This is a genomic window from Antrihabitans stalagmiti, from assembly GCF_016482825.1.
Lineage (GTDB): Bacteria > Actinomycetota > Actinomycetes > Mycobacteriales > Mycobacteriaceae > Antrihabitans > Antrihabitans stalagmiti.
Map to the genome: position 1 here is coordinate 288,357 of NZ_JAEMNV010000008.1, position 56,920 is coordinate 345,276.

Sequence of the window (56,920 nt, forward strand, 5' to 3'; positions counted from 1 at the left end):
GCGAGGACCAGGCCCGACGCGAGAGCACGATCGCCCCTCGACGCCGACTTCCGAGTCGTGGCGAGGGTCGCGGTCGGTGTCGAACTCACCCGACCAGGTCGGCGTTCGCCGACTGCACTGCCGCGGTGAGCTGTTCCAGCTGCGACGCGTAGTCGGAGTAGGTGTGCAACCAATATGCGGGCCACGGCACGACCGCATCTGCCTTGGCTGCCGCGACGCTGGTCCACGACGGCTGCTTCTTCGCGTCGTCGAGGTTGGCAGGATAGGAACGGTCGTCGATCAGGAGTAGGTCGGGCTGGTATCGGTCGGCGTTCTCCCAGCTCAGTGTCTCCCAGTACGGGAAGCCTTCGTCCGGCCGCTCGGGATCGACAACCTTCAGCCCCCAACTCTGAAAGTCGAGCAACTCGGGCGCGTACTTCGGCACGGCGACGGCGAGTCCGTCTGTGGTCGGTGACACGGCAAGAGCGGTGAGGCCCGGCTTCGCGGCGGTTGCCTGCGTGAAGTTGCTGCGAGCGGTCTCGAAGCGTTGTTTGTTCGCCGCAACGGTCGGATCGTCGAGTTTGCCGCCGAGACTTGCGGCGAGCTTTTCGTAGCCTTCGATCAGCTCCACGATCGAGTCACCCTGGCTCGGTCCGACGACGGGTGCCAGGTCAGCGAGCTTCTTGCTTTCCTCTTCGACGCCGGCCTCGAAGCCGGAGTGCGCGTTCTCGACGGGCCACCAATCGCCGACGATCAGGTCGGGCCGCAACGACGCTGCCTTCTCGACGTCGATCTCGCCGAACGTTTCGCCGAGTATCTCGACGCCGGACAGGTCGAGGTCTTTCGTTCCTGGGTCGGTTGTCACGTCGGAGTCGGCCCACACCGCGATTGGCTTGATTCCGAACGACATCAGCGCGGCCGCGGCATAGGCGTGCGCGATGATTCGCGTCGGTGTGTGATCGACCTCGACGGTCTCTCCCGATCCGTCGACGAAGGCCCATGGTCCGGAAGTGTCGTCAGCGCTCGACGACGAATCGGCTGAGCACGCGGCGCTGAACGACAGTGCAAGTAGTGCCGCAACCAGCACCGACAGGCGGCGCACGGCTGGTTTCGAGTGTGGCTTCACGGCTGGGTCCGTTCGAAAAAGAGGCGAATGAGACAAGCAGGCAGGCGAGCAACAGATAGGCAAGCCTAACCATATCTACGCGGTGGGTGGCAACTTCGGCAACAGCGTCCGCGATAGCCTCTGCCACGAGGTCGGCCCAGCTGGTCGGCGATCGACGACGGGAGCGCAACCCATGCTCGAAGTAGTTCGAGAAGGTCCGATTCTGCATGTGTGGCTGAACCGGCCCGCGAAGCTGAACGCCCTCGACGACGACGCACTCACCGAACTCGCGGAGGTGTTCACGGGTCTGCAGCGCAGCTTCGACGTGAAAGTCGTCGTACTCGGCGGTCGAGGTCGGTCGTTCTGCGCGGGCGCAGATCTCGGCAGCCTTCCCGGCGTTTCCGGTATCGGCGAGCGGGAACGCCGGTGGCACGGCCAGGTCGGCTACCGGGCGTGCCAGGCCATTGCAGACTGCGACGTCGTAACGGTGGCGCGATTGCACGGCCATGTGCTCGGCGGCGGACTCGCTCTGGCATTGGCCTGCGACTTCCGAATAGCGACCGCCGACGCGTCTTTCGGCCTGCCCGAGGTTCAGATCGGTTTGCCATTGACGTGGGGAACGGTTCCGCGACTGGTATCCGAAATCGGCGCAGCACGAGCCCGTGACCTCGTGATGTTGGGCACGCGCATCGACACCGCAACCGCCGAGCAGTACGGAATAGTTCATCGGTCGACACCTGCCGACGGCATCGACGACGCTGTCCGCACAATGGCAGAAAGGATCGTTGCCACCCCCGAATACGCGCTGCATACGACCAAATCGCAGTTTCAGGCCTACGCCCGACCACTCGGCGACCCGACCTACAGCGACGGTGACGCGTTCATTGCCGGGACAGCGTTTCGGGACGTCTCGAACAGGGCATCTCCGAACACATGACAACAAAGCCGGAACAGTCCGACAACGGCCATGCCGACGCGGACGACGACGTCGTAAGCGACCCCGCAGACGGTTCGGCGACCGATTGGTCCGACGAGGGCGGGGCTACCAAGGAAGGTCCTGCGACGGACGCCGACACCGACTGACACCTCTTCGCATGGTGGTTCCCCTCACATCCGGGTTTCGTTTGCTCCCCACAGGGAATCCGAACTACAAGACATTCGACCGCGGCGGTATTCGATGCAACGGAGGATCACTCGATGGAGGAGAACTCGATGCAAGAAGACAATGCGGGAGTACACGCCGACGAAGACCGGACCACCCGTAGCCACGCGGGCGAGGGCATCGAAGACGCTCGCAACTTTCCCGGCTACGCGCTGGTGCTGGCAGGACTTGCGTGCCTCGCTCTAGCGTTGACGGCAGCGGGATACGGGTTCAGCGGTTGGGCTCTGATTCTCGGCGTCGCCTGCTTCCTCACGCTTGCTGCCGGTTTCGCCTGGGTGATTCTCGAGCACAAGCGTGTCAAGAACAACGAGGGTAAGAACCTGACCGACCAGGCAGGGCACTGACCCCAGCTCTACCGTCTGGACAACCTGCGGTCCGCCCGCTTGGCTTGACCTCCTATGGTCACGCAACGAAGCCGGTATCGACGCCGCACCCACTCTCGGATCTATGCAGTCGCAGGCATTCTCGCCGTTCTGCTCTCCGCGTTCGTCCCGTTCCAGGCAGGTGCGGAGCCGGCCTCGGTCGGCTACACGTGGACCGAGGACTACCTCACGACACCTGACGGAGAGCGCATCCATGTCGACGTGTTGCGCCCGGCCGGGCTTGCACCCGATGTGAAAACGCCGGTGATTCTGACCGCCAGTCCGTACCGATCCCATCTGATGTATCTGTCCGTTCCGCTGCTGAACCGTGGACCGTCGCTGGAGAACATTCCCATCGACATGTTCATGGAGCGCGGCTACACCTACGTCATCGCCGACCTCCGTGGTTACGGCGGTTCGACCGGGTGTCCCGACTGGGGTGGACCGGGTGAGCGGACGGACGTCAAGAGCGCGGTCGAGTGGGCGGCTGAACAACCGTGGTCGACCGGCAAGGTCGGCATGTACGGCATCTCCTACGAAGGCTGGACCGGCCTGATGGGCATTGCCGAACAGCCGAAAGGCCTTGCCGCCGTTGCGGCTTTCGAGCCCGTTCCCGATCCGTACGCCTACATCTACATGCAGGGCGTCTCGTGGAACTTCACAGCCAAGCCCGTCCTCGACGTGCCGATCCTGCCTGGTGAACTTGTGATCGGTACGGAACATGTCGCGATATCGCAGACTCCGGGTCGGCCCGACGACACCCCCGAATACCGCGCCGCCGCGTCGAGCACGCCACAAAGCTGCTACTCCGCCTACGTGGACGACATGCGCAACAACGATCCGAACGCGCCGTACTGGCAGGACCGAAACCTCGTCGATCGACTCCGCGGTGCCACCACTCCCCTGTTCCTGCAACAGGGCTTCGTCGACCTGAACACCCGCGCCGACCGCATCTTCGAACTGTGGAACGGTCTCGGCGATGCCGATCACCGCGCCTGGTTCGGTCAGATCGGCCATCGCACCTGCCTGACCGATTGCCGACCGACCTTCGCCGACGAGTTGTTCACCTTCTTCGACAAGCATGTTGCGGGAAAGGATGTTTCGGTTCCCGGACCGAAGATCACCGTCGGCCAGTTCGACGGACGCTGGCGCTCGGAGACACAATGGCCGCCTGCCGATGCCGCTCGGGTCCGCGCCGAACTTCGCACCGGAACCTACGTCGATCGCGGTTTCGTCAGAGCGCCGGATCGTGAAATCTGGTCTGTCACCGAGCCTCTCACGCAGCCCACGCATCTGTCCGGCACCGCCTCCATGACCGCGCAGGCACGCGGGCCCGCAAACGCGAGTCTTGCGGCGGTGGTCTACGACGTCGCGCCGAACGGTGACGCGACGGTGATCACGTTCGGCATCTCTCTTCTCGGTCCGGACGGTCGCATGAATCTACGTCTGGTCGGGCAGGATTGGCCGATTCGCGCCGGTCATCGGATTGCCGTCAAACTCACCGACACCGTCGAAGACATGTGGACACGTGCACCGACCGGCGCGACAGTGACGGTCGAGCAGGCGACGATCGAGCTGCCGCTGCTCACCCGCGAACGCCGGCCGGACCTCGAAGGCGGACCGACCGCGGGTATCGAGAAGAGGTACCGCGAGATGACCACTACCCTGGAGCCGCAGACGATCGCGAACGCGGTCATACCGTTGCAGTTGCCGAACAGGACCGATAACTAGTGGCACCAGCGCTCGATCATCTCCTCCTCGCAGTACGAGACCTCGAGCGCACGGCACGGGAATTCCGGGCGGCAGGCATCGACGTCGTCGCAGGCAGCCCACCCGGCCTGCCACACGGCGGGGTACCGACGGCATGCGCGAGGATCTCTTGCCGAAACGGGGTCGCCATCGACCTGCTGTCCTATGGCGTCAGCCCGTACGGCCAGGCGGTGCGCTTGCTCGCGAAGACGCCGGCGTGGGGTCCGCTGCGCAGTCGCGGATCGGCGGTCGAGCGCTACATCGGCGACGGTCTGGCGAGGACCGAAGGACTGATCGGGATGTCGATTCGGGTCGACGATCTCGCCGCAACCGTCCGCGCGTTGCGCGACGAGGGGTTCGACGTCGACGACCCCGCCGACTTCACCCGGACCGATGCGACAGGCGCCGAAAGCGGCTGGCGAGTTGCGGCCCCGGGCGATCCGACCTTGCCCATCCTCATCGAGAAGCTCACTCCGAGTCTCCCGACGACGGAGGCGGATCGCGGGATCGGCATCGGCTGGATCGCGGTCCGCACCGACGACACCGATCGCACCGCAACCGGTTACCGCGTAGTCCTCGGCGAACCCGAGGCGGACGGCTCGTGGCAGCTCGGACCCGTAGCGATCCGCCTGGACGGCGGTGGCCGCTCCCCCGGGTTGCCGAACCTTCGAGCCTGCCTCGGGTCGACACCGCTGCCCCGATCCGCGTCGTCGCTCGGCCTTGTCGATGCCTTCAACACCCTCGACACCCACAGCGCGGCATCGATCGATCGACTGGCACAGGCCTTGCGTCTGCAGACCGTGTCCTACGAGGACCCGACGCGGATCGACGACAGCCAGTTCGTCCAACTCGGCGAATTGCTCGAAACATCTTTTCCCAAAGCACATTCCGAACTCACCGTCGAAAAGTTCGGGCACAGTCGGCTGTACACGTGGCCGGGCACCGACCCGACGCGGGTAGCAGGTTTGTTCCTCGCACACATGGACGTCGTGCCCGTCGACGACCCGGATCGATGGACGCATCCACCGTTCAGCGGCGTCGTCGACGACGAATTCGTCTGGGGTCGTGGCGCGATCGACGACAAGAGCCGGGTACTCGCGCTGTTGGAGGCAATCGAGGGTGCGTTGACCGACGGCGTTCGACCGACCGGCACGCTCTATTTCGCTTTCGGTCACGACGAAGAGATCGGTGGCGAGAACGGTGCCTGCGTGATCGCTCGCGAATTGCTGGAGCGTGGCGTGCGTGCCGAGATCCTGCTCGACGAAGGTGGTGTGGTCACGCGCGGTGTGGTCGACGGAATCGATCGGCCGGTGGCGTCGATCATGCTCGGCGAGAAAGGTTTCGCGACGGTCCGACTTTCGACGCGCGACCTCGGCGGTCATTCGTCCATGCCGCCCAAACATACTGCGGTCGGCCGAATCTCGCGTGCGGTCGTCGCGCTCGAAGACAACCCGATGCCGTTGCTGATGTCGCCGACCGTGCTCGACATGACAAAGCGGTTGGCGCCCTTCATGTCCGAGCCACGGCGTTCGCTGCTGCGGTCGGCCGACCGATTCAGCGCTGTCATCGCGCGGATCCTCACCGCCCGCCCGCAAACCGAGGCTCTCGTTCGCACCACAACCGCTGCGACCGTGATCAGGGGTGGTGTGAAGGCGAACGTCCTACCGCAGCACGCCGAGGCCCTCGTCAACTTCCGGATCCTGCCCGGCGAATCGGTGGCCGATGTACTCGCCCACTGCCGTGCGACGATCGCCGACGACCGTGTCGACATCGAGTTGGCACCCGGCATGCTCGCCGAGCCGTCGCCGGTGTCACCGTCGGACGGCCCCGAGTTCGCACTCGTCGCCGAGTCCGCCAGAAAAGTACTTCCCGACGTCGCCGTCACGACGGGATTGGTACCGGGCGCAACCGACGCCCGGCACTACAACGACGTCGCGGCCGTCCGATTCAACTTCGCCCCGATCATCCTCGAACAGGCCGACCTGGAGCGGATTCACGGTTCGGACGAACGTATCTCGCACGAGAACTATCAGCGGCTGATCGCATTCGACCGCATTCTCATCGAGCGGCTTTGACTCCTGCGTAGGGCGATCTGCGTCCCGGCCTGAGCACGACTACGCTGGTCGACAGCCGGCCCCAACAGCGAGGAATCCCGTTGCCGTGGCGAATACTTCAGAGTTGACGATGTTCGATTGGCGTGACGAACCGACCGATTGCGACGCCGATGCGATCACCGCAGCACTCGCACCGATCACTGCCGACTACGACCTGGCATTCGGTGCGCGGCGAGTGCAGACGGCTACCTACCTCGATACCGTCGACGGGCGGTTGGGCAGTCGTGGTCTTGTGCTCACCCACGAGCGCGGTACCGACGACAACCTCGCGCTGCTCAGCAGTGAACAGGTTCTGACCGCCGTACTGCCGGAACAACCACACTGGCCCGCGCGTATCGAACAACTCCACGAATCGCCGCTACGGGACGCACTTGCCGCCGCGATGTGGATCCGCGCCGTCGGCCCGATCGCGCACGGACGGACGGTGTCCCGCGTCGTTGCCGTCCTCAATTCGGACGCGAAGACGGTTGTTCGGATCCACTGGACCGAAGTGCGCATCGACGGTCACGACGACACCGCTGTCGCACGGCTCGAGATCAAACCTCTGCTCGGCTATCAGCACGATGCGAACAACGTTGCCGAGGCCCTACGCGCCGCGGAATCCTTCGACGTCGCCGACCGAAGTTTCGTCGACACGCTGATCGGCGTCACAGCCGAACCGACCGCGACGCCGCCGCCGCCACCTATGACCGCCGAAACCCCTGCAGCAACCGCTGTCGCCACGGCACTGCACGGTTTCGCCGACGCCATCGCGGCAAACGTCGCCGGTGTCGTCGACGACGTCGACACCGAGTTCCTGCACGATCTTCGCGTCGCGGTCAGACGGACCCGGTCGATGCTCAAACTCGCGGGAGATGTTCTGCCCGACGGGTTGAAGGAACGCGTCGAACCCGATTTCCGGCTGCTCGGCGATCTGACGACGCCGACGCGCGACCTCGACGTCTACCTGCTCGACCTGCCGACCCTCGGCGATCATCTCCTCGTCGGCGAACCGACGGACCTCGTACCGTTCGGCGAGCATCTGCGCAGGCAACGCGAACTGGAGCTCCGCAAACTGGTCCGGGTGTTGCGGTCGAAACGCTTCACCGATTTCCTAGCGACGTGGCGGGAATCGCTCGACACTGTTGCAGGCGATGCGGCGGACGAAGAGGCCCCGACCGCCGGAGCGCTTGCATCGCAACGAATCATGAAGACCTACAAGAAGGTTGTCCGGCTGGCGAAGGCGATCACACCCGACTCACATCACGACGATGTGCACTCACTGCGCAAGCGTTGCAAAGAACTCCGCTACCTACTCGAGGTGTTCGGTCCGGTATGCGAACCCGAGGCACACAAGGCCACCGTCAAGGACCTGAAGAAGCTCCAGGACCTGCTCGGCGACTTCCAGGACGGTGAGATGCAAAGCGCTGGGCTGCGCGTCTTCGCCACCCAGATGCTGGAATCCCGCGAAGCCACCGTCGCCGCACCGCCCGCTGCCACTTTGCTTGCCATGGGCGAACTTTCCGCACACTTCGCGCGCCAGCAGGCAAGCGCCCGCGCCGCTCTCACCGATCAGCTCGACCGATTTCTCGGTTCGAAAGCGCGCCATCGGATAAAGGCCATGCTGCCATGAGGATGCTGCCATGAAGACGATCGCGTCGTACACGATCAAGGGCGGCGTCGGAAAAACGACCACGGCGGTCAACCTCGCCTACCTGAGTGCACTGGACGGCAACCGAACTCTGCTGTGGGACTTGGATCCCCAAGGTGCCGCCACGTTCCTGTTCCGGGTGCAGCCTCATGTCAAGGGCGGTAGCGCCAAGCTGGTCCGCGGTAAGCAGTCGGTCGAATATGCCCTCAAGGCAACCGATTTCGAAGGGCTGGATCTACTGCCCGCCGATTTCACCTACCGCAACATGGACATCGACCTGTCCCGCAGCGATCGCAAAGCAAAGCACTCGACGCGAGCAATCGCGGAGCTGCTGAAGGACCTGTCCGCGGACTACGACGTCGTCTTTCTCGATACACCGCCGAGTCTGTCGCTGGTGTCGGAGAACGTGCTGCACGCCGCCGATATCGTTGTGGTGCCCATCATTCCGACCGTCCTCGCTGCCAGAACCTTCGACCAGCTGACCGATTTCGTCGCAACGTTCGAAGGACGAAAGCCGATACTGCACGGCTTCTTTTCCATGGTCGACCGCCGAAGAGCCCTGCACCGCGAGATAGTTGCGACTTTGCCGAGCCAACGGTCCGGGGTGAGCGCAACCGCAATCCCCTCGCTGTCCGCGATCGAATTGATGTCGGTACATCGCGCGCCACTACCGTCGTTCGCACCGAACAGTCCTGCTGCGGCGGCCTACCGCACGCTGTGGGACGAGATCTCCGGGCTGCTCTGAACTCTCAGCGCAGCCGGATGTCCGCGATCACGGCCATGTGGTCCGTCCCGTCGATGTGGACGGTCCGTAGCTCGTCCGCGTGCGCTCCGCCGAGCAGAATATGGTCGATACCGATGATCGGCGGGAAGCTCTTGTCCGACGGATAGGTCCGCAGCATCCCCACGCCGACTTGGTCGGCGGAATCTTCGATGCCGGTGTCGAGCAGCTTCCGGTAGAGCGAATGATCCTGTGTCGCATTGAAATCAGCACCGACGACGACGTGCTCCGTGCTGTCGGGCACGGCGTCGAGAATGTCCCTGATCCGCTCCATTTCGCCCGACCACGGTTGCGGACCGCTTGGAAACGGCGGCACAGGGTGGAACGCGAACACCGTGACCGCCTCACCGGTCGGCAGCGTCGCGCGAGCGGACACCTGGTTCAAGATGAAGCCGTCATGGTTCACCTGGTCCGACAGTGGGTAGCGACTGTAGATGCCGGTGCCCTCGGCGCCGATGTCGGCTTCGACGTAGCGATGTGGAAGTAGTACTGCAATGCCGGCGGCGTCGAGCCGCTGAACGCTGTCCGGTGTCAGTTCGTCGATGGTGAGAATGTCGACGTCGTTCGCCATCACCTCGCGGACAACGGCGGCTGCGTCACCTTCGCCGAAGTAGATGTTGGACTGCATGATCGTCAAGGCCTGCCCTGTGCCGGGCGTACCGCTCGCGACGTAGACCGGTAGTTGCGTCGCAATGGCTGCGCCGATCGCCAACACAGCCGCACCGACTCCGATCCAATGCTTGACCAGCGCGAGCAGCAGCAGGCCCAGCACCGCCGCGATCATGACGTACGGCGCGAACGATGCCATAAGCACAAAGAAGCGACGTGACGAATCCATCCAATGCAGCGCGACGCCGAACGCCCCGATCGATACCGCGATCCAGCCGAGTCCGATCACGACTCGGCGCCCCCATCTGGTCCCCATGCCGTCCAGTATGCCGACGCGGCGGCTACTCCCCGCCGAACACCCGCTCCACCACGGCTTTTGCCCGTCGCGTCACACGCAGGTAGTGGTCGAGGAACTCGCCGCCGTCCCGATACTCGGCCCCCGCGACGTGAGCGACCGCCGTCAGGAGTCGACCTGGTCCGGGAATCTGGTCGGTCGGCTTACCTCGCACGAGGACCAGAGCGTTACGTGCCTTGGTCGCGGTAAGCCAGGCATCGCGAAGCAGGCTCACGTCGGCGGCACTGAGCAACTCGGCCGCCTCGATCGCCGTCAACGTCTCCAGCGTCGACGTATTGTGCAAGCTCGGTACCTCACGCGCGTGCTGCAGCTGGATCAGCTGAACGGTCCACTCGATGTCGGCGAGACCACCGCGCCCGAGCTTGGTGTGCGTCGCTGGATCCGCACCACGGGGTAGCCGCTCGGCGTCGACGCGTGCCTTCATCCGCCGGATCTCACGAACGGCGGTCGGCGATATCCCGCCTTCGGGGTATCTGATCTTGTCGATGACATGCAGGAACCGGATGCCGAGTTCTTCGTCTCCCGCCATTTGATGCGCCCGCAGCAGGGCCTGCACCTCCCACGCCTGGGCCCACTGCCTGTAGTACGCGTCGTAGGCCGCGAGCGTTCGCACGAGCGGACCGTTGCGGCCCTCCGGCCGCAGCCCAGCATCCACCTGCAGCGGCGGATCGGTGCTCGGTGCGCCGAGCAGCTTCGTCACCTTCTCGGCGATCGAGTTGGCCCATTTGACGGCCTGGGCTTCGTCTTCGCCTTCTTTCGGGTCGCAGACGAACAGGACGTCCGCGTCCGAGCCGTATCCGAGTTCCCAGCCGCCCAGCCTGCCCATGCCGATCACGGCAAACGTTGCGGGCGCAGGCGCACCCCGTTCGGCTTCACTCGCCTTGATCACCGATTGCAGCGACGAATTGAGCACGGCTGCCCACACCGACGACAGCGCCCGGCACACCTGTCGCACATCGAGCATGCCGAGGATGTCGGCCGACGCGATGCGGGCGAGTTCGTGCCTGCGCAGCGCTCGTGCGGCGGCAATCGCTCGTTTGGGGTCGTCGTAGCGTGCCGACGACGAGACGATCCCGCGCGCGACATCGGCCGGATTCGGACCGATCAGCAACGGACCGTTCGGACCGTCCGCGAACAGCCGGATCGCCTCAGGCGCCTTCATCAACAGATCGGGAACGTAGGCCGACGACCCGAGCACGATCATCAGGCGCTGCGCGATCGCGCCCTCGTCACGTAGCTCTCGCAGGAACCAGACCTGATCGTTCAGCGCTTCCGACACCCGCCGGTACGCGAGCAGTCCGGCGTCGGGATCCGGTGTGTCACCGAGATATTCGAGCAGGGTCGGCAACAGCAGCGCCTGGATGCGACCCTTGCGCTCGGGTCCGGCAGCGAGTGCTTTGAGGTGACCGAGCGCGTTCTCCGGCGCCAGGTAACCGAGCGCGGCGAGCTGTCGGATGGCCGCGTCGGGACTGAGTCGCAACGCTTCCTTGTCGAGCTTGGTGATCGAGTCGAGCAGCGGCCGGTAGAAGAGCTTGGCGTGCAAGCGCCGGATTCGATGAGCGTTGCGTTTGATCTCGGCGTTGAGGACGCCGAGGCTGTCGTTGCGTCCGTCCGGTCGCAGGTGTGCGGCCCTGGCGAGCCAGCGCAGCGCCTCTTCGTCCTCCGGTGGCGGCAGGGTGTGGGTCCGCTTGAGCTTCTGCAGTTGCAGCCTGTGTTCGAGCAGCCGCAGGAATTCGTAGGACGCGGTCAGGTTGGCGGAGTCGTCACGCCCGATGTAGCCGCGCGTCGCAAGCGCGGTCAACGCGTCGACCGTGCTGGTCACGTGCAGGGCGTCGTCGGTGCGGCCGTGCACCAATTGCAGTAGCTGGACGGCGAATTCGACGTCGCGCAGGCTGCCTCGGCCGAGCTTCAGTTCCCGTTCGCGGAGATCTTCCGGCACGTTGTCTTCGACGCGACGCCGCATCGCCTGGGTCTCGGGAACGAAGTCCTCACGTTCGGACGCGGTCCAGACCATCGGGAGCAACGCATCTTGATACTGCTTGCCGAGCTCCATGTCGCCTGCCATCGGACGGGCCTTCAGCAGTGCTTGGAACTCCCAGGTCTTCGCCCAGCGCTTGTAATACGCGATGTGCGAATCCAGCGAACGCACCAGAGCGCCCTGCTTGCCTTCCGGGCGCAGCGCAGCATCCACCTCGAAGAACGCGGCGTTGCCGATCCGCATCATCTCCGACGCAATTCGGCTTGCAGGCGTGTCGGCAGGCTCGGCGACGAAGATGACGTCGACATCGCTGACGTAATTGAGCTCGCGCGCACCACATTTGCCCATCGCGATCACTGCGAGCCGAGACGGGCACGGCTCGTCGGGGCACACTGTCGCGACCGCGACCGAGAGCGCTGCCGTCAGTGCGGCATCGGCAAGATCCGAAAGGTGCCTGCCGACGGTGGCGTACGGGACGACCGGCTCGTTTTCGACGACAGCCGCCACGTCGGCAGCCGCGAGCAGCATCAGCTGATCGCGATACCGTTTGCGCAACACAGGCACAACGGTCGGTCCGGTCACCGCGGCCCGGTACAGACCAGGCGACGCGTTCGGCCCCGTTTCCGGGGTCGCACCGACGGCGTCCAACATGGCGTCGCGCATCGCCTCCGGTGTTGGTAACGACGTGTTGTGCAGCAGTTTCCAGCAACCGGGGTCGAGCAGGATGTGGTCGCCGAAAGCAATCGAGGCACCGATCAAACCGAACAGGCGGCCGCGAAGCGACTTGTCCGTCCGCAGCAGCGCTTCGAGCTCGGACCAGTCGGCGCCGAGATTTTCCTGCAGTTTGACGAGCGTCTTCAACGCCAGGTCGGCGTCGGGTGCACGCGAGAGCGACCAGAGCAGTTCGATGCTGTCGGTGTCGACCCAACCGAGGGTCTGCAGATCGGCGGGAGCCGACGATTCGACGAGTCCGAGGCGCCCTGCGCTCGGCACGACGGAACGAGCGGCGGGAGGTCGAACCATACGGTCAAACCTACAGCGCGCCCGAAACCTGTGGTGCTACCGCCTCGGTGCGGCGGCCTTACAAGCCGAGGTACTCCTTGAGCTCGAACGGCGTTACGTGGCTGCGGTATTCCGCCCATTCCCTGCGCTTGTTACGAAGGAAGAAGTCGAAGACGTGCTCGCCGAGTGCTTCGGCGACCAACTCGGATTTCTCCATGGACTGCAGAGCCTCGTGCAAACTGCCCGGCAACTCCCGGTAGCCCATCGCGCGCCGCTCGGCCGACGTCAACGACCAGACGTCGTCTTCGGCCTCCGGCGGCAACGTGTAGCCCTTCTCGATACCGCGAAGCCCGGCGGCGAGCAGGACCGCGAACGAGAGGTAGGGGTTGCAGGCCGAGTCTGGGCTGCGGATCTCGACGCGACGCGACGACGCCTTGTTCGGCGTGTACATCGGCACGCGGACGAGAGCCGACCGGTTGGAGCGTCCCCACGAGACGGCCGTCGGCGCTTCGCCACCGTGAATAAGCCGCTTGTAGGAGTTGACCCACTGGTTGGTGACGGCACTGATCTCGCTTGCGTGCTCGAGAATGCCTGCGATGAATGCTCGCGCAGTATCGGAGAGCTGACCCGGGTCGTCCGGGTTGTGGAAAGCGTTGGTGTCGCCTTCGAAAAGGCTCATGTGGGTGTGCATCGCCGAGCCGGGCTGATCGCTGAACGGCTTCGGCATGAAGGTCGCGCGCACGCCCTCGTCGATCGCGACTTCCTTGACGACGTAGCGGAACGTCATGACGTTGTCCGCCATCGACAGTGCGTCGGCGTAACGCAGATCGATCTCCTGCTGGCCTGGCGCGCCTTCGTGATGGCTGAATTCGACGGAGATTCCCATCGACTCGAGCGCGTCGATCGCATGCCTGCGGAAGTTCGGGGCCTGGTCGTGCACGGCCTGGTCGAAGAAGCCGCCGTTGTCCGCCGGAATGGGCGGCGTGCCGTCGAGCGGACCGTTCTGCAGCAGGAAGAATTCGATCTCCGGATGCACGTAGCAACTGAAGCCGAGATCGCCTGCCTTGTTGAGCTGGCGGCGCAGGACGTGGCGCGGGTCGGCCCATGACGGCGAACCGTCGGGCATCGAGATGTCGCAGAACATCCTGGCGGAATGCTGGTGTCCCTTGCTCGTCGACCACGGCAAGATCTGGAAGGTCGACGGATCGGGGCGTGCGACCATGTCGGCTTCCGACACTCGCGCGAAGCCTTCGATCGCCGATCCGTCGAAACCGATGCCCTCTTCGAACGCACCCTCCAGTTCGGCAGGAGCGATCGCAACGGACTTCAGATAACCGAGCACATCGGTGAACCACAGTCGGACAAACCGAATGTCGCGCTCTTCGAGGGTGCGGAGCACGAATTCCTTTTGGCGATCCATGCCCGCGAGACTAGGCACCTAGCGTTAAATCCGTGTTACATCGTGAAATCTGTCGCATCATCGTGACGCCCACCTGCACTATCGATCGATAGAAACCGAGTTCAGCAGGTCAGGTCGGGCGCCGGCGGCGTCAAATCTGTCAAATAATCGATCACGGCATCGTCGACACACCGCTCCCCCGACGACAACGCGACGGTGTGCTGAGTACCGCGGAACGTGATCAATGCCGCGCCGAGTTGCCGAGCCAGATTCACGCCGGCCTGATAGGGCGTCGCGGGATCGTCCGTCGTCGAGACGACGACAACCTTCGCCAGACCGGGTACCGACAGGGTGTGCGGCTCGCCCGAATTCGGCACGGGCCAGAACACACACGAATCGAGCGGCGCCTGTCCTGTCCCCTTCCCGTCGTCGAGGAACGGTGCAACTTCGCGGATCCGCAGATTCGTTTCGCCGACCTTCGCGCGGTCTGTTATCCGTGGATCGTCGACGCAGCGGACCGCCTCGAAAGCGTCGTTCAGATTGGAATAGGTCCCGTCGTCGCGGCGACCCGAGTACAGATCTGCCAAGCCGAGCAGGGTGTCACCGCGCCCCTGCTGCAACTCCTTCAACCCTGTCGTCAATGGACGCCACAGCTGCGGCGAATACAGCGCCTGCAGCACACCCGTCTGCGCGTCGTTGTAGCCGAGCCCGCGCGGGTCGGTCGTACGTGCCGGTCTGTCGATGAGCGGATCGATCAAGGCTCGGAAGTTGCGGTTGGCGTTCGCGGGATCGGTACCGAGCGGGCACTGCGAACTCTCGGCACAGTCGGCTGCATAGTCGTCGAATGCCTTCTGGAAACCGGCGAACTGCTTGACGAGTTCGTCGAGCGGATCTGCCTCGGGGTCGACGGCACCGTCGAGCACCAGCGCCCTGACCCTGTCCGGAAACGCCTCGGCGTAGGCCGCGCCGATCCGCGTGCCGTAAGAGTAGCCGACGAAGTTCAGCTTGTCGTCGCCGAGCACCGCCCGAATGATGTCCATGTCGCGGACGACCTCGCGCGTCCCGACGTGGGCGAGCAGGTTCGTACCGGACCGCTCGGCGCATTTGTCGGCGACCTCTTGCTCCTCCTTCTCGGTCTCGGCGATGCCTGCGGGTGATTCGTCGATGTCGAGGTCTTGACGTTCGGCGTCGTTCTCTGCAGGCGTCAGGCACCGAATGGTCGGGGTGGACGCACCGATGCCCCTCGGGTCGAATCCGATGCGGTCGAAGCGTTCTTCGACGGCTGTCCCCGACCCGACGGTCGCCGCCATCGACAGACCGCCCAATCCCGGACCGCCCGGGTTGAACAACAGCGACCCGATGCGGTCGCCCGACGCTGGCGACCTCGAGATCGCGATCTGCGCCTCGTCACCGTCGGGTTTGTCGTAGTCGATCGGAACGGTTATCCGCGCGCACTCGAGACTCGAACTCAGCGGCTCGTCGGTTTCGAAGTCGTCGCACGAACCCCACGACGGTTTCTGCGAATAGAACTTTTCGAGACCAGGAGCGACATCGGTCGACGGGTTTGTTTCGCTGCTCTGCGCCGGTGCCGACGGTGCTGTACTGGTCGTATTCGATTCGGATCCGTCGGTGCAGCCTGCGAGCAACGCTCCGACGCAGGTACCGATGGCGATTGCTGCGACGGTTCGTTCGACGATCGGCATACCGTGATGGTGCCACGGACGCCTAGGCTTTCAGTTGTGGCTGCTGCTTGCGGCACACGGGTAGTGCGAGAGGATCGATTACATGGACCCACGACGACTCTTCCGCCGCGCACTTGCTGTGGTGGGGGTGCTCGCGGGAGCGATCGCCATCAACGAGCTTGCGGGTAAACCACTTCCGCTGCGGTGGTCGATCTTCCGATCCGCCGTCGGAGCGAACATGGCCAAGACCGGCCAGGTCGGGGACGGGCGCGAAAAAGCCGCGGTCGCATATGTTCTCGCCAACGCTCGACACGGCGACCTGGACGACGTGATTCGGGTGCTCGACGATTTCGCCCGCAATCGGCGCTTCCTGATGAACATCGGTGACGAGAAGGGCCCGATCCTCGAAAGGGCGATCACACGGTCAGCGCCAAAGGTGCTCCTCGAGGTCGGCACCTACTGCGGTTACAGCGCGCTGCGGACCATCCGCGCGATGCCCGCAGACGCGCGCTTGTTCTCGGTCGAGATCAGTCCGGCGAATGCCGCTATCGCCCGTCAGATCTGGGAGCACGCGGGCGTCGCTCGGCGGGTCACCGCAATCGTCGGCATGCTCGGCGACAGCGGCAAGACCATCGACACGCTGCGCAGGGACTACGGATTTGCCGACGGCGCTGTCGATTTCGTGTTCCTCGACCACACCAAGAGTGCCTACCTGCCCGACCTGCAACGCATCATCGAGGCAGGCTGGTTGCATCCGGGCACCGTCGTCGTCGCCGACAACGTGAAGTGGCCGGGAGCGCCCGATTACCTCGCCTACATGCGCGCGAACGAGGCCTCACTGTGGCAGACCATCGAGCACGAGGCCCATGTCGAATACCAGAAGCTGGTCAAGGACCTCGTCCTCGAGTCCGACTACCTGGGAGCGCGCACCTAACGCAAAATCGCGGAGCGAATGCGCCATCCGTCCCACAGAGCGGTACCAATGTGACATCCGCTCCGGCTAAACCAGGTCGAACACCGCCCGACCGTATGCGACGCCATTGACCTGCAGTTCCAGTGCATGTTCACCGAGGTGCAGGACACGGGTGGTCCGCGGCTGCATGGCAAACGACTTCGCGATGTCGATGCTCTCTCCCGGCTGCAGCGCACTCACCCCGATCTTGAACACCTTCGGCCGGGTCTCGCCGTTCGATTTCTGGAAATGCAGTACGAAATCGATCGCAGCTCGCACCGGTTCGGTACCACCATTGGTGACGCGCCCAGTGAATCGAACCGAGTCACCGAGCGCGACGACGGACTCGTCGACGGTCGGACCATCGACGACGAACTCCGCACCCGTGAACCCCATGACCTCGAGCGCCCTCGGGTGTCCCTTCTTGACCAGGGTGCGCAGCGCGTGCCGCGAGACGCGCTGTGTGTTGTCGTCGGGTGCGGACAACCAACCGGCCGCGATCTCCGCCGCGACGTCGGGGTGGTCACGGCTCAGGTCGTTGACGTGGTTCGCTGCCGACCGCCGAACGTACTCGGACTCGTCGCGATAGAGCTGATCGACGATGGCACGGGTGTACGGCCGACCGACCAACGCGGGAACCCCCTTCGCCCACGGCAGATGCGATCGAGTGCCCTCGCTGGCCAACCGTCGCACGTGCTCGTCGGGGTGGCTCGTCCACGTCTCGGCGATGCCGATCGCTCGCTCCAGACGCGCGGCGAGCATTGCTCGGATCGCGAACTCCCCCGTGAATCGTGTCGTGAGGAGTGCAAGGACCGCCATCGCGTCGTCGAACTCGCGGACCCGATCGGTCGCAAGAGCTCGATCGACGACGGCCTCGGACACAGGCCACAGCATCCAGCCGCGCAATTCCTCGTCGGCGAAGGCATCGCGAACCAGCCGAGCGGTACGGGCATAAGAGTCCGGGAGGTCGACCAGCAACGCATCGCGTACGACGTCGACCCGCTGACGAAGCTTCCTGCCATCGACGGACCCAGCCGCGACGACCAGGGCATCAGGTCGAAACCCCGCATTGCCGAGCAACCGGGACAGCTCGCCGACCACCGCTTCGTCGATGAGCTCGTCCATCGCTCCCACTGCTGACCCTCGGATCTCTCACGTGGCCGAATGTGACCAACGGCACGAGCCACTGTGCTTCGAATGCTCACCTGCTGGTGGCAGACTCGACTATGTCATCACCCACCCGGGGACCCGTACAGGGCCTCGAGGCTAGAAAGGGACAAAGATGTCCGATTCACAGATGTCAGAAACCAATGCATACGGATCTGCCCCGGCCGCTACTGCCAAGCGCAAGACGCGGGTCCATCATCTGCAGGCAATGAAACAGTCGGGCGACCGTTGGGCCATGCTCACCGCCTACGACTATTCGAGCGCCAAGATTTTCGAAGAAGCCGGCATCCCAGTTCTTCTGGTCGGCGATTCCGCTGCCAACGTCGTCTACGGCTACGACACCACTGTTCCGATCACCATCGACGAGCTGATTCCGCTGGTTCGCGGCGTGGTTCGCGGTGCGCCCAACGCGCTCGTCGTTGCCGACCTCCCCTTCGGCAGCTACGAATCCTCGCCGGAGCAGGCGCTCGCCACAGCGACGCGCTTTATGAAGGAAGGTCTCGCGCACGCCGTCAAGCTCGAAGGCGGCGAACGAGTGGCTGCGCAGATCGCGACGATCACGGCGGCGGGAATCCCCGTCATGGCCCACATCGGCTTCACACCGCAGAGCGTCAACACCCTCGGTGGTTTTCGCGTGCAGGGTCGCGGCGACGGCGCCGAGCAACTCGTCGCGGACGCGATCGCTGTTCAGGAAGCGGGCGCATTCTCGGTCGTCATGGAGATGGTGCCCGCGGAATTGGCCGGCCAGGTCACCCGCAAGCTGACCATTCCGACCGTCGGCATCGGCGCAGGCCGTGAGTGCGACGCACAGGTGCTCGTCTGGCAGGACATGGCGGGCTACACCTCCGGCAAGACCGCGAAGTTCGTCAAGAAGTTCGGCCGAGTCGGCGACGAGCTTCGCAACGCTGCTCTTGCCTACGCCGACGAGGTCTCACGTGGCACGTTCCCCGCGGAGGAGCACAGCTTCTGACTCCGCCGTCGGCCCAACCGCTCCTGGATTGGGCTACAAGGGAATTGAGTCGGCGATCGATAGGGGTCGTCGACTCGGACCAACCGCGAACCCGACCGTGGTCGACGATCGTACGAATCACGACCGATGCCGGGGCGATGTACGCGAAGGCAAACGCACCAGGCTTCGCTCACGAAGGTCCGCTCGTCGAGTGGCTCGCGCAGCACGTACCCGACGACGTCGTCGCACCGTTGGCGATCGACGCGGCTCGGGGCTGGGTGCTCAGCCCCGACGGCGGACCGACCTTCGACGTCGGGTCCGGCGACTGGACCGACATCGTCGCCTCCTACGTTCGCCTGCAAAAGCAGGTAGCACCCGCCGTGGACGAACTGCGAGGTATCGGCGTTCCCTATTTACCGCCTTCGGCGTTGAGCGCGTTCTATCGCCGAACAGCGGACGCCACAGCCGAACTCGCGCCTGCCGTAGCTCACTACGCGGCGATACTCACCGACTCGCGGCGAATCACTCTCGAACACAACGACCTCCACGCCGGCAACGTCTTCGGCGGCGGGCAATTCTTCGACTGGGGCGACTCGGTGCTCACGCACCCGTTTCTGTCGTTGCGCATGCTCGAAGGTGATTGGCGGCAACAGTATTTCGACGCGTGGGGCGAACCCGTCGACCAGCGAGAACTCGATGCCGCCGAGCGGCTCGCACCGTTAGTTGGATTACACCCCTGGACTCACATCGACCCGCTGACCGGGCCATGGGCAGAGTTCGTCGCCGACCTGCACGCTCGGCTGCGGCGTTCGCTCACCCTTTGATGGCACTATCGGTGGCAAGCAAGCTCCACACCAACAGAGCATGAGGTGCCTTATGTCGGTCCGTCCGAACGCAATTGCGTGCCTGGTCGGCGCGCTGGCCACAGTCGGCGTCGCGGCCGGTTGCACGAGCCCCGCCACCGACGATGCCTCGACCAACTCCTCGCTGACTGTCCCAAGTTCAGGAGTGCCGCAGACGTCGACGGTCCCTGGCCCGCCTGCAGGTGCGGTGAACCTGTCCGACCAAGCCAAGCAGCAGTTGTGCACAGACCTCGAGATCCCGCTGTCGGACTGGCGAGTCCAGGGCCCGACGCTCGGCAGGCCCGGCCTGCTGATCCTCGTCAATCAGTGGGCGCTCGGCGCCGGCGGACCAGGTCTCAATCTGCAGATCGCCAACGATCGCTCGATCGTCGACACCATCACAACCGAAACCTGCCCGGACATCCGCAGGCAGGCGATCGAGGCGCTGAACCTGCCCGATCTCGCTTCCGGCCTCATCGGCCGCTGAGCGGGGACGCCGTCATGCGCCACCTCTATCCCGAGATCGAACCGTACGAGACCGGCTTCCTCGAAGTCGGTGACGGACAACGGATCTACTGGGAATGCAGCGGAAATCCGACGGGCAAGCCTGCTGTGTTTCTGCACGGCGGTCCAGGCGGTGGCACCGCACCGTTCAACAGGCAGTTCTTCGATCCGCAGGCATATCGGATCGTGCTGTTCGACCAACGCGGGTGCGGGAATTCGACGCCGCACATTGCCGACGGTGCTGACCTTTCGGTCAATACGACGCAACACCTCGTCGCCGATATCGAGGCACTGCGGCTGCACCTGAGCATCGATCGGTGGTTGGTGTTCGGCGGTTCGTGGGGTTCGACGCTTGCGCTCACCTACGCCCAAGCACATCCGGATCGGGTGACCGAACTTGTGTTGCGCGGCATTTTTCTGTTGCGGCGCACAGAAATCGATTGGTACTACAACGGCGCGGCGGGCAACGTGTTCCCGGAACTGTGGGAGCAATTCGTTGCGCAGATACCGCAGGCCGAACGCGACGGCGACTTCGTCGAGGCCTACCACCGTCTGCTGAACTCCCCCGACCGCGCTGTCGCGACCGCCGCCGCCGTTGCCTGGTCGACCTGGGAGGGCGCGACAAGTGCATTGCTGCCCAAGCCCGATCGTGTTGCGCAGACGGCAGAACCACGGTTCGCGCTGGCCTTCGCGGTGATCGAGAACCACTACTTCCACAACCGCGGCTTCCTGGAAGACGGGCAACTGCTCGCGCAGATCGACGCGATGTCGCACATCCCCGGCGTCATCGTGCAAGGTCGCTACGACATGGTGTGCCCGGCCACGAGTGCGTGGGAACTGCACAAATCCTGGCCGGCATCACAGCTGCACATCGTCGACGACGCTGGTCATGCAGCCAACGAGCCAGGCATCACCCACCACCTCGTCGAGGCGACGGACCAGTTCCGCTAGCTCAGGACCTGTAGGCGAACGAGACCACCCGCGTACGAACGTCCGCAGTGGCGAGTTCGACCTGCACGGACGCGCCCTCGGGCGGTTCACCTGTGCATTTGGCCAACACCGGCGGATCCTCGACGAAGATTTCCGCGTCGCGTTTGCCGTCGGCTTCGCGTACGACGACGGCGGCAAACCGCTGTCCGACTCGATGCGCGAGCAGTACCGCCTCGGTGAGGTCGATGCAGGCTCGGTCGACCTTGTTCGCCTGCGAATCGGACGCGCGCATCACGTCTGCGAGGTCGGCCAGTGCGGTCCGCGCCCACGCCGGAATCTCTGTGCCCGCGCTGGCTGCGAGACATACCTCGGTCGAGAATCGGTCCGACAACCTCCGCAGCGGTGCTGTGACATGCGCGTACGGCGCACCGATACCGCTGTGCACGGTGAGCTCGGGTAGCTCACCGTCGAACGCTGCATAACCAGCGCCACGTAGCAGCGTGGTCGCCTCGGTCATCAGCACCAGAGTGGTCGGCGCGTTCGGATCCAGTTCGGCAAGCAACGCTCCGATCGGCCTGTCGGCCTGCCATTCGATACCGAGGGCCGCCGCGGTACGGCGGATCGACGCCAGTGCGTCGGATTCGGCGGGTGGCAGCGTCCTGAGCAGTCCGACCTTGGCTTCGATCATCAGCGACGCCGCGCACATGCCGGTCAGCAGTGAGATCTGCGCATTCCAGTCGTCGGCCTTGGTGTGCGGATGTAGTACGAGTCGCCACGATCCGTCGGTGTCGTCCTCGACGACCTCCTGATCTGGCAATTTCAGCTCGATCGCCCCACGGGCAGCGGCAATCGCCGACCGCAGGCGACCAACGTCGGGTAACGCCTCGATCGATGGATGCAGGGTCCCCGCGTCGGCGGCGGCCTGGACCCCTTCGTAATCGAACCGCGCGACGGAACGAACCGTGGCTCGCCGCACATCGAAACGGACTGTCTCCCCGTTCCTGTCGAGTTCGATCGTCCACAACGCTGCCGCCCGAACCAGTTCCGGCAGCAGACTTGCCGAGCCTTCCGACAGTTCCCGCGGATGCAGCGGCAACGACCCGTCGGGCAGGTAGAACGTCTGACCCCGGCGGCGCGACTCCTGATCGAGCGCGCTGCCGGGTACCACCATCGCTCCGACGTCGGCGATCGCGTAGCTCACCACGAAACCAGTGTCGGTACGCGCGATATGGACGGCCTGATCGAGATCCATCGACGTCGGCGGATCGATGGTCACCAAGGGCAGATCGGTGCGATCCTCGCGTTGGTCCGAACAGCTGTCCGAGGCATCGCGCGCCTCTTGCACTGCGGCCTCCGGATAGTCCTCTCCGAGGCCGAACTCGGTTCTTACTACACCGAAATCGATTGTGCGCGCGGCAATTCGACTCATGGTCACGATCGGTCGTCTACGCTCGTCCGCGCCTATTCCGCGTACGCGACGATGACGCCGTTGAGGTCGTTGACCGGACCGAGGACGGTGAAGCCGACGCGACCCTGCGGGTAGCCGAGGGCGAGAGCGGCAGCGGAATCGAAGGTGAGCCCGAACGATGTTGCGGACGGATGCGGCAGACCTGCGATCGCGCCACCGACATTGTTGTTGTACGCCCAGACAGTCTCGGCATGACTGAGATCGACGGCGACGCCACCCGGTACGGGCGCGACACCGATCGCGGACGCCGATCCCGATCCGAGCACCGCAAGCCCTGCACTGGCGCCGACAACAATTGCACCGGTAGCAACGTAACGAGCAACACGCATTTCTGCTTACCCCTAATTGATCAGTTCACACGATTTCGAGATGGCGGGAACAGTATGACCCGCGTCACGCTATTCCGCTTCCTCGACCCACCCAAAAACAGGACTCGTCAACGAATCGACGCCGACCCTTCCTCGAGTGCAGCCGCCTATTGCCCTCGACTCGCCGTCTAGCTGGGAAAATGCTGCCCCGGTTGAGACTTGGCTCGGCACTGTTAGTCTCCATGGGCGTCAAGGAGCAACGGGTCCGGTCGGGATACGCTTGCCCTCATACCCGAATCTCAGAAATGGAGCACAACCATGTCGACGATCCTGTTCGATCAACTTCTGCCAGTACTCGGCGCAGAGCAGGCCACCTACTGGGCCCAGGTACTCATGGTCAACCCCATCTGAGACTGCTCTGACGAGGGCCCCCACCGAACGCGGCGGGGGCCTTTCGATGCTTCTGGGGTACGTTTGAGATACCGAATATTCTAGGACGGACGAAATGGACTCTTCCAAAACGACGTCGTCAGATCTCTTCAGCCACATTCCTGCCGAGCAGGCACGTGTCGATTCCGACGAAACGCCGAACGATCAGCCAGTTTTCAGCAGCGCACCGGACAAGCGCCGCAACTCGAACGACGAGAACGACCAGCACTAACAGTTCGTATCGCTCGTGGATCGAGCGAATCTTCTTCTGCCACGGGAACAATTCTCGTTATCCGTGCGCGATGCAATCGGTTTGACATACTCACTTGCCGTGGTCCCACTCGGGTCCACAATGGTCGGTGACCTGCACCTTTTCGGTGGTGGTCCCGCGTCAGATCAGGAGAAGGATTTGATCAACAGCAAGATCACATCTGCAGCAGCCGCAGCTCTCTGTTCCATTGCGCTTGTCGGTGGACTCGCGGCATGCGGGTCGGACGACAAGTCGTCGGACACAACGACGAGTGCCACAACCTCTGCCGAGGCCGCTGGCGGTTCGGGCGGCGCTTCCGCGGTTTCCGTGGGCGGCAAGGAGTGGACGGGCGAGTTCGCGACGACCTGCGCCAAGCAGGGCGACACGTTGGCACTTGCGTTGGCGGACAACGCAAACGAAACCTACGGCACCCTCGGTATTTCGGCGACGGTATCCGGGGAGGACAAGGTGACGGCTGTCCTGATCGGTGGCACCAAAGGCGGTTCGGGTGGCCTGCCGTACGCACTCGGCTTCGGCCAGGGCTTGGCAGGGGGATCTGCGACGGTGAGCAAAGACGGTGACACCTACACGGTCACCGGCGAAGGCGTCGGCGCGGATCTGACGGATCCTTCGAAGACGACGCCGTTCGATATCACCTTCGCCTGCGAGAGCATCGCCGGCGGCTAGCCACAGCAGACACCAGCGCCAAGCGTCCGCCCTACCACCGGTTTTGAACCGGAGGTAGGGCGGACGAGTTGGCGTGTAAGCCGGATCCTGTCCTCCGCGCCGAAGCACAGAGTGGCGACCATCCATCTGGGCACACCGTCGCCGGGTACCTCGAGCAGTCAACCCGCAAGCTCGGGCGAGCAGCCCTCGAACGCCTGCGCAGCTGCATTCACGAGTAATGCAGCCTTCGACCTTGCTCCGGGCGGGGTTTACCTAGCCGCCCCGGTCACCCGGGGCGCTGGTGCGCTCTTACCGCACCGTTTCACCCTCACCGACACTCGCGTGTCGGCGGTCTATTTTCTGTGGCACTGTCCCGCGAGTTACCTCGGGTTGCCGTTAACAACCGCCCTGCTCTGTGGAGTCCGGACTTTCCTCGACAACGGGCCAGCAGATTGTGATCCCGGTTCCCGTCGCCGCGGCCGCCCGGCCAACTCGTCCGCATTCCAGAGGGTACTCGTTATGCTCGGGTGTCATGAACCGCATCGAGGTCACCTTCCAATCCGGTAGCGACACCTGTGCGGCCTGGCTGTATCGCCCGACCAGCGACAGCGACGGCCCGCCCAAGCCGCTCGTCGTCATGGGCCACGGACTCGGCGCCAACCGCGAGATGGGTATCGACCCGTATGCGCAGCGGTTCGTCGCGGCTGGTTTTCTTGTGCTCGCATTCGACTATCGAGGGTTCGGTGCCAGTACGGGTGAGCCCCGCCAGATCCTCGATATCAAGGCACAGCGCGCCGACTGGCACGCCGCAATCGCCTACGCGCGCACGGTTCCCGGAGTCGATCCGAGTCGGATCGCGTTGTGGGGCAGCTCGTTCGGCGGCGGGCATGTCCTTGCGGTCGCAGCCGACGATCCCACGATAGCGGCCGTAGTCAGCCAGTGCCCGTTTACGGACGGCATAGCGTCCGCACTCGCCGTCGGACCTGTGACGCTGGCACGATTGAGTTTTCGCGCGGTGCTCGACCTCGTCGGCTCGGTTGTCGGACGACCCCCGGTCATGGTTGCGCTCGCAGGCGAACACGGCGACGCGGCATTGATGTCCGCGCACGATGTCGTCGCCGGCTACGGCGCTCTGTCGGCCCAGAGTCCGCTCTACCGACCAGAGGTCGCCGCGAGAATCGCGCTGCACGTACCCCTCGACGCGCCTGGACGCAAAGCCAAGAAGCTCGCGATGCCGGTGTTCTACGCGATCTGCGACAAGGACACGGTCGCGCCGGCGGGGCGAACGGCGAAAGTCGCGGCGAACACTCCGCGTGGTGTCGTAAAGCATTACCCCGTTGGGCATTTCGACATCTACGTCGGCGAGCCCTTCGAGCAGACGGTGAAAGACCAGACCGAGTTCCTCGTCGCGAACCTGAAACCGTGAAGGGCGATCGGTGACACGCTACGTAGCGCTGCTGCGGGGCGTGAACGTCGGTGGCATCAGGATGAAGATGGCTGACGTCCGAAAGCTGTTCGAGGACATCGGTTTCACTGCCGTCAAAACGATTCTCGCGTCCGGGAACGTCGTATTCGAGACCGACCGCTCCGATCGCTCGGCGTTGAAAGCAGACATCGAGGGCGCGCTCACCGAGCGTTTCGGCTACGAGGCGTGGATCGTCCTGCACGACACCGACACTGTGCGATCGATCGTCGAGTCGTACCCGTTCGATCCCGAGCGCGACGGTTGGCACCCCTACGTCGTGTTCACCTCCGACGCCGACATCGGCACCGAACTGCGCGACCTTGCTGACACGCTCGATCCCGAGGTCGAGCGAGTGGCTGCAGGCGACGGCGTGGTCTATTGGGAGGTCGAGCGCGGGCAGACGCTGCTCAGCGCTTTCGGCAAAGCCAGTGGCAAGAAGGGCTACAAGTCGACGACGACGACCAGAAACCTGCGTACGTTGCAGAAAATCATCGCCTAGACTCGACTCGTTAGAAACCTTCGTCGATGGTTCCGGCGTACCGCAAAACGCCGCTCACTTATGACACATTTTCTTGTCGAACGACACCTCAACTCTGGGACGGACGCTCCCGCCGAACTGTGAACGCCCCGCGGATACGAACCCGCGGTGAGATCCGGCAGCACCGACGCCCCCGTCGTCACGGTTGCTGGAATCATCTGATTCTTGCGCCGCTGTGGCCTATGCACGGCGTCAATTTGGGCACGTTGCTGCGGACCTGCGACGCGGTCGGTGCCTGTCTGGCGGTCCCGCGGTTGCCATGGGTGCCCGAGGCACTCGAAAGAGGCAATACGTTGCATCGCCCGGCGTGTGTGCATTGGTTTCAGGGAAGCGCCATCAAATGGCTTGCAGGACAACACAACAGCGGCGCGCATATAGTCGGCGTCGAGCTCACCGACGAGTCGATCCGGCTTGCCGACCTACCCGCTGCGCGGCGTCGGACGGTCATCCTGCTCGGCAACGAACGTGATGGCATCCCCGCGGCCGCGCTCGAACATGTCGACGTCGCTGTGGAAATTCCGATGCTCGGATCAGGCAACAGCCTCAATGTCGCGGTCGCCGGTTCCCTCGTCGCCTACAAGGCTGCGGGTTTGCTGTAGCCCTTTCGCGCCCGCTAGTCGAGATGCGCCGTGTCGTTGACCAGACGAACGGATGCGCCGCCGTCCGGGTAGAACTCGACGATGCTGAGCGACGCGAGGTCGAGGTGGAGTCGATACAGCAGCGACGATCCGACGCCGAGCGCAATCTGCAGCAGTGTCTTGATCGGCGTCACATGACTGACAACGACGACGGTCCGGCCGGGGTACTCGGTGACGAGGTGGTCGCGAACGGTTTCGATGCGACCCCGCACCTCCTCGAAACTTTCGCCCATCGGCGGGTGGACCGATGTGTCGGTGAGCCACCGGCGGTGCAGCTCCGGATCACGTTCGGCTGCCTCGGAGAATGTCAAGCCTTCCCAGTCGCCGAAATCGGTCTCGGTGAGTCCGTCGACGACCGTGGGGTCGATACCGAGCCCGACACCGACGGCGGACGCGGTTGCCAGCGCCCGATCCAACGGCGACGAAAGGACGGCAGCGACATCGAACCCTTTGCCCGCAACACGCTTTGCTGCGCGTTCTGCTTGGCTGCGGCCGAGTTCGGTCAGCGCCGGATTGCCACGGCCGGAATAACGCCGGTCGACGGACAACTCGGTCTGACCGTGGCGGACCAGCAGCAGGCGGGTCGGCTCACCGAGGGCGCCGGTCCAGCCGGGTGCGGTGTTCGCGGCAGGCACAGGTGCGGTGTCGTCGAGTGGCCCGTCTTCGGCAGCATCCATCGCCCGGTTGGCAAGCCGGTCGGCATGGGCGTTCTGCGCGCGCGGAATCCAGGTATAGGTCACTCGCGCAAAACGATTCGCCAGCCGACGAGCTTGCTCGGCAAGGTCGATCATGTCGGGATGCTTGACCTGCCAGCGTCCCGACATCTGCTCGACGACCAACTTCGAGTCCATTCGGACGTCGACCTCGTCGGCGCCGATCTCGGCCGCGGCCGCCAAACCTGCTAGCAGACCACGGTATTCGGCCACATTGTTGGTAGCGATTCCGATGGCCTCGAACCGCTCGGCCAGCACGGTCGTCTTGTCGGGGGCGAGCACGACAGCGCCGAACCCGGCGGGTCCTGGATTGCCGCGTGACCCACCGTCTGCCTCGACGATGACACGACCGGTCACAGTCCGGATTCCTTGGTACGGATGAGGATTGCCCCGCATTCGCTGCATCGAACGATTTCCTCGGGCTCCGTCTTCGCGATACGCGCGATCTCGCCACGATCGATTTCGATCCGGCAAGCGCCACAGCGACGCGCTTGCAAAAGGGCGGCACCGGCGCCATGGCGGGCACGCTGACGTTCGTAGATCTCGATCAACTCGGCCGGGAAGTGCTCGATGATCGCCGACCTGTCTGCGGTGCAACGCTTTTCGCTGGCATCGAGGTCGGCGACGGCGTCGTCTCTCCTGCGTCGCTGGTCGATGAGCTCGTCTTCGATTCTGCTCAGCTGCGCACCGGCGTGCTGGTAATCGGCCTCGGACGCCTCGCGTCGTTCCATAACCTCGAGCAGGTCGTCTTCGAGTATCGACTGCCGGCGTTCCAGGCTGCCGAGTTCGTGCTGCAGCTCGGAGAGTTGCTTGGCTGCGACGGTGCCGCTCGCCAGCATCTGCCTGTCCTTCTCCTCGCGCCTGCGGACAGCGTCGACCTCACCCTCCAACTTCTTGATGTCACGGTCGAGGTCGTCCATCGCGATCTGCACGGCGACCGCGGCGTCTTTACGCGCGAGCCGTTCGGTCTCGAGCCGGTCGACCTCCAACTGTTCAGGGAGGGTCTTGCGCCGATGCGCGATCCTTGTCAGCTCTGCGTCGATCTTGGCGAGGTCGAGCAGTTCGTTCTGGATTCGAGGTTCGACATTCACGCTGTGAGGACTCCTGGGTCGATCAATGGGTCGATCATCTCCGGCATCGAGCAGGCGCGGGTGACGCTGCCGACCCACAACCGTACTCCGAGCCCGAGCAACCGAGGTGTCACGTGCCGCCGATCGTCCACGGGTCGGTCCGCAGTTGCGAGACAATGGTCGTCAAGCCCTCCGCACCGAAGGCGGTGTCGAGAACACTCTGGGCTTGTGTGCACCACGGAAACTCGCTCGCCCAGTGGGCGACGTCGACGACGGCCGGCCCTCCTGCCCGCAGGTGCTCGTCGATCGGGTGATGCCGCAGATCGGACGTGACGTACACATCGACGCCGAGCCCGGCAACAGCGCCGAGGAACGAATCACCAGCTCCCCCGCAGACCGCAACTGTCTCGACCATCGCGTCCGGGTCGCCGGCACCGCGAACGCCCCACACCGTTTGCGGCAACGCCGCTCGCACACGTGAGGTGAATTCGCGCAACGACTCCGGTTCGGCCAACCGACCGATCCGGCCGAGCCCCTGCCGCGACGGCAGCGAGGCGTGTTCGAGTACGTCGAAGGCAACTTCCTCGTAGGGGTGGCTCGCCAGCAGCGCATCGAGCACAGCACCTCGCAGGGGCCGTTCGGCTACCAGCTCGAGGCGGGTTTCCTCGACCTTCTCCACGGTGCCGACGCTGCCGAGCACGGGATTCGCCGCTGCACCCGGCCGGAACTGCCCGATCCCTACGGTCTGCCAGCTGCACTCGCTGTAGTTGCCGATCCGTCCCCCACCCGCTGCGAACAGTGCGTCCTGCACGCGCTCGGCGTCGGCGCGGGGCACCATCACGACCCATTTGTCGAGCGTGCGAGCCGAGATCGGCTCGATGACACCGGTGACGGTCAACCCGAGTGCGGCGGCAAGCGCGTCGGACACCCCGGGATCGGCCGAATCCGCGTTGGTATGCGCGGTGAACAGTGCGCAACCGCCCCTGATGAGCTTGTGAATCACCGCACCCTTCGGCGTGTGGGCGCCGACGGTGTCCACACCACGGAGCAGGAGCGGATGGTGCACGACGAGTAGCTGCGCGCCCGCCGCGAGCGCCTCGTCCACTACCGCGTCGGTTGCATCGACGGCGAGCACCACCCGCTCGACCGAGTCGGCGGGGTCCCCACAGACGAGCCCGACCGAATCCCAGTTCTCGGCGAGGCGCGGCGGATACGCATCGTCGAGTGCGGCAATGATTTTCGAGAGTTCGACCGTCATGACCACTCCTTCGATGTCGCAACGCTCAGCGCCTCGCACAGCCTGCGTGAATCGTCGGCTCCGCGCACCGCGACCCTGATGTGGTCGGGACCGAGGCCGGGAAAAGTGTCGCACCGTCGGACCGCAATACCGTTGTCTCGTAAACTTTTTCGCACTCTGTCTCCGTCCGGAACCCGGATCAGCAGGAACGGCCCCGCTGCGGGCAGCGACACCTCGAAGCCCGCTCGGTCGAGCAGACCGACGAGTATCGCCCGATCAGCGCTGATCCGCTCTGCCAGCACCGCTGCTTCGCCAACGGCAGCCTTCTCGTTGCACGCCGCGATCGCCGCCAGCTGCAACGTTCCGAGCGGCCAATGCGGTCGACCGATTCGCAAGCGTGCCAACAATTCCGGCGACCCGAGCAGATAGCCGCACCGCAAACCCGCGAGCGCCCAGGTCTTGGTCAGGCTGCGCAGCACAAGAACGTCCGGATACGACGCACCTGCGAGAGACTCCGGCTCGCCGGGAACCGCATCGGCGAACGCCTCGTCGACCACGACGATTCGCCCGGGACGACGCAGCGCAAGGATCGACGCGCGATCGTGCAGGACCGACGTCGGATTGGTTGGATTGCCGAGCACGACGAGGTCGGCTGCCTCCGGTACGGCCGCCGGGTCGAGCCGGTACGGCGGCGGCAGGATCACCTGTGCGACAGGTACTCCGGCCTCGCGAAGGGCGAGCTCGGGTTCGGTGAAAGACGGGTGGACGACGGCCGCGAGCGTCGACCCGAGCCGCGGCAGCAACGAAAACCCCTCTGCCCCACCGGCAAGCAACAACACCTCGTCCGGAGTGCGTCCGTGCCGATCAGCTACCGACGTGCGAGCGAACAGATCCTCGGCGACACTGGGGTACCGGCCCAATGTCGCAAGTTGCCGGACGAGACGCTCCTGCAACCACGTCGGTGGCGCGGCTCCCTGGACGTTGACAGCGAAGTCGAGCAGGCCGACCTCGGCGTCGACGTCACCATGATGACGCAGTCGTGCCCGCAACTCGGCGTCGTCGGTCACCGCATGGTCCACAACCGACGAGCTTACGGATCGTCGCCGTCGGCGAGAATGGGAGTGTGACTCCCTCAGAATCGACCCCAGTCCTGCCGACGTCAGTTGTCCTGTTCGACCTCGACGGAACGCTCACCGATTCCGCTGCCGGGATCGTGGCTGGTTTCCGTCATGCACTTGCGACGGTCGGCGCTGGCGAACCGCCGCCGGAATTGGTCGCCGATGTGGTCGGTCCGCCGATGGCAGACACGTTTCGCCGGCTCGGTTTCGACGAAGAGACCACGGCCCGCGCTATTGCGGCGTACTTCGAGAGTTACGACACCGGCGGCGGCTGGGCGGACAACGCCGTGTTCGACGGCATCGAACCCATCCTGAGGAAGCTCGTTGCCGGTGGCGTCCGGCTCGGCGTCGCGACGTCGAAGGCGCAGCGGCTTGCGACCAGAATTCTCGAACATTTCGGGCTGGCCGAGTACTTCGAATTCATCGGCGGAGCGAGCGACGACGGCACCCGGCGTGGCAAAGCGGACGTCATCGCGCACACGTTGCGACACCTCGGGATCGAACCCGACGCAGCCGGGACTCCCGACGTCGTCATGGTCGGCGATCGTGATCACGACGTCCACGGTGCGCAGCGCTGGGGTATTCCGACGATCTACGCCGGCTGGGGTTACGGGCAGCCCGGCGAATCGGACGACGCAGCGTGGATCGCATCCACTGTCGCGGACCTGGCGCGCCACTTCCAGCCGTCCGACCCGTCCGACCGCCTGCACATCACGTTCGTCTGCACCGGAAACATCTGCCGCTCGCCCATGGCGGAGAAGATCTTGGAAGGCCATCTGGCGAAGGCCGGGTTCGCCGACCGCGTCCGCCTGAGCAGCGCAGGTACGGGAAGCTGGCATGTCGGCAATCCCGCACAGGAGCGGACCGTTGCGATACTCCGGCGCCACGGATACAGCACTGAGCACGCAGCGGCGACAATCGGCGACGATCATCTCGGCGCTGATCTGGTTATCGCACTCGATACCGGCCACGATCGCGCGTTGGCCCAGCTCGGAGTGCCTACCGAACGGCGGCGGCTGCTGCGTAGTTTCGATCCGGACGCGGACGGACCCGACGTTCCCGACCCGTACTACGGCGACGTCTCCGACTACGAATTGGTCCACCGCCAGATCGAAGCGGCTGTGCCTGGCCTACTGGAATGGGTTCGGCGCGAGTTGGCCGCTACCGTGGACTAGTGCGTCGTCTGAAATTTCTGCTCCGCCCGGGCTGGATCATCCTGGCGCTACTGGTCGCTGCATTCGCCTACCTGTGCTTCAACGTGCTCGCACCGTGGCAGCTCGGCAAGAACACCAGCACCGAGGAGCGCAACAGCCTCATCGAGGATTCGCTCGACTCCGATCCGGTTGCCGTCGAGGAGTTCCTCGGCGCAGGGCTGCCCCGCAAAGAGGACGAATGGCGACGCGTCGTCGTCACCGGTGAGTACGTCCCCGGCAGCGACGTGCTTGTGCGGCTGCGATCCAACGGCGGCACGCCGTCCTACGAAGTGCTCACCGCGGTCCGGTTGAGCGACGGCACAGCGGTCATCGTCGATCGTGGTTACGTCGACGCGGTCGAGGGGACGAAAGCACCGCCGGTCGCGGCGGCGCCGACAGGACCCGTGACCTTGGACGGCCGGATTCGCCTTTCCGAAGGTACGGATCCGAGCAAGAGCCCACTGACGACGGACGGTTATCGCCAGGTCTATTCGATAAACCCGCCGCAGGTGTCCGCATTCGTCGGGTTCCCTCTTGCCGAGGGCTACGTCCAACTCGACGATGCTCAACCCGGCGGCTTCGAGCCGGTACCGCTCCCCCAACTCGACGCCGGACCGTACCTTTCCTACGGCTTGCAGTGGTTGGCGTTCGGCATCATGGCGCCGCTCGGTCTGGCCTATTTCGCGCGGGCGGAACTTCGGGAGCGCCGCAAGGACAAGGAAGCCCGCGCCGACAAACCGGCGCAGTCGCCGATGACCGAACCAGCTGTACAGCCCAACCTTGGCCCCGCCCCGACCGCCAAAGAGACGAAGCTTGCCGATCGGTATGGCAACCGTCGCTGAGCGGGAACTCCCCGAACCGGAGCCGGACGACCTACTCGCGGTCGGCGAAGTCGCTCGGCGAACCGGCGTCGCCGTGTCGGCGCTGCACTACTACGAGACCCTCGGTCTGATCTCGTCCACCCGAACGCCGACCAATCAACGCCGGTATCGACGGCACATGATTCGCCGGATCAGCCTCATCGTGATCGCGAAACGGCTCGGCATTCCACTTGCGACGGTCGCAGGCCTGCTGGCCCCGCTACCGATGGACCGGATGCCGACTCGTGCTGAGTGGCAACGTATTTCGAAGGCATGGAAGCGAACGTTGCAGGAGCGCAGACGTATTCTCGAAGCGTTGGAGCACGAACTGACCGGCTGCATCGGATGTGGTTGTCTTTCGATGAAAGCCTGCAGGCTGCTCAACCCGGACGACGAACTCTCTCGCGAGGGTCCCGGCGCGCGCAGAGTCGAATGATCGACAAGCCCTTGACCTCGAGTCCACTCGAGGCTTTACGTTCGATTCCATGACAAGAACAACGTCCGATGCCTCCGTGGCCCCACCAGCCGGAACCTGGCGCGAACTCGTTACGGGCCGCTACGCGCCCGTGGCGGCAGTGCTCGCAGGCGGCGTCCTGCTCGAAGCAAGCAACGTCTACATCACCACCAGTCTGCTGCCGACGATCGTCGCCGACATCGGCGGCGAAGCGTACTACGCGTGGACGATGACGGCCTTCCTCGTCGCCTCGATCATGTCCGCGATGCTCGTCAGTCGTGTTCTGACCCAGCGTGGTTCGGTGACCTCGTACGTCCTCGCATTCGGTTTGTTCGCGGCGGGTTCGTTGATCTGCGCGGTGAGCCCGAACATCTTCGTGCTGCTCGTCGGGCGAGCCGTTCAAGGTCTCGGTGGCGGATTGCTTGCAGGGCTCGGCTACGCGCTGCTGCAACGTGCACTGCCGGAACGTCTGTGGGCGCGTGGCGCGGCGTTGGTATCGGCCATGTGGGGCGTCGGCAACGTGGTCGGGCCTCTCGCCGGCGGGTTGTTCGCACAGTTCGACGCCTGGCGCGGCGCCTTCGTCGCCCTTGTGATCGCCTGTGCCGTATTGATTTTCATGACGGTACGAGTCATCCCGCGCACAACGACAGCACGATCGACGGCACCGGTCCCGTTCGGATCGCTCGTGCTGTTGACCGCGGCCGTCGGTGCGGTGAGCGTTGCGGGCATCGTGCCGCGCGGCGTTGCTACGGTCGCTGCCGTCCTCGTCGGGATCGGGTTGGGCGTGTGGTTCCTACGCCACGATCGACACGCACGGGGTTCGGTACTGCCTGCTGTTGCGTTCGACCGCGGATCACCGTTGCCGTGGGTCTACCTCACGGTCGGGGTCCTCGCGTTCGGGATCGGAACAGAGGCCTTCATCCCGTACTTCGGCCAGGAGATCGGCCACCTCGCGCCGTTGACGGCCGGATTCCTCGGCGCCGCAATATCGTTCGGCTGGTCCCTGACGCAGGTCGCCAGCGCGACGGCGACCAAGGCTCGCACCGTACGACTGTTGACCGTTGCGGGGCCACTGGTGCTTGCCGTTGGCTTGGCGACCTATGGCGCCTTGACGGTTGCCGACCCCGGCACCTGGCTGATCGTCGGTTGGTTCGTGGCGTTGTTCGTGGCAGGGAGCGGAATCGGCACCGCATTCCCGCATCTCACGGTCAGCGCACTCGGCAGTGGTGGCACCGAGGAGGAGGGCGCGAAGGCCGCGTCGGGCATCAACACGGTCTTCATCATCGCCAGCGCGTTCAGCGCCGCACTTGCCGGAGTGCTGGTGAACCTCGGAGACACCGCTGTCCGTTCGGCGCATCTGCTGCTGTTCGCCTTCGCGATACTGACCATCGCGGGAATTGTCCCGGCGAGCAGGGCTGCAGCTGGCCGAATCAAGGCCTAACGCCGCAGCGCGCGCACGCCGAATGCAACAGCGACGGAACCGAATTGGACGATCGCAGACAAGCGCACCGCGCGCCGCAGGTCGGCCGCGGTCGGCGCCGGTCCGGAGCCGAGCATGGGACGCAGTTCGAGTCCGTGTCGGTACCGCGTCGGACCGCCGAGGGTGACGCCGAGCGCGCCGGCCGTAGACGCTTCGACGACGCCGGCATTCGGACTCGGATGTGCGCCGGCGCCCGCTCGCCAAGCTTGAACAACGGCCGCAGGTGATCCGCCGACAAGAGGCGCGGAGACGACGGTCAACAACCCGGCAAGCCGAGCCGGGATCCAGTTCGCGACATCGTCGAGTCTCGCACTTGCCCAACCGAACTGCCGATAGCGCTCGTTGCGGTAACCGACCATCGCGTCGAGGGTGTTCACCGCCCGGTAGCCGAGCAAGCCTGGCGCCCCGGCGACAGCGCCCCAGAAGATCGGCGCAACCGTTGCGTCGGAGGTGTTTTCGGCGATCGACTCGAGCGCGGCCCGCGCGAGACCCGCCGAGTCGAGCACCTCGGGATCGCGACCGCACAGCGACGGCAGCAACTCTCGCGCTCGGCCGAGATCGTCGGCCTCCAAGGCATCTGCCATCGCATTGCCAACTCGCACCAGCGATGTACCGCCGAGGACGGCCCAGGTCGAGATTGCAACCGCCGCAATGCCACCGCGCCGTAAAACGATTCCCACGGCGACCGCCGAACCGACGAGCGCCCCGGTGTACACGATTCCGGCAGCCCTGGCGTCACGGTAGACGCGGGGTTCCAATGCTGTTGCCGCAGTGCCGAAACCCGCGACGGGATGAAACCGCCGCGGGTCACCGAACCTGCGATCGGCGCCGTAGCCGAGTGCAAGCCCGATGGCCGCGGCGGTTCCCTTGTTCATGCAGCCGAGGTTACGGTCCCCTTCGATAATCCCGTGCGTCAGGCCGCGACGACCGCATCCCCGAGCAGGCGACCGTCGTGTGCCGACAGGCCGTGTGCCAGCGCCGGATCGTTGGCACACGCCTTGCGCCAGCCGCGGTCGGCGAGTGCGACGACGTACGGCAACGTTGCGTTGGTGAGCGCGTAGGTCGACGTGTTGGGCACGGCGCCGGGCATGTTCGCCACGCAGTAGAAGACCGAGTCGGCGACGCGGTAGGTCGGGTCGCTGTGTGTGGTCGGCCGCGATGCTTCGAAGCAACCGCCCTGATCGATGGCGACGTCGACGAGTACCGAGCCGGGCTTCATCTGTGCGACGAGTTCGTTGGAGACGAGCTTGGGTGCCTTCGCGCCGGGTACCAGCACTGCGCCGATCACGAGGTCGGCCTCGCGCACCGCGCGCTCCAATTCGAACTTGTTGGAGACGACAGTTGTGACGCGACCGTCGAACAGTGCGTCGACCGCCCGCAACCGAGCGATGTTCAGGTCGAGCATCGTGACCTGCGCGCCCATGCCGACGGCGATCGTCGCGGCGTTCGTGCCTGCGACACCTGCGCCGATGACAACGACACTTGCGGGACGAACACCGGGGACGCCACCGATGAGGACGCCGGCGCCGCCGCCCGCCTTCATGAGGTGGTACGCACCGGCCTGCACGGAGAGTCGGCCGGCGACCTCACTCATGGGTGCAAGCAACGGCAGCGAACCGTCGGCGGCCTGCACCATCTCGTAGGCGATGGCCGTTGTGCCGGACTGCAGGATCGCGTCGGTGCATGCCTGCGAAGCAGCGAGGTGCAGGTAGGTGAACAGCACCTGGTCGCGGCGCAGACGCGAATACTCCTCCGCGATCGGCTCTTTGACCTTGAGCAGCAGTTCGGCCTCGGCCCAGACGCGCTCGACGTCGGACTCGATATGGGCGCCGACAGCCTCGTAGGCTGCGTCGTCGAATCCCGATCCGACACCTGCGCCTGCTTCGATCACGACGTCGTGGCCGTGTTCGACGAGTTCGTGTGCCCCAGCCGGTGTCAGGGCTACGCGGTACTCGTGATCCTTGACTTCGCGGGGTACTCCGACCTTCATTTTTAACTCCTTGGGTTCGTGACCTTGTGGGGTGAACGAGAACTCGTCGCCGTCGAATACAAGTGTGAAGAACATTCGGAGTAATTGGAATAGTGCTGTATATGATTCTGTAGACTGTCGAAATGTCGCCTGAATATTCACCTACGGCCCCCCGCAGCGCGGTCTCACCGAACGATCTTCGACCGGCGGCCCTCGACGACGTGGACCAGATCCTCGTCGACGCGCTGCGGCGCGATGCGCGGATGCCCAACAACGCACTTGCGGCACTGGCGGGCATCGCGCCGTCGACTGCTCTCGGGCGGGTGCGCTCGCTGATCGAACGCGGAGTGATCCGCGGCTTTCACGCCGACATCGACCCGCGTGCACTCGGCCGCGGACTGGAGGCGTTGATCTCGGTCCGCCTGCAGGCGCACGCACGCAAGCACGAGGCCTTCACCCGCCGCATCGCGAAGCTGCAGGAGGTCGTCGACATCTACTTCATCGCGGGCGCGAACGACTACCTGCTGCACATTGCTGTGCTCGACGCACATTCGCTGCGCGACTTCGTCATCGAACACCTCGGCGCGGATCCGGAGGTCGCAGGAACCGAGACCACCCTCATCTTCGAACACCTGCGACCCCGGCCATGAGGCGTCTGCGAGAAGGTGTGCAAACCTGATGCCATGAAAATACAACTCGGCGACGACGCGCCGGATGTCGACGACACCGCCTGGATCGCACCTAACGCGACCGTGATCGGCAAGGTCCGCCTCGATGCCGAGGTCAGCATCTGGTACGGCGCCGTGGTCCGTGCCGACCTCGAAACGATCACCATCGGCGCGAAGACCAACATTCAGGACGGCTGCGCGCTGCACTCCGATCCAGGCTTTCCGCTTGTCGTCGGATCCGGTGTATCGGTCGGGCACAACGCGATCCTGCACGGCTGCACGATCGGCGACGACGTCCTTGTCGGCATGGGGGCCACCATCCTCAACGGTGCGAAAATCGGTGCCGGCACCTTGATCGGCGCGAACGCGCTTGTGCCTGAAGGCGCCGACATCCCGCCCGGCTCCCTCGTCGCCGGCCTGCCCGCCAAGGTGCGTCGCGAACTGAGCGAAGCCGAGGGTAATCACATCAAGCTCAACGCTGCTGTGTACCTGCACAACAAGTCGATCCACGAGGGCGGCCGCGAAATCCGATGACGATGCAACGTCGCGTGGCACCGTATGTGCGCTTCGCGCCGTTGCTCTTGGTGCCTCCGACGCTGTTGGCGAGCACCTTCCCCGGCGAATACCGGGTGCCGCTGAGCTATTGGCTGCTTGCCATGGCGGCAGCCGCGGTATTCGCCGTCGGGGACCGCTGGCCTTTCGCCGTCTCGATCGTGTTGTCGGCCTTGGCCGTTCCGATGTTCGCCGAGCAGGTGTGGAGCATCGCCGAATTGGTGCCCTACCTCGGCGCCGTCGCCCTTGCCGAGGTGGCGATGCGAAGTGCCCGCCACCTCGTCGTCGCCGCTGCGGCGGTCGCGTGGACGGCGGCGGTGCTGGTCGGCGTCTGGCTCGACAACCACGACAGCTTCTGGCGCGCTGCGACCGCGATCACCACGGTTGCGGTTGTTGCCATCCCGCTGCTGCTCGGTCTGTATCTCCGCTCGCAACGCGTCCTTGCCGCGACCTATCGCGCGCTGGCTGCCGATGCCGAATCCCGTACGCGCAGTGCGGAACGGGCAGCGCTCGCCCGCGAACTGCACGATCTGGTGGCACATCACATGGCGTCGATCGTCCTGCGGATCGGCGTCGCAGAACACGTTCTCGGTGGTGCCGATCCGCGGGTCGTCGCTGTTCTCGACGACGTCCACCGCACAGCGTCCGGGGCGTTGACCGATATCCGGCGGCTACTTGTCGCGCTGCGGGACCCCGACCTCAGCACCGTCACCCTTGTCGATCCGGATTCGGTGGCTGTCGAGATTCGCGCGGCGATCGAACGAACGCGTGCAGCGGGCTTCGTCGTCACCGAGGAATTCGGTGCCGACATAGGCGCACTCGACGCCATCGGCAGACTGACGCTCGTCCGTGTCGTGCAGGAGGCGCTGACCAATGTGATGAAGCATGCGCCACCGGGATCACGTGCCCAGGTATCGATCGGACGTGAGGGCTTGAAGACCACCCTGAGGATCGTGTCGACAACGGCACCAACGCAGTCGACGACGCCGGGGCACGGAGTCGTCGGGATGTCGGAGCGTGTCGAACTTGCCGGTGGCGAGCTTAGGGTCGGACCGACGAGCGATGGTTGGGAAGTTGTCGGCTGGCTACCTCAGGAGGCGGCGCCGTGATCAGGCTTGTGATCGTCGACGATCAACGTTTGGTTCGGGCAGGGCTTCGGATGCTGTGCGAGTCCACCGACGACATCGAGGTAGTTGGCGAAGGTGCCAACGGCATCGATGCCATCCGACTTGTGGCAGAACTCGCACCCGACGTCGTACTGATGGATTTGCGGATGCCCGGCTTGGACGGTGTGGAAGCGACGAGGCAGATAGCGGCCTCGCACTCGGATTCGAAAGTACTGGTACTCACAACGTTCGACGACGACGATCACCTCTACCCCGCTCTTGGCGCCGGCGCAGCGGGGTTTCTCTTGAAGGACACCGCGCCTGCCGATCTGCTGGACGCGATCAGACGGGTCGTCGACGGCGATATGCACTTCTCCCCCGCCCTGTTGCACCGCCTGGTGGGTCGGGCGCTGACTGCGACGGCCGATGACGACCGGGGTGGCACCGACATCACCTTCACTGCTCGCGAATCCGAGGTTCTTGCCCTCGTCGGCGAAGGACTGAGTAACCAGGAGATCTCCGACCGTTTGCACCTCGGCGTCACCACTGTGAAGACGCATGTCTCCAACCTGATGGAGAAGTCGGGCTGCAACAACCGCGTTCGACTGGCGGTCTTCTCACTACGTCGCTAATGGTGCATGCCAGACATCCCGGGCATGTCCATATCCATCGGCATATCCATCGGCATGTCCATCGTCATGGGCTCCGCCTTCTGCCCCGGTGCGAGAACCAGGAACTGGCCCATCATGCCTTTGTCCTCGTGCAGCAGCAGATGGCAGTGATACATGTACGGGAAGGTGGGGTCGGTGTATTCGCTGAAGCGCAGCGCAAGCCGAATCCGTTGTCCCGGTGGCGTATAGACGGTGTCCTTCCACCCGGCCAGCGCGGGCGGTGGTGGCGAGCCGTCGATATCGAGGATCTGGAACTGAGTGTCGTGGACGTGAAAGTTGTGCGGCCAGTTGTCCTTGTTGTGGACGGTCCACACTTCGGTGGTGTCGACGGTCGGAGTGAAGTCGATGCGGTTCATGTCCATCCGGACGCCGTTGATCATGAACCACTGCAGAACGAACTCTCGATTCACAACCGCAGCAGCACTGTTCGGCGCATCGATCGTTGCGAGCGTCGCAGGCAGAGGCAGAGATCCTACGAGCCGTGCCGCCGAACGCAACTCCAGAATGTCGAAGCTGTCTGTCAGCCCGTATGCCGCTGCGTCGGATTGTTCGACGCCGCCGAAACGGTCGATCGGATACGACCGCAACATGGTCGTCTCCCCCGACTGCACCGCGACGACGATCTCGATCCGCTCCCCCGGACTGAGCTGAATCCGCTTGGCGGCGAACGGCTCCGTGAGTAGACCGCCGTCGCTGGCAATGACGTCGAAGTCACGATCGTCGGCGAATCCGAAGTTGTACAGCCGCCCCGACGAGCCGTTGAGCAGTCGCAACCGCACGAGTTCCGTCGACACCGAAAGATAGGCGCCGGCAATACCGTTGGTGACGATCGTGTCGCCGAGCAGGCCGACGTCGGTCGGGTCGGTGTCGTCGAGTTCGCCGTCGGAGGTGAACCGTCGGTCGGCGACGATCACCGGAAAGTCGTCGACGCCATACGAGTTGGGTAGGCCGAGAGCGTCGGACTCGTCGTCGTCGACGATGAACATTCCGGCCAGGCCCCGGTAGACGTGTTTCTCGGTCGAGCCGTGCGGATGTGGGTGATACCAGAGGGTCGCCGCGGGTTGCTTCACGGTCCAGGTCGGTTTCCAGGTCGCGCCTGCTTCGATCGTCTGATGTGGACCGCCGTCGAATTCGGCAGGAACGTGCATGCCGTGCCAGTGCACCGACGTCGGTTCGGGCAACGCGTTCTGGATGGTGAATGCCACCTGCTCGCCGCGTCGTGCCCGGATCGTCGGACCGAGTTGGCTGCCGTTGTATCCCCATGTTGCGGTGGTCTTTCCGGCAAGCATGCTCGAGTTGCCTGGTGCCGCAACAAGAGCGAACTGTCGCACCCCGGATGCGTCGACCACGGACTCGGCAAGCGGCGGCAGCGGCAGTGGCCGCATTCCCGTTTCCTTGGGCGTCGAACTGCCTTGCCCGAGAGCACATCCCGCGGCCGCGACGATAGGCGCGGCAGCCAGCCCGCGTAGGAACGTACGTCGAGACAGGGTGTTCATCATTCTCCTCGTTGGGTGTCGGATTTCAGTCTTCGCGAGAGCGAATCCGGGCAACTCCACCCCGCGGCCGGACTTCGGCCACCGAATCTCCTCCCCACGGACCTTGCGGAGACGGCAAGGCCGTGTTAGGCCCATCCCATGAGCCCCGAGGTCGTCCACGCGAGCGTCGACGAGCTGATCACTCGAGCGAAGACGCTCGTCATGCCGAGCCAACGCACGATCCTCGGCATCACCGGCGCACCGGGAGCGGGTAAGTCGACGCTGTGCGAGGCGCTGAGAGCTGCGCTCGGCTCCGATACCGCCGTGGTCGGGATGGACGGCTTCCACCTCGCGAACAGCGAGCTGCGCAGACTCGGGCGCGCGTCGCGGAAGGGCGCGCCGGATACGTTCGATGCGGCGGGGTATGCGGCACTCCTCGAGCGACTACGAACAGACGACGGCGTCGTCTACGCCCCACTGTTCGATCGCAGTCTCGAGGAATCGATCAATGCTGCGATTCCGATTCCGGCCGACGCCAGGTTGATCCTGACCGAGGGCAACTACCTGCTCACGGACTCCGGCAGCTGGCCTCGGGCACGGGCAGCGATGGATCAGGTGTGGTTCCTCGAGCTGCCCGGCGGAACTCGTCGCCAGCGGCTTGTCGCGCGGCACGAGGCACACGGTCGGACTGCATCGGAGGCGGCCGAATGGGTCCGCGATGTCGACGAGCAGAATGCCGAACTGATCGAAAAGACCCGCTACCGCGCGGATGTTGTTGTCACGCTTGCAGACTCGTCCTGATCGACTCTGGCCCGCTGCAGCAGGAAGACAACTGCCGCGCCGAGCACCGAGATCGTCGCCGTCACGAGCGCCGCGTGGTTCCAGCCGTCGAAACCTGATCGGGACGCGATGACCGCGACGACGGTGACGCCGACTGCCGACCCGACGTAGCGGGCGGTGTTGTTCGCGCCACTGCCCATCCCGCCCCGTCCGGCGGGAACACTGGCAACGGCTTCGCGCCCGAGCGCAGCGTTGAGCACGCCGCTCGCGACGCCGGCGACCAACAGACCGGGGACGAATCGCGTCCACGTGGACGAATCGTCGATCCCGAACAACATCAACTGGCCGACACCGACGCCGAGCAGTCCGATCGCGAGCTGTACCTGGCCGGTGACGGTCGGCGGGATGCGGCGCGCAAGCAGCGCGGTCGCGACGCTGGTGCCCGACCACAGCAGCAGCAGGAATGCCGCGTGCAATGCCGAGATATCGAGGGCTACAACGACGAACCCCGGCAGGTAGGACATCGACGCGATGATTCCCGCACCGGTGGCCAGCGCTGCTGTCGTAGCACCGACGAACGGCTTTCGCTGGAACAGTGCCGGGTCCAACATCGCAGAGTCACTTCGATACTCGACGACGACGAAAGCGGTCAGCAACACGACGGCGCCGACGGCGAGGCCGATCACATCGGCCGACACCCAACCTTGGCGGCCTTCGACAAGGGCCGCGAGCAATGCGCTCATGCCCGCTGCCAGCAGCACGGTCCCATAGAGGTCGAGTTTCCGGGTCGTCTCCGTCCTGGATTCTTCGACGAGGTATTGCGAGGCAACAGCGACGATCAGCGCGGCCGCAAACAGGAACCAGTACACATCACGCCAGCTCAGCGCCCTGTCGAGCCCGGCAGACAGGAGTGGTCCGATCGCGATGCCTGCCCCGACGCTGGCACCCCACACACCGCTGGCGGCAGCGCGCGACGGCCCCGCCGGGTAGGCGTGCGCAATGATGGCGAGGCTCGATGCGATGACCGCGGCGCCACCGACACCCTGAAGGACACGGGCAAGTACGAACACGAGCGTGTTCGGGGCGAGCGCGCAGACGACCGACGCGACTGCGAGTGTGATCAGGCCGATCTGGAAGGTCCGCCGCCGACCGTAGTCGTCGGAGATCGTTCCGGTCGAGAGCAGTACCGCACCGAGGCCGATGCTCATCGAGCTGAGGATCCAGGTTTTGCCTGCGGTGTCGGCGCCGAGTCCGGCCGCTGTGCTGTTGACGGTTGCCAGTGGCGCTGTGAAGGAGATCAGGGTGAGCAGGGTCCCCAGACCGGCAGCCGTGAGCGCATGTGGTGCTTTCATGAAAGGAGAACCTCGCCTGAATCGCAGTCTGTTGAACGAACCATTCGTAGTGAATGTAGCAGATTGGTTCGGTGAACAGACCATGGCTGTATCATGACGTTATGGCACTCGGTACCGACTACGCGCGGCAGGACTGCTCGCTCGCGCGAGCGCTCGAGCTGATCGGCGAGCGGTGGACGATGCTCATCCTTCGCGACTGCTTCTTCGGGGTGCGCAGGTTCACCGACTTTCAGGACCACCTGGACATCTCCAAAGCGGTGCTGACGCAACGGTTGTCCGACCTCGTCGACAACGGATTGCTGGCCCGCTCGCCCGAGCGACATGGGGAGTACACCCTCACCGACGACGCGCTCGCGCTGTGGCCTGCCATGTTCGCTCTGATGAAGTGGGGCGAGCAACTGCGGTCGCCGAACGGTCCGCGGCGGGTCTTTGCACACACCGAATGCGGGAGCGCTCTAGACGCAACGGGCCATTGCCCGGTGTGCGGTACGGCTCCGCGTCCCGCCGAACTGGAAATGCGACCAGGCCCGGGAGCGAACACATCGATCCGCACCGACCGGGTCTCGGTGGCGCTACGGCGTGCCCGCCCCCTCCTCGAGCCGCTCCGGCTGTAGCGGGCGCGACCGAACGAGGTGTTCGTAGACGTAGTCGTCGAGGGGAAACGTCTTGCTGGCTTTGGTCGCCTGATACGCCGTGGTGGGGCGAAGGAACGAGAAGTCGCCGTGATGATCGATGTAGTAGGAGTTTGCGTTCGCGCAGGCTCGCCCGTGCATCATCGTCTCCGACGAGCGTGGCCTGATGAAGTCGTAGAACCGGTCGTTGGCTTCCGGCGTGACCGACACAGCAGTCGCGCCGCGTCGACGCGCCTCGGTGATCACGCGGACTGCATGGCGAGATACGTTCTCCACCATCACATGCCAGGAGCTGCCACTCCACGCGTACGGGCCGAAGATCATAAACGTGTTCGGTAGCTCGGGCATGGAAACACCCTCGTAGGCCTTCGCGCGCTCGTTCTCGTAGAAGTCCGCGAGATCGAAACCGTTGCGTCCCTTGACCGGTCGCATTCGGAACACTCGCGGACTCTGCGCCATTTCGAAACCCGTTGCGAGAACGAGCACGTCGGCGTCACGGTGGACGCCGTTGACGTCCCTGATCCCGGTCGGTGTGATCTCGGCGATGCCGTCGGTCACCAGTTCGACGTCGTCACGGGTGAAAGTCTTGTAGTAGATGTTCGACACGCTCGGCCGCTTGCAGCCGAACCCGTACTCGGGGGTGAGCTTTCGCCGAAGCGTGCGATCGCGTACCTGCGTGAACAGGAACGCCTGCGTCGCCCAGGCCGGGATCTTGGAGATCGGCGCAACCTGCTTGCCGTACACCGTGATTGCGACGAGCCCGACTTCGACGAATCCGGCAACCACACCACGCACACCCGTCTGCAACCCAGGCACGTACTTCAGCGCCGCCTGCGCGACGCGTGGAATCTTGAAGTCCGGCTTGGCGAATACCCAGACTGCTCGGCGTTGGTACACATCGAGATGACCTGCGGCACGGGCAACCTGCGGAATCATCTGCACCGACGTCGCGCCGGTCCCGATCGCCGCCACCCGCTTGCCGGTCAGATCGAAGTTGTGATCCCAGTGTTGGGTCTGAATTACTTTGCCCTGGAACGACTCCAGGCCCTTGATGTCCGGAACCCTCGGCTCGACGAAGGCTCCGAGCGCCGAGATGATGTAGCGGGCTGTGACGACGTCACCGGTGTCCGTCTCCAGCCGCCAGAGATGGTTCTCCTCGTCCCAGGTGCGCGACATAACCTCGGTCGACAGCCGCAGATGCGGGCGGATCTTGTATTTGTCGGCGCAGTGATCGAGATACGCCTTGACCTCGGCGCCCTTGGGGAACGTGCGAGACCAGTTCGGGTTCTTCTCGAACGAGAACTGGTAGGCGATACCCGGGACGTCGACTGCGACATCCGGATAGTGGTTGTTGTACCAGGTGCCGCCGATGTCGTCGGAACGCTCGATGATCACGAAGTCGTCGAGTCCCGCCTTCTTCAGCGCGATTCCCGCACCCAAGCCCCCGACGCCACCGCCGATGACGACAACCTCGTGCTGCGGGGTCGTGGACGTAGCGGTGGGTCGAGTGATGGACATGTTTGCAAGACTGACACACCAGTCCGTAAATGTCGAGGGCTCCTACTCCGGGGTGCTCATTCAGGGGGTTGAGCAGGAAGCACGTGTGCGCCCGTCTTGTCCGTGCTGAGGCTGAGCGAGGAGATGTACTGCTTCTCACCGTTGGGCCCGGGCGTATTGGACACGATCATGTCCGGTCGTTCGAACTCCATCCCGGATACGTGACACATCAGCGTTTCGCCCGACGGGTTGCCGTATTCGTCGAACATCGGCAGGTCGATGCCGTCGTCGGTCCGACGCAGGTAGTACTTGCCCTTCGTCGCGATGGCCAGGATCGGCGGTGCGATCAGGGCGATCGCCACTGCGACGATCGGTGAGTACGGCTTGATCGCCGATCCGAATGCCCCGAAGAAGACCAGGATCGAGATGCTGGCCGAGAGCAACATCGACACGAAGCCGACCGGGTTGATGTCGTAGAGCATGCCGCGGCGGAATTCGGGCACCTTGGGCGACAGCTTCAGCAGGTACTTGTTGAACACGATGTCGGAGGCAACCGTCACGATCCATGCCATACCGCAGTTCGCGTAGAAGCCGAGAATCGTATTGAGGAAGTCGAACATGTTGGCTTCCATCAGGATCAGCGCGATCGCGACGTTGAAGATCACGAAGACGAGTCGCCCGGGGTAGTGCTTGGTGACGCGCGTGAAGGAGTTCGTCCACGCGAGCGAACCGGAGTAGGCGTTGGTCACATTGATCTTGATCTGGCTGATCACAACGAGGATCACCGCCAAAGTCATTGCGAGCCAATGCGGCATCATGTCCTGGTAGATCTCCAGGAACTGGTGCACCGGCTGGTTGGCGATGCCGGCACCGTCGGCCACGTTGGCGATGAGATAGACCGCGAGGAAAAGTCCGACGATCTGCTTGATCGCGCCGAAGATCACCCAGCCCGGGCCCGCGAGCAGGACGGCACTCCACCAGCGTCGCGAGTTTTCGGGCGTCTTGGGCGGCATGAAGCGCAGGTAGTCGATCTGCTCGGCGATCTGGGCGATGAGCGACAGACACACACCTGCCGCCAGCATGACCGAACCGAGGTTGACGCCTTTGCCGTCCTCTGCGTCGGCGCCGCCGTACGCGAAGAAGGTGCTTATCGAATCAGGATGCCGCACAACGAGATAGCCGAAGGGCAGCACCATCATGATCAGCCACAGCGGCGTCGTCCAGACTTGCAGTGTCGCAAGCGCTTTCATACCGAAGATCACCAATGGAATCACCATCAGCGACGAGATCAAGTAGCCGAGCGGCAATGGTATGTGCAGCCCGAGTTCGAGCCCCTGCGCCATGATCGAACCTTCGAGCGCAAAAAAGATGAACGTGAAGGTCGCGAAGATGACGTTCGTCACCACAGATCCGTAGTAGCCGAAACCGCTTCCGCGCGTGATCAGGTCTAGGTCGATGTTGTAGCGGGCGGCGTAATACGCCAGCGGGAAGCCGGTCGCCATGATCACGATGGCGAACACAAGAATGCCCCACAGTGCGTTGCCGGTGCCGTAGGAGATGCCGATGTTCGCGCCGATCGCGAAGTCCGCCAGATAGGCGATACCGCCGAGGGCCGAGGTCGCGACAACGCCTGTCCCCCACTTGCGATAGCTGCGTGGCGCGAACCGTAGCGTGTAGTCCTCGAGGGTTTCTTTCAGGGCCGCCGAGTGATCGGCATTCGCGGCGACCGCAGCTTCTTCGGCTTCGCCGGTCTTCTCAGCTTCCAATGTCATGACGACAACTCCTCGAGACGAACACGCGCGAGCACGAAATATCCGTGAATCAGAGTCGCGCAGACTCGTATCGATGTTGTGGCGCCGCAGTAAAGACGGGGTTACCGCACCCCCGAGGGGGCCTGCGACATCCCGAGAGTGGTCGATCCACACCCTCGGGCGGACCGTCGGACGTGCGAAGCGGGCCGGTTCGACAGAGCCTTCAGGCGAGCTGTTTCCGCACGCGCTACGGGCGACATCTCAGAGATAGGGAGACGGTTCGTGATCGAGGAACCTGACGCCTCAGATCCGAGGCCAGACGGCCGTACGAGGCGCGACTGGGTTGGGTATTGCGGGGCGTGCTGTCTGCGCTATCACCACACGCGATTGGTGACTTGCTGTCGTCAACTCCGGCGGCAATCTCATCTTCCCCATTTTCGGCCCACTCGCTGAATTCGAACGCAACCTAGTCCGTGAAAGAACCGTCGCCGGACTCGCAGCTGCCCGGGACCGCGGCCGAGTGAGTGGTCGACCCGCGGCGCTGACACCAGCCAGACGCCGCCAAGCGAAAAGGTGCGAGAGGACGGTGTCTCCATGAGTGAAATCGCCGAAGTGCTCGACATCGCCAGAAAGCACTCTGTATCGAAATCTCCACTGAGACAACGACTCAATTCAACTCTGGAGCCCTGAAAGGGAATCCCGATGTTGCGGAGGAGGTCAACAACCTCCACGAACGCACTCGTATTCCTGTACGGGGATAGCCCGAACCTACTGGCGTACCGGCGTCCGCCTACGAACTTGAGATCGCGGCGGCGCTGTGCGAGGCGCAGAAATTCGACGACCGTGCGAGGACCACGATGAGGTCCGGGGACTGGCGCCTGCACGCAGTAGTGAATCAAGTCACATCCATCGGTATTCTCGGAACCACGGGCTACGCGTTGGGGCGACCTGCGGCAAGGAGCAGAGCTGTGACGAAGGCATCACCACTGGAGCGATTCCAGGTGTTGCAGTCGGATGATTTGGACGAGTTCCGCACGTCGGTGTCACATCTTCTGACGCCGCATCGCCTCACGCCGCTCGGTCGCGCGGAATCGATCAGGACCAAGGTCTGCCACGCGGATCTGGGGGCAGTGTCGTTGGTCTATGGACAACACCGGGGCGCAGAGCTCGGGGCACAGCTGGTCGAGCAACTCGACTACTACGATGTCAATCTTTCGATAGGCGGCTTCAACGAAATCACCTGCCGCGGAGAACAAGTGATCGTCGATCCCACAACAGCCTGCATCATTTCCCCGCGCATGCGTGCTGACATGAAGTTGAGCGAGGCGTATCGGCAGCTGCACGTCCGCATCGAGCGAATCGCGTTGGACCGCCAGCTCGAGCAACTGACCGGACGTCCGGTGACCGAGCCGATCCGATTCGACGCTCGTATGGACTTGACCGCTCCGGCATCAGCGTCGTGGCTACGCTCCGTCCGCGCTTTGACGCGCGACCTCGATCAGCCGGGCGGGCTTGCCGACAGCCCGCTCGGGGCCGAGCCATGGATCAACCTGATGATGTCGGGCCTGCTCATCGCTGCGCACAACAACTACTCGCATCTGCTCGACTCTGCACAGACGCTTCCTCGGCGGCCGCCGCCGGTCAAGCGGGCCATCGAGCTGATCGAACGTCACCCCGATGCCCAACTCGGCGTCGAACAGCTCGCCGAGGTCGCGGGCGTGTCGGCACGATCGCTGCAACGCCACTTCCGCGAGACCGTGGGGCTTTCGCCACACGAGTACGTGCAACGCGTCCGGCTTGCCCGGGTCCATACGGAATTGCAGCTCTCTCGTCCGGGTAGCGGCGCCACCGTGACCGATGTCGCGCTGCGCTGGGGATTCACCCATGTGCCGCGGTTTGCCGGGCTTTACCAGGAGCGGTATGGCGTGGCGCCGTCAGAGACATTGCGTAGCGAGCCACCCTCCTAGGCGAATCGCCGTCGGAAACCGGATCGTGTTGTCGCGTAGCGGATCGCCGGTCAGTCTCGTGATGCCTAACGTCGCTGCCAACGGAAGTGACGGGAGACACAATGATGAATACGGACTATGACGTCGCGATCGTCGGCTACGGCCCGACCGGGCTCGTGCTGGCCTCGGTGCTCGGCAAAGCCGGCCACAAGGTCGTGGTCTTCGAGCGATGGAGCGGGCTGTACGGGCTACCACGATTGACGCACGTGGACGGCGAGACCGCACGGATAATCCAGGCCGTGGGCGACGTCGACGCCGCGTTGCGCGACTGTCGGCCCATCCCTAACTACCGGTACGTCAATGCTGCGGGCGAATTACTCGTCGAGCTCCCGTGGGAGGGCCAGTCCAGCGGTTTCCCGCTGCACATCTCGATCTACCAACCCGACATCGAAGATGCCATCGACGCGCAGGTCCGGACATACCCGAACGTCGAGGTGAACCAGGGCTGGGCTGCGGTCGCGCTGCGCACGAGCGACGACGCGGTCGAGCTGACGGTGCGGCCGTGGTCGCGCAGCCGGACCGAGCAGTGGTCGCATACCGGCGAGGACCGGACGATCACCGCCAAGTATCTCGTCGGGGCTGATGGTGCGAATAGTTTCATCCGCACCTCGCTCGGAATCGAACGATCCGATCTCGGTGTCGACGACAAATGGCTCAACATCGACACCGAGCGGCTTCGACCGCTGCCGGAGCGTTTCGAGCGGCTGATCCAGCACTGCGACCCGGTGCGCGGCCACATGCACATGCCGATAGGCAAGACCCGGCAGCGCTTCGAACATGCGGTGCTGCCACATGAGGACACCGAACCGTACGAGGACCCGCAATACGCGTGGAAGTGGCTACTCGAGACCCACAATCTCGGTCCCGAGGACGTCAAGATTCTCCGCCAGGTCGTCTACACCTTCCAGGCGAGAATCGCCGAGCAGTGGCGCGCGGGACGGGTGTTTCTTGCCGGCGACGCCGCGCACACCACGCCGCCGTACATGGGCCAGGGAGCATGTTCTGGCATGCGCGACGGCATCACCCTGGGCTGGAAACTCGATCTCGTCCTAACCGGTCGGGCCGACGATGCCCTGCTGGACACGTACGAAACAGAGCGCCGCCCACACGCGACCGCCATCACCGAGGCGTGCGTGATGCTGGGCCGCATCGCCAACACCCACGACCCCGACGCGGCGGCGGCCCGCGACGAGGCGTTTCGGACCGGAACGGCGCCACCGCCACCGCCGTTTCCGACAATCGTCGACGGCGTCGTCCACCGTGGCCGGGACGGCCGGCTGTCACCGATGGCAGGGATGCTCTCCACGCAGGGGGTCGTCCGTGCGACGGGCGGAACCGGCCACTTCGACGACGTCGTCGGCGGCGGGTTCACCGTCCTCGCCCGCGAAGACTTCCAGGAGATGTTGAGCACCGAGCAGCGTACGTTTCTCGACGAGCTGGGAGCCACGTCGGCGACCCTGCGACCGGGCACGCCGATAAGTGTTGACGACGCCGAGGGAACCTACGCCCGGTGGTTCGAAGGCAACGATGTCGAGGCGTTCCTCAGCCGCCCCGATTTCCATCTGTACTGGGCGGGCGCCCTCGCCGACCTGCCTTCTGTCATCGACAGCCTTCGCGATCAGTTGCGCTGGCAGGTCCGGATCCCCGCCGGGGTGGGATCGTGAAGACTGCGCCGTCGGCAATCGCGCCCGCAACTGCGTTGTGGCGGGCGATGCCGCCCACGCGACTCCTCGACTGCGGCATGGACTACGCCGACGTCCTGCAACTGCAACGACTCACCGCGGATGTGCCGTGGGACGTTGCCGCCGAGAGCCTGGGCACCGCCCAGCTCGATCGTGCTGCGGCCGCCGACGCTGCCGGCCACAGTGCGACGGCGATCGAGGCGTATCGGTTCGCGGCCGCAAACTTCCTGTTCGCGCAAATGGCCTACAACTTCGACGGCCCGCGCAAGGTCGCGCTCTACGGCCGATTCACCGCCGCGGTCGGCGGCGCCGGGAAGCGCAGCGACCCCGCGTGGCAGCGAGTGGAAATACCGTTCGCGGGTGGACGAATGTTCGGCTGGCTGATCCGCCCGACCGCCGATCCGGTCGGCACGGTCATCCTCCTGGGCGGGCAAAGCGGCTGGGGCGCAGCGTACCTCGCACAAGCTGACGCGCTCACGGCACGCGGGTTGGCGGTCCTGCTCGCCGAGGGTCCCGGCCAGGGCGATACCCGGATGGTGGGTGGTGTCTACCTCGACGTGGACGTCGCCGCTGCGTACTCGGCGTTCGTGAACGTGACGGTGGATTGCACACCTGCCGTAGGGATCTGGGGCAACAGCCTCGGCGGGCTGTACGCCGCCGTCACCGCGGCGCGAGACCCGCGCATCGTGGCCGTGTGCGTCAACGGCGCCCCGGCACAACCGAAGCTGCTCGGTTTTCGTGCGTTCGGTGAGCAAGCCGCCGCGATGCTGGGCACCACCGACCCCGACGCGATTCAGGCAAATTTCGACCGCATCGCCCTGCGCCCCGGACGGGATCGGATCGGTGGCGCGCTGATGGTGCTGCACGGCGGTAACGATCCGCTCATCGGACTCGTGGAGCAGCAACCTTTCCTCGACGCAGCGACCGATGCCACCCTGCGGATCTGGGACGACGGCGAGCACACCATCTACAACCATGCGGCCGAGCGGACAGCGCTCGTCGCAGACTGGTTCGCCGATCACCTCGCGAACCGTGCACGGACGTGAGAAAGGCGTGAGCGAGTTGCACTTCGAGCATGAGAGTCTTCCGCAACGGGTCTGCTTCGCCTCCGGTGAGGCGAGGGCGATGCTTGCGCGTGTGGTGGCGCGGCTGAAAGGCTCGCGGGTAATGGTTATCGCGTCTGCGCGCGACGCCGACCGTGCCACACAGATCACCGCGGATCTGCCGGTGGTGCATCGCCACACAGAGGTGGCGATGCACGTGCCGGTGCAGACAGCCAAGCGGGCACGCGCCGCCGCCGGCGAACACGACGTGGACGTGCTGGTCTGCCTAGGCGGTGGTTCGGCGATCGGGCTGGCCAAGGCGATCGCGTTGACAACCGGGATCCCGATCGTCGCGGTACCGACGACCTACGCCGGGTCGGAGGCCACCACCGTGTGGGGTCTTACCGAGGATGGCCACAAGACCACCGGCGTGGACCCGCGGGTGCTTCCGTGGGCGGTCATCTACGACGCGGAACTGACCATGTCCCTGCCTGTCCCGATGAGCGTTGCGTCGGGGCTGAACGCGGTGGCGCATTGCATGGACTCGATGTGGGGACCGCGGGCGGATCCGATCGACCGGGCGGTGGCGCAGGAAGGGATCCGCGCGCTGAGTATCGGGTTGCCCCAGATCGTCGCCGACCCGGGCGGTCTGGGCGGTCGCGAGCAGGTGCTGTACGGCGCCTACCTGGCGGGGGTGGCGTTCTCCTCGGCCGGCTCAGGACTGCACCACAAGATCTGTCACGTCCTTGGCGGAACCTACAACCTGCCACACGCCCAGACCCACGCCGTGGTGTTGCCCTACGTTCTCGCGTTCAACACACCCGCGGCCCCGGAGGCAGCGAACAGGATCGCGACTGCGCTCGGTTCGACCGACGCACTCGACGGCCTGCAGGAACTGCGGCAACGACTCGGCGCGCCGAAAGCTCTGCGCGACTACGGGTTCGACGCGTCGAACATCGACGCTGCAGGAGCCGCCATCCTCTCGGTCGTGCCGAACAACAACCCACGACCGGTCACCACCGGCGACCTCCACCGCCTGCTCTACGGAGCCTGGCAGGGCACCGACCCGACGACCATCACCTACGACACCGAAAGCCGGCGATGACAGAACAAGCGATCTCCACCTCGCCGCGGACCACACCGGCGCAGGCGACAGCCGAGGCCGACCTCGTCGCGCGAGTCGTCGCGTCCTTCGACAACACACCCGATCCGCGCCTGCGCCGGGTGATGCAGTCCCTAGTAGGACACCTGCACGCGTTCGTCCGGGACGTGCGGTTGACCGAGGCCGAATGGAACGCCGCCATCGAATTCCTCACCGCATGTGGCGCAATCACCGACGACAAGCGTCAGGAGTTCATCCTGCTTTCCGACGTGCTTGGCGCCTCGATGCTAACTGTGGCCGTCAACAATCAGGCCTACGAGGGAGCTACGGAGGCAACGGTGTTCGGTCCGTTCTTCCTCGACGCGGCTCCGCAGATCCCGCTCGGCGCTGACATCGCCGGCGGCGCGGCTGGCGAACCGTGCTGGGTAGAGGGCACGGTCACCAACACCGACGGCAACCCCGTTGCCGGGGCGCGGGTCGAGGTATGGGAGGCAGACGAGGACGGCCGCTACGACGTGCAATACCCGGACGGTCGGATCCACGGCCGGGCGCGCCTCTACACCGACGACGACGGGACCTTCCGGTTCTGGGGACTGACCCCCACTCCGTATCCGATCCCCGACGACGGCCCGGTCGGCAAGCTGCTGGCGGCGGTGAGCCGCTCGCCGATGCGGGCTGCGCATCTGCACTTCATGGTCGCAGCGGAGCACCTGCGCACGCTGGTCACACATATCTTCGTCGCCGACGATCCGCAACTTGCTGTCGGCGACAGTGTGTTCGGTGTCAAGGACTCGCTGGTCAAAACGTTCGCGCGGCAGGCCCCTGGAACCCCCACTCCCGACGGCCGCGCCCTAGGCGAGCGCAGCTGGTCCCGAGTCCGCTTCGACATCGTCCTCGCTCCCGCCGTCATCTGACCCCTCGTTCACCACACCAGAACGGGCGACCAGCTTCGCGTCTGCCCGGACAAGGAACACCCACATGACCCGGATATTTGGGAGCGATCAACCGGTGTCGTCAGCCTCGGCGACAGTCCTGCGGTTTCTGGCCAAGGCATCCGACGCCGGATACGGAGAACGAATCGACGGGGGCCGCGTGCTGGAGTGGATCGACAAAGCCGGTTACGCCTGCGCCACGGGCTGGAGCGGGCTGTACTGCGTCACAGCGTATGTCGGCAACATTAGGTTCGCTCTTCCGATCGCAGTCGGAGACCTCGTCGAGATCGGCGCGCGCGTCGTCCACACCGGCAGGTCCAGTATGCACATTCTGGTCAGTGTAAGTTCGGGTGCCCCGCACACCCGTGAGACCGTCGAAAACGCGCAGTGCCTCACCGTGTTCGTCGCCGTGGACGAGAACGGCAAGCCTGCACGGGTGCCGTCGTGGTCACCGCGAACGGTGATCGAGCAGCGCCGCCACCTTGCGGCGCGGCGGCGAATCACGGTGCGCGCCGACATCGAAGCGGCGATGGCAACGCAGACCTACGACGATGGCGCCGAATCACCATCGGCCATCCTGCGTTTCCTCGCCGTACCGACCGACGTCAACTGGGGCGGAAAGGTGCACGGCGGCAACCTCATGCGCTGGATCGATGAGGCCGCGTTCGTGTGCGCGTCACAGTGGAGTCGGCAGCGGGCGATCGCTGCATACGTCGGCGGGATCCGGTTCTACCGGCCGTTGCCCATCGGGAACAAAATCGAAGTCACCGCCCGCCTCATCCACACGTCGGACACGCGGATGCACATCGACGTGCATGTCAGATCGATCAATCCACGCACCGGCGCCGGGGAAGTCGCTGCACACGGCCTCGCCATCTTTGTTGCCCTCGACAAGCATGGAAGAGCCACGACCGTGCCGCGCTGGTTGCCGGTCACCGACGAGGACCGCAGGCTTGACCAGCATGCGCAGAACCTGCTCGAAATCCGTCGGCGTGCCGAGACCGCATAGCCGGACCCAGGCCAAACACCAGCCGGGCCAGCTTCGTCCGGGTGCGAGTCAGAAGCCCGCACAACGCGGCGCGGCTTACGCAGGTGGCCGAGGAGGTCGAGCAGTTCGGGGCGATCGTTCTTTGCTCCGCTCGCTACTTCTTCCCACACCCGGCCTTTGTCAGAGCGTCTATTTGCAAAATACGGCGCTCACTAGGGACACGTCACAGTTCGGCAACGGACATGAGTCATTCGGCTCCGCCGCTGCGCTGAGCAGCGAGCAAGCCTAAACGGTTCTCCATGCGCGTGGCTCAGTCGGGCAAGGACAGTGTCTCGCGCTTCAGTGCCTCAGTAACGGTCGTTGGCGAGACTGCGCGATCACCCCAGATGACCTCGTGGACGACTGGCTGCCCAATGACGGCCTGCGGGTGGTCGAGGAGACCGCGACCGTCCCAGGAACGGGGGCAAATACGTCTATGCGCACACCACCTTTCAGGGCGGCGCGTTCTGGTCGATTCCTATCTGATCGAGGATATGGGACACGTTGGCCTGGCCCGTTCGGCGAGGGGTCGTTCACCGATCACGCCGGGCCGGACGCCAGTGCCATCGTCTGGGACTTCGCCCGACGGCGCCCGAGAGGACCCTGGAATGAGCGCTTCGTGCTCTTCGACGCGAACACCGCGACCCCGCACCAGAGGGGGCAATCGATATCCCGAGAGTGGTCGATCCACACCCTCGGGTCGGTTTCCGATATGTCCTGTGTCGCCCAAGGTTATTGCTACACAACGCCAGCCGCTTCGAGGGAGACTCACATGATCGGCAACAAGCATTCGATGACCACACGCGTCGCAATCGCACTCGGAACAGGCGTCGCAGCGCTCGGCATCTCGCTGGCGGGAACCGCCGGTGTCGCATCGGCGAAGCCGTGTCCGAGCAACTGTCACGACACCAACCCCAAGCCGAAGCCGCCGATCGATCTTGGCCCTGTGACGCCCCCGTCACTCCCCTTCTGCCACGTCGGTGTGCCGCAGCCGTGCCGGGCCTTCCCGCCGGGGTTCTAGTCTTCGGGCTCGGGCCGTTGCTTCTTCCGCTTGCCGAAGCTGACCGTGATTTTCTGAAAGTCCTTGTTGCGCTGAGCGAGCGCCTGGTCGGTGTAGGCCCGGCGGTCGCCGGCGGTGAGGACGACGTTTTCGGTGAACGGCGTCAGTAGCGAACGTGGATAGAGCTTGTCGATCCGCACGACGTTGACTTCGACACACATCACGACCGCGAATGCGGCCAGGTAGATGAATGCCAGCAAGCCGAGGACAACCGCGAAGACGCCGTTCGTCGCCGACGAGTGCTGCACCACGCTCGTCACATAGACGAGGCCGAAGGTCTGCAGCATCTGCCACACCACCGCTGCGGCAATGGCACCGGGCGCAACCTGCCGGATCGTCAAGGCGCGCGTCGTCGAGATCTTGAAGGCGACGGCGAAGACGACAGCGTTCAGGATCACCGTGCCTACGAGGGACACCTCGTTCAGGCCACTTCCGAAGTCGAGCGTCGCGCTGATCTGGGACACGATGGTCAAACCG

Annotated in this window: 55 protein-coding genes, 1 other RNA gene and 1 pseudogene (2 of these 57 only partly in view); 36 read left to right on the forward strand and 21 right to left on the reverse strand. The window is 64.6% G+C overall.

All coding sequences use genetic code 11. From position 1 onward, the window contains the following. Both JGU71_RS23215 and JGU71_RS23220 read right to left on the reverse strand, forming a co-directional pair. Positions 1-89 carry the beginning of a FecCD family ABC transporter permease gene (locus JGU71_RS23215; RefSeq protein WP_307829805.1) on the reverse strand. 967 nt of this gene lie to the left of the window's left edge, so the window shows 89 of its 1,056 coding nt (coding positions 1-89); it begins with the start codon at positions 87-89; its stop codon lies off the left edge, out of view. Then, positions 86-1,105 carry an ABC transporter substrate-binding protein gene (locus JGU71_RS23220; RefSeq protein ID WP_199706867.1) on the reverse strand — a complete coding sequence of 340 codons (1,020 nt, stop codon included), beginning with the start codon at positions 1,103-1,105 and terminating at the stop codon, positions 86-88. The genes JGU71_RS23215 and JGU71_RS23220 overlap by 4 nt, the downstream gene beginning before the upstream one ends. A 172-nt stretch (positions 1,106-1,277) precedes the next feature. Between JGU71_RS23220 and JGU71_RS23225 the strand changes: the two genes are divergently transcribed. From JGU71_RS23225 to JGU71_RS23255, 7 genes are all read left to right on the forward strand, one after another. Further along, positions 1,278-2,021 (forward strand): enoyl-CoA hydratase/isomerase family protein, encoded by a 744-nt coding sequence (locus JGU71_RS23225; RefSeq protein ID WP_199706868.1) that lies wholly within the window; start codon positions 1,278-1,280, stop codon positions 2,019-2,021. Then, on the forward strand, positions 2,018-2,167 hold the full coding sequence (locus JGU71_RS23230) for a hypothetical protein (RefSeq protein WP_199706869.1): 150 nt from the start codon (positions 2,018-2,020) through the stop codon (positions 2,165-2,167). Before JGU71_RS23225 ends, JGU71_RS23230 begins: the two co-directional genes overlap by 4 nt. A 114-nt stretch (positions 2,168-2,281) precedes the next feature. Next, positions 2,282-2,590 carry a hypothetical protein gene (locus tag JGU71_RS23235; RefSeq protein ID WP_199706870.1) on the forward strand — a complete coding sequence of 103 codons (309 nt, stop codon included), beginning with the start codon at positions 2,282-2,284 and terminating at the stop codon, positions 2,588-2,590. Positions 2,591-2,644: 54 nt separating this feature from the next. Beyond that, positions 2,645-4,339: a CocE/NonD family hydrolase gene (locus tag JGU71_RS23240; protein ID WP_199706871.1), complete on the forward strand. Its 1,695-nt coding sequence runs from the start codon at positions 2,645-2,647 to the stop codon at positions 4,337-4,339. Beyond that, positions 4,339-6,432, forward strand: coding sequence for a M20/M25/M40 family metallo-hydrolase (locus tag JGU71_RS30450; RefSeq protein WP_199706872.1), 2,094 nt, complete (start codon positions 4,339-4,341; stop codon positions 6,430-6,432). The genes JGU71_RS23240 and JGU71_RS30450 overlap by 1 nt, the downstream gene beginning before the upstream one ends. 85 nt (positions 6,433-6,517) lie before the next feature. Beyond that, entirely contained in the window at positions 6,518-8,083 is a 1,566-nt protein-coding gene (locus tag JGU71_RS30455; RefSeq protein ID WP_199706873.1) for a CHAD domain-containing protein, read from the forward strand. 10 nt (positions 8,084-8,093) lie between these two features. Then, positions 8,094-8,846 carry a ParA family protein gene (locus tag JGU71_RS23255; protein ID WP_199706874.1) on the forward strand — a complete coding sequence of 251 codons (753 nt, stop codon included), beginning with the start codon at positions 8,094-8,096 and terminating at the stop codon, positions 8,844-8,846. Between the two features lie 4 nt (positions 8,847-8,850). On the opposite strand, the gene JGU71_RS23260 is transcribed toward JGU71_RS23255, so the two are convergent. The 4 genes from JGU71_RS23260 to JGU71_RS23275 form a co-directional block, all read right to left on the reverse strand. Continuing rightward, positions 8,851-9,807: an endonuclease/exonuclease/phosphatase family protein gene (locus JGU71_RS23260; protein WP_233529936.1), complete on the reverse strand. Its 957-nt coding sequence runs from the start codon at positions 9,805-9,807 to the stop codon at positions 8,851-8,853. A 25-nt stretch (positions 9,808-9,832) separates the two neighbouring features. Beyond that, entirely contained in the window at positions 9,833-12,847 is a 3,015-nt protein-coding gene (locus JGU71_RS23265) for a bifunctional [glutamine synthetase] adenylyltransferase/[glutamine synthetase]-adenylyl-L-tyrosine phosphorylase (protein ID WP_199706875.1), read from the reverse strand. A gap of 58 nt (positions 12,848-12,905) precedes the next feature. After that, entirely contained in the window at positions 12,906-14,246 is a 1,341-nt protein-coding gene (locus tag JGU71_RS23270) for a glutamine synthetase family protein (protein WP_199706876.1), read from the reverse strand. 101 nt (positions 14,247-14,347) lie between these two features. After that, entirely contained in the window at positions 14,348-15,928 is a 1,581-nt protein-coding gene (locus JGU71_RS23275) for an alpha/beta hydrolase (protein ID WP_199706877.1), read from the reverse strand. A gap of 82 nt (positions 15,929-16,010) precedes the next feature. On the opposite strand from JGU71_RS23275, the gene JGU71_RS23280 reads away from it, so the two are divergent. Then, a complete protein-coding gene (locus tag JGU71_RS23280; protein WP_199706878.1) occupies positions 16,011-16,841 on the forward strand; it encodes an O-methyltransferase in 831 nt (276 codons plus the stop codon). Between the two features lie 66 nt (positions 16,842-16,907). Here the strand turns inward: JGU71_RS23280 and JGU71_RS23285 are convergent, their stop codons facing one another. Beyond that, positions 16,908-17,984 carry a DNA alkylation repair protein gene (locus JGU71_RS23285; protein WP_199706879.1) on the reverse strand — a complete coding sequence of 359 codons (1,077 nt, stop codon included), beginning with the start codon at positions 17,982-17,984 and terminating at the stop codon, positions 16,908-16,910. Positions 17,985-18,156: 172 nt separating this feature from the next. Between JGU71_RS23285 and panB the strand changes: the two genes are divergently transcribed. The 4 genes from panB (at position 18,157) to pip (ending at position 21,272) form a co-directional block, all read left to right on the forward strand. Further along, positions 18,157-18,996 (forward strand): 3-methyl-2-oxobutanoate hydroxymethyltransferase, encoded by an 840-nt coding sequence (gene panB / locus JGU71_RS23290; protein WP_372433218.1) that lies wholly within the window; start codon positions 18,157-18,159, stop codon positions 18,994-18,996. A gap of 137 nt (positions 18,997-19,133) precedes the next feature. Next, on the forward strand, positions 19,134-19,799 hold the full coding sequence (locus JGU71_RS23295; protein ID WP_199706881.1) for a phosphotransferase: 666 nt from the start codon (positions 19,134-19,136) through the stop codon (positions 19,797-19,799). Between the two features lie 52 nt (positions 19,800-19,851). After that, positions 19,852-20,304: a hypothetical protein gene (locus JGU71_RS23300; protein ID WP_233529937.1), complete on the forward strand. Its 453-nt coding sequence runs from the start codon at positions 19,852-19,854 to the stop codon at positions 20,302-20,304. Positions 20,305-20,318: 14 nt separating this feature from the next. Next, positions 20,319-21,272: a prolyl aminopeptidase gene (gene pip, locus JGU71_RS23305; protein ID WP_199706883.1), complete on the forward strand. Its 954-nt coding sequence runs from the start codon at positions 20,319-20,321 to the stop codon at positions 21,270-21,272. Position 21,273: 1 nt separating this feature from the next. Here pip and JGU71_RS23310 read toward each other — a convergent pair whose 3' ends face one another. Then, positions 21,274-22,680: an RNB domain-containing ribonuclease gene (locus JGU71_RS23310; protein ID WP_199706956.1), complete on the reverse strand. Its 1,407-nt coding sequence runs from the start codon at positions 22,678-22,680 to the stop codon at positions 21,274-21,276. Positions 22,681-22,712: 32 nt separating this feature from the next. Beyond that, positions 22,713-23,048 (reverse strand): hypothetical protein, encoded by a 336-nt coding sequence (locus JGU71_RS23315; RefSeq protein ID WP_199706884.1) that lies wholly within the window; start codon positions 23,046-23,048, stop codon positions 22,713-22,715. 484 nt (positions 23,049-23,532) lie between these two features. Between JGU71_RS23315 and JGU71_RS23320 the strand changes: the two genes are divergently transcribed. Further along, the gene (locus JGU71_RS23320; RefSeq protein ID WP_199706885.1) at positions 23,533-23,688 is read left to right on the forward strand and encodes a hypothetical protein; all 156 of its coding nucleotides are present in this window, start codon (positions 23,533-23,535) and stop codon (positions 23,686-23,688) included. A gap of 120 nt (positions 23,689-23,808) precedes the next feature. Beyond that, entirely contained in the window at positions 23,809-24,393 is a 585-nt protein-coding gene (locus tag JGU71_RS23325; protein ID WP_199706957.1) for a lipoprotein LpqH, read from the forward strand. 60 nt (positions 24,394-24,453) lie between these two features. Here the strand turns inward: JGU71_RS23325 and rnpB are convergent. Then, positions 24,454-24,867, reverse strand: an RNA gene (rnpB, locus tag JGU71_RS23330) — RNase P RNA component class A. Positions 24,868-24,904: 37 nt separating this feature from the next. On the opposite strand from rnpB, the gene JGU71_RS23335 reads away from it, so the two are divergent. The 3 genes from JGU71_RS23335 (at position 24,905) to JGU71_RS23345 (ending at position 26,974) form a co-directional block, all read left to right on the forward strand. Then, entirely contained in the window at positions 24,905-25,798 is an 894-nt protein-coding gene (locus JGU71_RS23335) for an alpha/beta hydrolase (RefSeq protein WP_199706886.1), read from the forward strand. Between the two features lie 10 nt (positions 25,799-25,808). Then, a complete protein-coding gene (locus JGU71_RS23340) occupies positions 25,809-26,336 on the forward strand; it encodes a DUF1697 domain-containing protein (RefSeq protein ID WP_199706887.1) in 528 nt (175 codons plus the stop codon). Positions 26,337-26,557: 221 nt separating this feature from the next. After that, positions 26,558-26,974 carry a TrmH family RNA methyltransferase gene (locus JGU71_RS23345; protein ID WP_233529938.1) on the forward strand — a complete coding sequence of 139 codons (417 nt, stop codon included), beginning with the start codon at positions 26,558-26,560 and terminating at the stop codon, positions 26,972-26,974. Positions 26,975-26,988: 14 nt separating this feature from the next. Here JGU71_RS23345 and JGU71_RS23350 read toward each other — a convergent pair whose 3' ends face one another. The 4 genes from JGU71_RS23350 to cobC all read right to left on the reverse strand — a co-directional run bounded on the left by JGU71_RS23350 (position 26,989) and on the right by cobC (position 31,112). Beyond that, positions 26,989-28,083: a bifunctional RNase H/acid phosphatase gene (locus JGU71_RS23350; RefSeq protein ID WP_372433219.1), complete on the reverse strand. Its 1,095-nt coding sequence runs from the start codon at positions 28,081-28,083 to the stop codon at positions 26,989-26,991. Further along, positions 28,080-28,817, reverse strand: coding sequence for a zinc ribbon domain-containing protein (locus JGU71_RS23355; protein WP_199706889.1), 738 nt, complete (start codon positions 28,815-28,817; stop codon positions 28,080-28,082). Before JGU71_RS23355 ends, JGU71_RS23350 begins: the two co-directional genes overlap by 4 nt. 109 nt (positions 28,818-28,926) lie before the next feature. Beyond that, the gene (locus tag JGU71_RS23360; RefSeq protein ID WP_199706890.1) at positions 28,927-30,054 is read right to left on the reverse strand and encodes a Nif3-like dinuclear metal center hexameric protein; all 1,128 of its coding nucleotides are present in this window, start codon (positions 30,052-30,054) and stop codon (positions 28,927-28,929) included. After that, entirely contained in the window at positions 30,051-31,112 is a 1,062-nt protein-coding gene (gene cobC / locus JGU71_RS23365) for an Rv2231c family histidinol phosphate aminotransferase CobC (protein ID WP_199706891.1), read from the reverse strand. The genes JGU71_RS23360 and cobC overlap by 4 nt, the downstream gene beginning before the upstream one ends. Positions 31,113-31,156: 44 nt before the next feature. Here cobC and JGU71_RS23370 point away from each other — a divergent pair. The 5 genes and pseudogenes from JGU71_RS23370 to JGU71_RS23390 all read left to right on the forward strand — a co-directional run. After that, positions 31,157-31,825 (forward strand): annotated as a pseudogene (locus JGU71_RS23370) (HAD-IA family hydrolase); the annotation flags it as partial. Positions 31,826-31,861: 36 nt separating this feature from the next. After that, positions 31,862-32,326: a low molecular weight protein-tyrosine-phosphatase gene (locus JGU71_RS23375; RefSeq protein WP_199706959.1), complete on the forward strand. Its 465-nt coding sequence runs from the start codon at positions 31,862-31,864 to the stop codon at positions 32,324-32,326. Further along, entirely contained in the window at positions 32,326-33,186 is an 861-nt protein-coding gene (locus JGU71_RS23380; RefSeq protein WP_199706892.1) for an SURF1 family cytochrome oxidase biogenesis protein, read from the forward strand. Before JGU71_RS23375 ends, JGU71_RS23380 begins: the two co-directional genes overlap by 1 nt. Next, the gene (gene soxR, locus JGU71_RS23385; RefSeq protein WP_199706893.1) at positions 33,170-33,640 is read left to right on the forward strand and encodes a redox-sensitive transcriptional activator SoxR; all 471 of its coding nucleotides are present in this window, start codon (positions 33,170-33,172) and stop codon (positions 33,638-33,640) included. The genes JGU71_RS23380 and soxR overlap by 17 nt, the downstream gene beginning before the upstream one ends. Positions 33,641-33,689: 49 nt before the next feature. Then, a complete protein-coding gene (locus tag JGU71_RS23390; RefSeq protein ID WP_199706894.1) occupies positions 33,690-35,099 on the forward strand; it encodes an MFS transporter in 1,410 nt (469 codons plus the stop codon). Here the strand turns inward: JGU71_RS23390 and JGU71_RS23395 are convergent. Then, positions 35,096-36,013 carry a cobalamin biosynthesis protein gene (locus JGU71_RS23395; protein ID WP_199706895.1) on the reverse strand — a complete coding sequence of 306 codons (918 nt, stop codon included), beginning with the start codon at positions 36,011-36,013 and terminating at the stop codon, positions 35,096-35,098. The genes JGU71_RS23390 and JGU71_RS23395 overlap by 4 nt on opposite strands. A 38-nt stretch (positions 36,014-36,051) precedes the next feature. Further along, on the reverse strand, positions 36,052-37,128 hold the full coding sequence (ald, locus tag JGU71_RS23400; protein WP_199706896.1) for an alanine dehydrogenase: 1,077 nt from the start codon (positions 37,126-37,128) through the stop codon (positions 36,052-36,054). Between the two features lie 122 nt (positions 37,129-37,250). Here ald and JGU71_RS23405 point away from each other — a divergent pair, with 122 nt between their 5' ends. Genes JGU71_RS23405 through JGU71_RS23420 form a run of 4 tightly spaced genes read left to right on the forward strand, consistent with a single transcriptional unit; the run spans position 37,251 to position 40,065 of the window. After that, positions 37,251-37,757, forward strand: coding sequence for an Lrp/AsnC family transcriptional regulator (locus tag JGU71_RS23405; RefSeq protein WP_199706897.1), 507 nt, complete (start codon positions 37,251-37,253; stop codon positions 37,755-37,757). Between the two features lie 33 nt (positions 37,758-37,790). After that, positions 37,791-38,309 (forward strand): gamma carbonic anhydrase family protein, encoded by a 519-nt coding sequence (locus JGU71_RS23410; RefSeq protein ID WP_199706898.1) that lies wholly within the window; start codon positions 37,791-37,793, stop codon positions 38,307-38,309. Between the two features lie 14 nt (positions 38,310-38,323). Further along, positions 38,324-39,436, forward strand: coding sequence for a sensor histidine kinase (locus tag JGU71_RS23415; RefSeq protein ID WP_307829809.1), 1,113 nt, complete (start codon positions 38,324-38,326; stop codon positions 39,434-39,436). Then, positions 39,433-40,065 (forward strand): response regulator transcription factor, encoded by a 633-nt coding sequence (locus tag JGU71_RS23420; RefSeq protein WP_199706900.1) that lies wholly within the window; start codon positions 39,433-39,435, stop codon positions 40,063-40,065. Before JGU71_RS23415 ends, JGU71_RS23420 begins: the two co-directional genes overlap by 4 nt. Here JGU71_RS23420 and JGU71_RS23425 read toward each other — a convergent pair. After that, a complete protein-coding gene (locus JGU71_RS23425) occupies positions 40,062-41,600 on the reverse strand; it encodes a multicopper oxidase family protein (RefSeq protein ID WP_199706901.1) in 1,539 nt (512 codons plus the stop codon). The genes JGU71_RS23420 and JGU71_RS23425 overlap by 4 nt on opposite strands. 138 nt (positions 41,601-41,738) lie before the next feature. On the opposite strand from JGU71_RS23425, the gene JGU71_RS23430 reads away from it, so the two are divergent. Beyond that, positions 41,739-42,380 (forward strand): nucleoside/nucleotide kinase family protein, encoded by a 642-nt coding sequence (locus JGU71_RS23430; protein WP_199706902.1) that lies wholly within the window; start codon positions 41,739-41,741, stop codon positions 42,378-42,380. On the opposite strand, the gene JGU71_RS23435 is transcribed toward JGU71_RS23430, so the two are convergent. Next, on the reverse strand, positions 42,338-43,711 hold the full coding sequence (locus JGU71_RS23435; RefSeq protein WP_199706903.1) for an MFS transporter: 1,374 nt from the start codon (positions 43,709-43,711) through the stop codon (positions 42,338-42,340). The two genes, JGU71_RS23430 and JGU71_RS23435, sit on opposite strands and share 43 nt — an antisense overlap. Positions 43,712-43,812: 101 nt before the next feature. Here JGU71_RS23435 and JGU71_RS23440 point away from each other — a divergent pair, with 101 nt between their 5' ends. After that, positions 43,813-44,325: a winged helix-turn-helix transcriptional regulator gene (locus JGU71_RS23440; RefSeq protein WP_199706904.1), complete on the forward strand. Its 513-nt coding sequence runs from the start codon at positions 43,813-43,815 to the stop codon at positions 44,323-44,325. Here the strand turns inward: JGU71_RS23440 and JGU71_RS23445 are convergent. Together JGU71_RS23445 and JGU71_RS23450 are read right to left on the reverse strand one after the other, a co-directional pair. Beyond that, on the reverse strand, positions 44,284-45,861 hold the full coding sequence (locus JGU71_RS23445) for a flavin-containing monooxygenase (RefSeq protein ID WP_199706905.1): 1,578 nt from the start codon (positions 45,859-45,861) through the stop codon (positions 44,284-44,286). The two genes, JGU71_RS23440 and JGU71_RS23445, sit on opposite strands and share 42 nt — an antisense overlap. A 56-nt stretch (positions 45,862-45,917) precedes the next feature. Further along, entirely contained in the window at positions 45,918-47,612 is a 1,695-nt protein-coding gene (locus tag JGU71_RS23450; protein WP_233529940.1) for a purine-cytosine permease family protein, read from the reverse strand. Positions 47,613-48,015: 403 nt separating this feature from the next. Here JGU71_RS23450 and JGU71_RS23455 point away from each other — a divergent pair, with 403 nt between their 5' ends. The 8 genes from JGU71_RS23455 to JGU71_RS23490 all read left to right on the forward strand — a co-directional run bounded on the left by JGU71_RS23455 (position 48,016) and on the right by JGU71_RS23490 (position 56,404). Continuing rightward, positions 48,016-48,189, forward strand: coding sequence for a recombinase family protein (locus JGU71_RS23455; RefSeq protein ID WP_199706961.1), 174 nt, complete (start codon positions 48,016-48,018; stop codon positions 48,187-48,189). A 370-nt stretch (positions 48,190-48,559) separates the two neighbouring features. Continuing rightward, a complete protein-coding gene (locus JGU71_RS23460) occupies positions 48,560-49,558 on the forward strand; it encodes an AraC-like ligand-binding domain-containing protein (protein WP_199706906.1) in 999 nt (332 codons plus the stop codon). Positions 49,559-49,659: 101 nt separating this feature from the next. After that, positions 49,660-51,261, forward strand: a complete 1,602-nt coding sequence (gene mhpA / locus JGU71_RS23465; protein WP_233529942.1) for a bifunctional 3-(3-hydroxy-phenyl)propionate/3-hydroxycinnamic acid hydroxylase MhpA — start codon at positions 49,660-49,662, stop codon at positions 51,259-51,261. Further along, a complete protein-coding gene (locus JGU71_RS23470; protein ID WP_307829812.1) occupies positions 51,258-52,325 on the forward strand; it encodes an alpha/beta hydrolase family protein in 1,068 nt (355 codons plus the stop codon). Before mhpA ends, JGU71_RS23470 begins: the two co-directional genes overlap by 4 nt. Positions 52,326-52,332: 7 nt before the next feature. Continuing rightward, on the forward strand, positions 52,333-53,427 hold the full coding sequence (locus JGU71_RS23475; RefSeq protein ID WP_307829813.1) for a maleylacetate reductase: 1,095 nt from the start codon (positions 52,333-52,335) through the stop codon (positions 53,425-53,427). Next, on the forward strand, positions 53,424-54,338 hold the full coding sequence (locus JGU71_RS23480) for a hydroxyquinol 1,2-dioxygenase (RefSeq protein WP_199706908.1): 915 nt from the start codon (positions 53,424-53,426) through the stop codon (positions 54,336-54,338). Before JGU71_RS23475 ends, JGU71_RS23480 begins: the two co-directional genes overlap by 4 nt. A gap of 64 nt (positions 54,339-54,402) precedes the next feature. Then, the gene (locus JGU71_RS23485; protein ID WP_199706909.1) at positions 54,403-55,365 is read left to right on the forward strand and encodes an acyl-CoA thioesterase; all 963 of its coding nucleotides are present in this window, start codon (positions 54,403-54,405) and stop codon (positions 55,363-55,365) included. A gap of 790 nt (positions 55,366-56,155) precedes the next feature. Continuing rightward, complete coding sequence (locus JGU71_RS23490; protein WP_199706910.1) at positions 56,156-56,404, forward strand: hypothetical protein; 249 nt, start codon at positions 56,156-56,158, stop codon at positions 56,402-56,404. Here the strand turns inward: JGU71_RS23490 and JGU71_RS23495 are convergent. Continuing rightward, on the reverse strand, positions 56,401-56,920 hold the 3' portion of the coding sequence (locus tag JGU71_RS23495; RefSeq protein ID WP_307829814.1) for a YihY/virulence factor BrkB family protein. The gene runs 464 nt beyond the window's last position; 520 of the gene's 984 nt are visible here — the last part of the coding sequence; its start codon lies off the right edge, out of view; it ends in the stop codon at positions 56,401-56,403. The genes JGU71_RS23490 and JGU71_RS23495 overlap by 4 nt on opposite strands.

Coding starts and splice junctions, on each gene's coding strand:
- JGU71_RS23395 (WP_199706895.1), bottom strand. CDS start 36,013: ATGAACAAGGGAACCGCCGCGGCCATCGGGCTTGCACTCGGCTACGGC.
- JGU71_RS23235 (WP_199706870.1), top strand. CDS start 2,282: ATGGAGGAGAACTCGATGCAAGAAGACAATGCGGGAGTACACGCCGAC.
- JGU71_RS23410 (WP_199706898.1), top strand. CDS start 37,791: ATGAAAATACAACTCGGCGACGACGCGCCGGATGTCGACGACACCGCC.
- JGU71_RS23485 (WP_199706909.1), top strand. CDS start 54,403: ATGACCCGGATATTTGGGAGCGATCAACCGGTGTCGTCAGCCTCGGCG.
- panB (WP_372433218.1), top strand. CDS start 18,157: ATGTCAGAAACCAATGCATACGGATCTGCCCCGGCCGCTACTGCCAAG.
- JGU71_RS23450 (WP_233529940.1), bottom strand. CDS start 47,612: ATGACATTGGAAGCTGAGAAGACCGGCGAAGCCGAAGAAGCTGCGGTC.
- JGU71_RS23335 (WP_199706886.1), top strand. CDS start 24,905: ATGAACCGCATCGAGGTCACCTTCCAATCCGGTAGCGACACCTGTGCG.
- JGU71_RS23320 (WP_199706885.1), top strand. CDS start 23,533: ATGGACTCTTCCAAAACGACGTCGTCAGATCTCTTCAGCCACATTCCT.
- JGU71_RS23390 (WP_199706894.1), top strand. CDS start 33,690: ATGACAAGAACAACGTCCGATGCCTCCGTGGCCCCACCAGCCGGAACC.
- JGU71_RS23260 (WP_233529936.1), bottom strand. CDS start 9,807: ATGGGGACCAGATGGGGGCGCCGAGTCGTGATCGGACTCGGCTGGATC.
- mhpA (WP_233529942.1), top strand. CDS start 49,660: ATGATGAATACGGACTATGACGTCGCGATCGTCGGCTACGGCCCGACC.
- ald (WP_199706896.1), bottom strand. CDS start 37,128: ATGAAGGTCGGAGTACCCCGCGAAGTCAAGGATCACGAGTACCGCGTA.
- JGU71_RS23225 (WP_199706868.1), top strand. CDS start 1,278: ATGCTCGAAGTAGTTCGAGAAGGTCCGATTCTGCATGTGTGGCTGAAC.
- JGU71_RS23440 (WP_199706904.1), top strand. CDS start 43,813: ATGGCACTCGGTACCGACTACGCGCGGCAGGACTGCTCGCTCGCGCGA.
- pip (WP_199706883.1), top strand. CDS start 20,319: ATGCGCCACCTCTATCCCGAGATCGAACCGTACGAGACCGGCTTCCTC.
- JGU71_RS23295 (WP_199706881.1), top strand. CDS start 19,134: ATGTACGCGAAGGCAAACGCACCAGGCTTCGCTCACGAAGGTCCGCTC.
- JGU71_RS23445 (WP_199706905.1), bottom strand. CDS start 45,861: ATGTCCATCACTCGACCCACCGCTACGTCCACGACCCCGCAGCACGAG.
- JGU71_RS23310 (WP_199706956.1), bottom strand. CDS start 22,680: ATGAGTCGAATTGCCGCGCGCACAATCGATTTCGGTGTAGTAAGAACC.
- JGU71_RS23405 (WP_199706897.1), top strand. CDS start 37,251: ATGTCGCCTGAATATTCACCTACGGCCCCCCGCAGCGCGGTCTCACCG.
- JGU71_RS23425 (WP_199706901.1), bottom strand. CDS start 41,600: ATGAACACCCTGTCTCGACGTACGTTCCTACGCGGGCTGGCTGCCGCG.
- JGU71_RS23325 (WP_199706957.1), top strand. CDS start 23,809: ATGGTCGGTGACCTGCACCTTTTCGGTGGTGGTCCCGCGTCAGATCAG.
- JGU71_RS23490 (WP_199706910.1), top strand. CDS start 56,156: ATGATCGGCAACAAGCATTCGATGACCACACGCGTCGCAATCGCACTC.
- JGU71_RS23315 (WP_199706884.1), bottom strand. CDS start 23,048: ATGCGTGTTGCTCGTTACGTTGCTACCGGTGCAATTGTTGTCGGCGCC.
- JGU71_RS23265 (WP_199706875.1), bottom strand. CDS start 12,847: ATGGTTCGACCTCCCGCCGCTCGTTCCGTCGTGCCGAGCGCAGGGCGC.
- JGU71_RS23300 (WP_233529937.1), top strand. CDS start 19,852: ATGTCGGTCCGTCCGAACGCAATTGCGTGCCTGGTCGGCGCGCTGGCC.
- JGU71_RS23275 (WP_199706877.1), bottom strand. CDS start 15,928: ATGCCGATCGTCGAACGAACCGTCGCAGCAATCGCCATCGGTACCTGC.
- JGU71_RS23230 (WP_199706869.1), top strand. CDS start 2,018: ATGACAACAAAGCCGGAACAGTCCGACAACGGCCATGCCGACGCGGAC.
- JGU71_RS23345 (WP_233529938.1), top strand. CDS start 26,558: ATGCACGGCGTCAATTTGGGCACGTTGCTGCGGACCTGCGACGCGGTC.
- JGU71_RS23255 (WP_199706874.1), top strand. CDS start 8,094: ATGAAGACGATCGCGTCGTACACGATCAAGGGCGGCGTCGGAAAAACG.
- soxR (WP_199706893.1), top strand. CDS start 33,170: ATGGCAACCGTCGCTGAGCGGGAACTCCCCGAACCGGAGCCGGACGAC.
- JGU71_RS23430 (WP_199706902.1), top strand. CDS start 41,739: ATGAGCCCCGAGGTCGTCCACGCGAGCGTCGACGAGCTGATCACTCGA.
- JGU71_RS23240 (WP_199706871.1), top strand. CDS start 2,645: ATGGTCACGCAACGAAGCCGGTATCGACGCCGCACCCACTCTCGGATC.
- JGU71_RS23435 (WP_199706903.1), bottom strand. CDS start 43,711: ATGAAAGCACCACATGCGCTCACGGCTGCCGGTCTGGGGACCCTGCTC.
- JGU71_RS23360 (WP_199706890.1), bottom strand. CDS start 30,054: ATGACGGTCGAACTCTCGAAAATCATTGCCGCACTCGACGATGCGTAT.
- JGU71_RS23285 (WP_199706879.1), bottom strand. CDS start 17,984: ATGGACGAGCTCATCGACGAAGCGGTGGTCGGCGAGCTGTCCCGGTTG.
- JGU71_RS23280 (WP_199706878.1), top strand. CDS start 16,011: ATGGACCCACGACGACTCTTCCGCCGCGCACTTGCTGTGGTGGGGGTG.
- JGU71_RS23480 (WP_199706908.1), top strand. CDS start 53,424: ATGACAGAACAAGCGATCTCCACCTCGCCGCGGACCACACCGGCGCAG.
- JGU71_RS23270 (WP_199706876.1), bottom strand. CDS start 14,246: ATGGATCGCCAAAAGGAATTCGTGCTCCGCACCCTCGAAGAGCGCGAC.